Raw genomic sequence first — 56,993 nt, forward strand, 5'->3', positions numbered from 1 at the left:
GGAAGCGCCCCACACGGTCGGCGCCGAACACCGGGCGACGAGCGGCCGACACCCTCCCGCCGCCATCCGAGCGAAGCACGACATCGGGGTCGAGAACCGTGATCAGCCGACCCAGCTCACCGGTCGCCGCGGCCGCCGCGAACGCTTGTGCCACCGCATCGTGCCGCTCGCGGGTGGCCAGACCCGCGCGGCGATCACGCACGCGTCGGCGCCCCTGCGAGGCGAGCTGCCGCACGGCATCCGTGCTGCGGCCGACGATCTCGGCGATGTCGGCGAACGGGACAGCGAACACATCATGGAGCACGAACGCGACCCGCTCGGCAGGCGTGAGCGAATCCAGCACGATCATCAGCGCCATGCTCACCGACTCGTCGAGCGTGACACGGTCCAGCGGATCAGCGGAGGCGGTGACGGTGACGGGCCATTCCCCGGGGATGGGCTCGGGCAGCCATTCGCCGACGTACCGCTCGCGGCGACTCCGAGCCGAACCGAGGATGTCCAGGCACACTCGACCGACGACCCGCGTCAGCCAGGCAGCCGGATTGCGGATCGCCTGGCGCTCAGACGAGGTCAGGCGATACCAGCGCACGTACGTCTCCTGCACGGCATCCTCGGCATCGGCGACAGTGCCCAGCATCCGGTACGCCAGCAGCGTCAGCGACCGTCGCTCCCGCTCCAGCTCCTCACCCAATCGGCACCTCCTCTCGAACATCCGACGAAGCTGCGTGCCCAGATGTGAGGCTCACGTTCGCGGAGCCTGCGTCGTCGGTGATGTATGAGCATGTTCGCACGACGCATCCTGCTGGGTGTCACGGCCGCGATCGGCGTGTACGTCGGCCTGTGGGCTGCGGTATGGCCGACCGGGTTCTACGACGCCTTCCCGGGTTTCGGACGAATCTGGGTGGCGGTGGACGGGCCCTTCAACGAGCATCTGATCCGCGACGTCGGCGCCCTGTACCTCGGACTCGCCGTCGCGAGCATCGCCGCGGCGTTCGCCCGTGACGCGGCTGCGGCGCGCGTGGTCGGAGTGGCCTGGACGGTCTTCGGTCTCCCGCACCTGCTCTACCACGTCACGAAGCTCGGAGGGATGGCGACTGTCGACGCGATCGGCAACGTCGTCTCCCTCGGCGGGAACCTGGCGCTCGGCATCCTGCTGATGCTGCCCGGACCGCGTGAGACCATCGATGAGAAGGAGGACGTGTGATGAGGATCGCCGTCGCAGGAGGGACTGGGACGGTCGGCCGCCCCACCGTCGAGGCGGTTCGCGCCGCCGGCCATGAGGCCGTGGTGCTGAGCCGATCCGAGGGGGTCGACCTCGTCACCGGCGAGGGTCTTGAGGAGTCGTTGGCCGGCGTCGACGCCGTGATCGACACGACGAGCATCTCGACGCTCAAGGCGGATGCCGCAGTCTCGTTCTTCACGACCGCGACCGGGAACCTCATCTCCGCCGGCGCGAAAGCGGGCGTGATTCACCTCGTGCTGCTGTCGATCGTCGGCATCGACCGGAATCCGCACGACTACTACGCGGGGAAGGTCGCCCAGGAGCGCGTGGTCGAGGCGTCGCCCGTGCCCTGGACGATCCTTCGCACGACGCAGTTCCACGAGTTCGCGGAGCAAATGCAGGCGCGGGCGAGCATCGGTCCGCTGCGGTTCGCTCCGAACGCCAGGGTCCAGCCGGTGGCCGCCGCCGAGGTGGCTGCGCGGCTGGCGGCCCTGGCCGCCGGCCCCGCCGCAGGCCGCGTGCGGGATCTCGCCGGACCGCGCGAGGAGAGCCTCGCCGACATGGTCCGCCAGGTGGCGCGCGCCGATGGGCGCCGGGGGTGGATCCCGGCGCTCAACGTGCCGACCAGGCAGATGGCGGGCATGCGCGCAGGCACCGCGCTGCCCGGCCCGGACGCGGACCACGGGGTGCAGACCTTCCGGGAATGGCTGGCGTCGCGCTGAGCGGAGCCGGTCGCCGAGGAATCCGGCGAGCCGGATCAGTGCAGCGCGTGCGCGGCGATGAACTCCCGCAGCGCCTGCTCGTCGTCGACCATCTCGGTGACGTGCTGCGGGGCGTCCAGCATGCCGCGCAGCTCCGGTGACAGCTCAAGTTCGATGCCGGTCGCCTCACGGATGGTCTCGGCGAACTTCTGCGGCTTCGCCGTCTCCAGCACGAGCATGGGCACGTCCGGCTCGAGGTGGTCGCGGGCGACCTTCACGCCGTCGGCGGTGTGCGGATCGATGAGCTCACCGGACGCCTCATGCACCGCGCGGATCGTCGCCAGCCGGTCAGCGTGAGTCGACGTGCCGCTGACGATGCCGAACTCCGCGTCGAACCGCGGCTGCTCGGCCGAGAGGTCGACGAACCCCTGCTCGTCGATCGCCCGGAAGAAGTCGGCGACGCGCCGCGGGTCGCGCCCGACGAGTTCGTGGATGAAGCGCTCCAGGTTGGAGGCCTTGGAGATGTCCATCGACGGGCTCGAGGTGGCGTAGGTGTCGGCGGCCGAGCGCGGCCGGTAGACGCCGGTGCGGAAGAACTCGTCCAGCACGTTGTTCTCGTTGGCCGCGAGCACGAGGCGACGGATCGGCACGCCCATGCCCTTGGCGTAGAAGCCGGAGAGGATGTTGCCGAAGTTGCCGGAGGGCACCGCGAAGGAGACCTCGAAGCCTCGGCGGAACTCCGGCTCCACGGCATCCGTCACCCGAAGCCAGGCCCAGAAGTAGTAGACGGCCTGCGCGGCGATCCGCCCGAGGTTGATGGAGTTGACCGCCCCGAGCCGGTGGGCGTGCTTGAAGTCGAGATCGCCGGAGAGCCGCTTGACGAGGTTCTGACAGTCGTCGAACACGCCCGCCACGGCGATGTTGTGCACGTTCGCGTCATCGAGCGAGTACATCTGCGCACGCTGGAACGGGCTCATCCGCCCCTGCGGGGAGAGCATGAACACCGACACGCGCTCCTTGCCGCGCAGCGCGTGCTCGGCCGCGGATCCGGTGTCTCCCGAGGTGGCTCCCACGATGTTGAGCACCTGATCCTTGCGCTCCAGCACGTGCGAGAGCGCCTGGCCGAGGAACTGCATGGCCATGTCCTTGAACGCCAGCGTCGGCCCCTCGGACAGCCCGACGAGGGTGATGCCGCCGCCGATGGAGCGCAGCGGCACGACCTCGTCGGGGAAGTCCGCATACGCCGCGGCCGTCATCCGCGCCAGGTCCTCACGGGGGATGTCGGTGGCGAACAGGCCCAGCACCTCGGCGGCCAGCTGCGGGTAGGTCAGCGCCCGCCAACCCTCCAGGGTCTCGGCGTCGACCGAGGGCAGCTGCGCGGGCACGGCCAGGCCGCCGTCGGGTGCGAGCCCCTCCAGCAGCGTCTCGCTGAAGGGCTGCGGTGCCATGCCGCCGCGGGTGGACACGTACCGCACATCGGTCCTGGTCAAGGGGTCTCCTCGGGTCGAACGCTCGGGACGGGTTCCATTCTCTCAGGAGTGCGGATGGGCGGCAGACGGATGACGGGTGCGGGCCGCCTCGTCCCGCAGGGGCCGCCACCGGGCGTCGACTGTCACACTCCCGTGCCCCGATCCGACATATACAGGAGGGCGCCAGAGTGGCGACCTCGCGGAAGGATGATGATGACCCGGATCGACTTGTCGCGCACCAACAGGACCGGCTACGCCGCAGTGCTCGGAATGGAGGCGTACGCGAGCAAGTCCGTGGAGAAGCGGCTGTACGAGCTCATCAAGCTGAGGGCGTCGATCCTCAATGGCTGCGGGTTCTGCGTCGACATGCACGCCACGGACGGCGCGAAGGCCGGCATCCCGCAGCGCACGCTGCACGCCGTCGGGGCGTGGCAGCACGCGCGGAACCTGTTCGAGCCGAAGGAACTCGCGGCACTCGCCCTCACCGACGCGATCACGAAGCTCGGCCCGGACACCGTCACCGATGAGATCTGGGATGCCGCGGCCGAGCACTTCTCCGACAGTGAACTGGGCGGGATCGTCATGGCGATCTGCACCATCAACGTGTGGAACCGCATCGCCATCTCGACCCGCATGCAGCCGCCGGTGGACGACGAGCACCCGATCGTGTGACGGAGCGTAGCCTGGCTGCATGATCCCCATCACGCCCGCGGCGCGCGCCTGGGCGGCGGAGCGCGGCCGGCTGATCGGCATCGCATATCGGATGCTGGGGGATTTCGGCCACGCCGAGGACGTCGTCTCGGAGGTCGCGATCGACGCGCTGAAGGCGGAGCGGTCGAATGCCGCGCCGGTGCGCTCGTGGCCCGCGTGGCTGACGACGACCTGCGTGCGCAGGGCGATCGACCGTATGCGCGCGCTGGCCGCCGTCCGTGAGGAGTACACCGGGTGCTGGTTCCCCGAGCCCGTCGCCACCTCGCGGCTGCCGGAGGACGCCGTCGCCGACCGCGAGATGCTCTCCCTCGCCCTGCTCCATCTCGCCGAGCGGCTCACGCCCGAAGCCCGTGCGGCTGTCGTGCTGCACCGTGCGCACGGCATGTCGGCCGTGGAGATCGGTGCGATCATCGACAAGTCGCCGGCGGCCGTGCGGCAGCTGATCTCCCGCGGCGAGCGCCGACTGCGGATGTCCTGACCGTCGAATTCGACCGGCGGGATGATCCGCGGCATCCGTCAGAGCAGGTAGTGCAGCAGCAGCTCGTCCCCCGCCCGAAGAACGGATGCCAGTCGGGCATCGCGCGGCGCGGCGGGCCCCGTCGCGATGCGACGCGCGCCGCCGGCCTGCAGGCTCGGCGCGATCGTGAGATGCAGGGCGTCGACGGCTCCGGAGGCGAGCAGCGCTCCGAACACCTGCGGGCCTCCCTCGGAGTGGATCCGGTGCAGCCCGCGCGCGGCGAGGTCGGCACGGACGCGCCGCAGGTCGGCATCCGTCTCCCCCACGGTGACGACATCCGCCACCTGCGACAGCGTCTCCCGCCGCCCGGCGGGAGCGGATGCCGTGGTGTAGACGATCGGACGCACCGGGGCGTCCTGGAACAGCGCCGATGCGGGGTCCAACGTCAGACGACGGCTGATCGTGGCGAGCACGGGATGCGGCGGCAGCCCGGCATCCGTCCGCCAGGCGACCGACGCGTCGTCGACCCGCAGCCCGCCGTAGCCCTCCGTCTGCAGCGTCCCGGCCCCCACCAGCACGACGTCGGCGGGCCTGCGCAGCAGGTCGAACAGCCTCCGGTCGGCGGCGTCCCCGAGCGTCCCCGAGCGCCCCTCGCGGTCGGAGGCGCCGTCGATGCTGGCGATGAAGTTCACCCGCAGCCAGGTCCGATCCGGCGGGAACGCCGTGAGCGCGAGCAGTGCGGCGTCGTCCAGGTCGGCCGCGGCATCCGGCCAGATGCGGTCGATCGGCGCGGTGGCGGACGTCTCAGACATTGTGCGTGGGGTGCGTGTTGTGCTCGAGCCGGACCGGCTGCCGCCAGCCGAGGATGGCCTCTGTCATGCGCACAGCGTCGACGGTCTGCGGGATGTCGTGCATGCGCACGATCCTCGCCCCGCTGAGGATGCAGGACACCATCGCCGCGAGCGAGCCGGACAGCCTCTCCCCCTGGGGACGGTCGAGGGATTCCCCGATGAAGTCCTTGTTCGACACGGCCACCAGCAGCGGCGCGCCGATGGAGGCGATCTCGTCGAGCCGTCGGGTGATCTCCAGCGTGTGCAGGGTGTTCTTGTCGAGGTCATGACCGGGGTCGATGATGATCCGCTCCCACGGCACTCCCGCGGTCTGGGCACGGGCCGCGCGCTCGACGAGGAACGAGCGCACCTCACCGACGACGTCGTCGTAGTGCGCGGCGGGCTTCTCGGCCCGTGGCGGGCCCACGCTGTGCGTGATCACGACGTGCGCCCGGCTGCGCGCGATGACGTCCGCCATGCGCGCGTCGCCCAGCCCGCTGGTGTCGTTGATGACGGCGGCACCCGCGTCGATGGCGGCGGCCGCCACGTCGGCGCGGTTGGTGTCGACGGAGATCACCAGCTCCGGGCGGGCGTCGGCGATGGCGGCCACCACGGGCACGACCCGGTCGATCTCCTCGGCGGTGGTCACCGCCGGCCCCCGGCCGAACGGGACGCCGCCGATGTCCACCCAGTCGGCGCCCTGGTCCCCTGCGCGCAGCGCGCGCTCCACGGCACGGTCGAGGGCGAAGGTCGCACCCCGGTCGTAGAACGAGTCGGGCGTGCGGTTGATCACCGCCATGACCGCGACCTGCCGGGAGAAGTCGAAGTCGCGGACGCCGATCCGGCGCGTCAGCCGGCCACCGGGCTCACCGGCATCCGCTCCCCCGGCGGGCGTGTGCGCGCCTGCCGTCATCGAGCCGTGCCGATGCTGTCGCGCACGGCGCCGGATGCATCCCAGTCGTTCGCATGCATGGCCGCGCGAACGGTGCCGTCCTTGACCCAGTAGGCGCGGAACGCTCCACCGTGGGCGACGTCGGTATTCCCCTCGATGTCGACCCTGTCGTAGCCGTCGGGGCCGACGCTGCCGAAGTACTCCATGCCCAGATCGTACTGATCGGTGAAGAAGTACGGCAGACGGGTGTACTGCTCGGAACCGCCGGCGAGGTTGTGGGCCGCGACCTTGCCCTGCTCGATGGCGGTGTCCCAGTGCTCGACGCGGATGCGACGGCCCAGCACCGGGTGCTGCTGGGAGGCCACATCACCGATCGCGTAGATGTCGGGGTCGGAGGTGCGCAGGGTCTCGTCGACGAGCACACCGCGGTCGACGGCGAGGCCGGCCTGCTCGGCGAGCTCGGTGGCGGGGATCGCCCCGATGCCGACCACGACGAGGTCCGCCTCGGCGAGCGCGGCCTCATCGACCGCGGTGCTCAGCCGCAGGTCCACGCCGTGCGCGCGGTGCAGGTCGGCGAACAGGGTGGCGACCTCGGGGCCGAGCACGCCCACCAGCGGCAGGTCCGCGACCTCGTAGACGGTGACCTCGGCGTCCTTCTGCCGTGCGGCGGATGCCACCTCCAGTCCGATCCAGCCCGCTCCGACGATGACCACCTTCGCACCGGGCTTGAGCGCCTCCACCAGCCGGGCGTTGTCCTCCACCGTGCGCAGGTAGACGGGGTCGGCGACCCGGTCGGCGACATCGAAGTGCCGGGGTGAGGCGCCGGTGGCCAGCAGCAGTCTGTCGTACGAGTGCTCGGCCCCTTCACCGCCGGCGACCGACTCGGTGCGCAGCGTGTGCGCGGCGGGGTCGATCGAGACGACCCGCACGCCGCGTTCCAGCCGCACGTCGTTCTCGGTGTACCAGGACTCGTCGTGCACTCTCGCGTCGTCGGCCTTCTTGGCTCCCAGCAGCACCTCTTTCGACAGCGGCGGACGCTCGTAGGGGAGGTGGTCCTCGGCGGAGTAGATCACGACCTCCCCGTCGTAGCCCTTCTCACGCAGTTCCGTTGCGGCAGTGGCGGCCGCGAGGCCCCCGCCGACGATCGCGATGGTCATCTCTTCTGTTCCTTCCATGGGTGCTGTCTCGTCTGTGGTCCGCACGGATGCTCAGCGCGTGCGGTCCGCCGCGAGGGCGAAGAACTCCGCCCGCGAACGCGCATCGCTGCGCAGGATGCCGCGCAGGGCGGAGGTGGACGTCGAAGAGCCGGTGGCCCTGGCGCCGCGCAGGGTCATGCAGGTGTGCGTCGCCTCGATGACCACGCCGATCCCGCGCGGCTGCAGCCGCTCGGCGAGCGCCTCGGCGATCTGCACGGTCAGGCGCTCCTGGGTCTGCGGCCGCCGGGCGAAGTGGTCGACCATCCTCGGGATCTTCGACAGCCCGACCACGCGGTCCGCGGGCAGGTAGGCGACGTGCGCCACGCCGGTGAACGGCAGCAGGTGATGCTCGCACAGCGACTGCACGGGGATGTCCCTGATGAGCACCAGCTCGTCGTAGCCCTCGGCGTTGGCGAAGGTCGTGAAGTCGAAGGGCGCGGGTGAGAGCATCTCGGCATACGCCTCGGCGAAGCGGCGCGGCGTGCGCGCGAGGTCCGGCGCATCCTCGGCATCGGGGTCGATGCCGAGCGCCTTGAGGAACATCCGCCCGGCCTGCTCGGCGGCGTCGAGATCGACGGGCCTGGGCACCGTCTCGACGCGCACCCGTCGCGGTGCGTCGACGCGCGCATCCGTCTCTTCCCCCTGCATCGCCGTCATCGTCATGGCCGTCCTCCTGTGCGTGCTCATCATCCATCAGACACCACATGCCATTCTAAATGCAAGTGTTCTCTTTTTTAGAGATTGCGCGGTGCGCCCATCGTACGGCCTCGAGGACGCACAGCCCAGGGATCGGCCGCCCCGGTCGCGGAGAGAGCGCGGGAACGACACGCACGTCGCTCCCGGAGCAGTCGTGCGAAGCCGCGCGTCACTCCTCCGGGAGCGACGGGTGCGCCTCCTCGGCCGGCGCCGAGGGGATGAGCATCGCGATGGCGAACGCGACGGCCGCGGCGATGATCCCCAGCACGAACGTCAGCATGAAGCCCTCCGAGGTCGGCAGCCCGGCGGGGCTCTGCGCACTGGATGCCGCCAGCACCGCGCCCATCACCGCGGCCGCCGCGCTCGTGCCGAGCGAGCGGAACAGGGCGTTGAGACCGTTGGAGGCGCCCGTCTCGTTCTGCGGCACGGAGCGCATGATGAGCATGGGCATGGCGGCGTAGCCGAAGCCGATCCCGACGCCGATCAGCAGGTTGGCGACGAGGATCTGCCACACCGTGGTGTGCAGCGCGATCGTGAACCCGTAGGCGGCGACGAGGGCGAGCGAGCCCACGATCAGCAGCACCTTCGGCCCGACCGCGCGCGCCACGCGCCCGGCGACGGGCGAGAGCAGCATCATGAGCACACCGGAGGGCATGACGATCAAACTCGCCATCAGCAGGGACAGTCCGAAGCCCGCGCCGGATTCGACGGGCAGCTCGAGAAGCTGCGGATAGACGACGTTCGAGGCGAACAGGGCGAAGCCCATCGCGATGGACGCGAGATTGGTCAGCAGGACCGGGCGCCGCGCGGCCACGCGCAGATCCAGCAGGGGCTCTCGAGCGCGCAGCTGGTTCCACGCCCACAGGATCCCCACGAGGACGCCGCCGATCCCGCATCCGAGCGTCAGCGGACTCAGCCACCCCCACTGGTCCCCACGGGAGACCGCCAGGAGCACGCCCAGCAGCGCGATGCTCAGCCCGATCGTGCCGAGATAGTCGAAGCGCCCGGCCACCCGCAGCACGTCGACGGGGATGATCCGCAGCACGAGCACGAGGGCGATCGCGCACAGTCCCGCCGTCATCCAGAACAGCACGTGCCAGTCGGCGTGCTCGGTGATCAGCGCGCTGACGGGGAGCCCCACCGCGCCGCCCACGCCGAGCGTGGCGCTCATCATCGCGACGGCCGCGTCCACCCGTTCGGTGGGCAGCACGTCCCGCATGACGGAGATCCCCAGCGGGATGACCCCCGACATCGCGCCCTGCAGCGTCCGACCCACGATCACGACGGCGATCTGCGAGGACAGCGCGACGATGATCGATCCGAGCAGTGTCACCGCCAGCAGCCAGAGGATGATGCGGCGCTTGCCGTACATGTCGCCGAGGCGCCCGGCGATCGGGGTGACCACCGCGGATGCCAGCAGCGTGGCCGTCACGACCCACGCGGTGTCCTCGCGATCGGCGTTCAGCAGCGCTGGAAGCTCGGACTGGATGGGCACGACCAGCGTGAACAGGAACGACGCGCACAGCCCCGTCGACAGCAGCACGGCGATGATCGCGCGATAGGGCGTCGGACTGGACAGCCGACGCCGCAGCGTGTCATCCCGCATCATCGGCGGACTCGTTCGAAGGGCATCGTCACCCAGCTTATTGGCCCCCGTGCGGGGGTGGGAGCACGGTGTCGCTCCGAATGCGCACCGGCGCCCGGCCGGGTGGCTATCCTCAAGGTGCGCCCGAGTCCACGCGGGTGCCCGCTTCGACGACACCGCACCCGGCCGACTCGGCTCCTCCATCGCCGTGAAAGGCAGTCCCGCCCACCGTGTACTCGTTCCTGCTCGCGATCATCTACATCGCCTTCATCAGCCTCGGCCTGCCGGATTCCCTGCTCGGCGCGGGCTGGCCGGTCATGCAGCGCGACCTCGACGTGCCCGTCTCGTTCGCGGGCATCGTGACGATGATCATCGCCGGTGGGACGATCCTCTCCAGCCTGGCCTCCGAACGACTCACCCGCCGGTTCGGGGCCGGGGTCGTCACCGCGGTGAGCGTCGGGCTCACGGCCGGGGCGCTTCTGGGGTTCTCCGCATCCGGATCGTTCTGGATGCTGTGCGGGTGGGCGGTCCCGTACGGCCTGGGCGCCGGGGCGGTGGACGCGGCGCTGAACAACTACGTGGCGCTGCACTACGCCGCACGGCACATGAACTGGCTGCACAGCTTCTGGGGAGTGGGCGCGTCGATCAGCCCGTTCATCATGAGCCACGCGCTCACGGCCGACCTCGGATGGTCCAGCGCATACCTGGTCGTCGGGCTCGGGCAATCCGTGCTCACGCTGCTCCTGCTGATCACCCTGCCGCTGTGGGGCCGCATGGACAGACTCCGGCCCGGCGGTGGTCCGCTCGCGGCGGATGCCGGGAAGACGGATCCCGGGAAGACGGATGCCGGGAAGACGGATGCGGGCGCTCCGACCGCGGCATCCGAGGACGGCACCGGTCCCGTGGGGCTCGTCCGTGCGCTGCGCATTCCCGGCGTCGGGCTGATCCTGACGGCGTTCTTCGCGTACTGCGCGTTCGAGAGCACGTCGATCCTGTGGGCGTCCACCTATCTCGTGGCCGATCGGGGTGTCTCGCCGGCCACAGCGGCCGCCTTCGCCTCGCTCTTCCTGCTGGGCATCACGGCCGGCCGCTTCCTGGCCGGGTTCTTCGCCGACCGCATCGGGGATCGGATGCTCATCCGCGGCGGCTTCGCCGCCGTCGCGGCGGGGTCGGCGCTCATCGCGCTCCCGTTGGAGGCCGACCTGCCGGCGCTGGTCGGGCTCGTGATCGCAGGGCTGGGTGCGGCTCCCGTCTACCCGGCCATCATCCACTCCACGCCCGCAAACTTCGGCCCGCGCAGCTCGCAGGCCATCATCGGCATCCAGATGGCGGCCGCCTACACAGGGTCCACTCTCGCCCCACCCGCGTTCGGCGCGATCGCGGAGGCGACGGGCACGGGGACCCTCCCGCTGTTCCTGCTGGTGCTGGTGGCGCTGGGGCTCATCATGTCGGAGCGGTTGAACCGGGTGGTCGGCGCCGCATGAGAAGATGTGCACCAGGTGGACCATGACCAATCCCGACGACATCCTCGACCTCACCCAGCAGGCGCTGCCGGGGCTGCGCCGATCGGAACGATCCATCGCCGACATCGTGCTGGCCGAGCCCGAGGCGGTCGAGCGGATGACGATCACAGAGCTCGCCGCGCGTGCGGGGGTGTCCGTCGCGACCGTCGCCCGCTTCTGCAGTGCCGTGGGGACGACGGGCTTCGGCGACTTCAAACGACGACTGACGGCCGCCGTCACACGGGCGTCCACCGAACTGAGCCGCTTCGGCCTGTCCGACACCGCCGTCTCGGCCACGGACACCGCGACAGAGGTCATCAGCAAGGTGACCATGCACGAGCTGCACGCGATCCAGGCGACGGCGGCGGCCGTCGATGTCGGCGAGCTGGAGGCGATCGTCGCCGCGCTCATCGCCGCACCGCGCATCGACATCTACGGCTCGGCGACCAGCGCGATCGCGGGCATCGACCTGCAGCAGAAGCTGCTGAGACTGGCGCTGGCGGCCTCGCACTGGTCCGATCCGCATCTCGCCCTCACCAGCGCATCACTGCTGAACCCGGGGTCCGTCGCCCTGGGCATCTCGCACTCCGGTCTGACCGTCGAGACCGTGCACGCGATCGCGACGGCCAAGGAGGCCGGGGCGACGACGGTCGCCATCACGAACTACCCGGACTCTCCCCTGGCCCGCACAGCGGATCACGTGCTGTGCACGGTGGCCAGGGAGACCGAGTACCGTTCCGGTGCGATGTCGGGCCGGATGGCGCAGCTGGCGCTGGTCGATTTCATCTTCGTCCGCGCCGCGCAGCTGCACCGTGAGGCGGTGCCCGGCTCCGACGAGGCGCGTCGGCGGCTGCTGGACGCGCATCGGCTGCGCTACGACGGAGGCGGCTTCGAGCAGACCGGAGACGACCGCTGAGCGGACTCCGCTCAGGACACCAGCGCGAGCGCCTGATCGCTGAAGCGACGACGAGTCGGCGAGATGTCCACCGCATCACGGTGCGGATGGACCCGATTGGTCAGCAGGACGACCGCCAGCTGCTTCTCGGGGATCGCCCACCACATCGTGCCCGTGAAGCCGGTGTGGCCGATCGCCGGGGCCGCGCCCATGAAGCTCGCGTCACCGATGCGCAGTCCCAAGGAGTGCGCGAAGCCTCCGGCGTGATCGGGGATGGGCGAGGGTCTGGTCATGACCGGGTACCCGTCGGGCCCGAGCAGCCCGTCGTCCAGGAACGACTCGGCGAAGCGGAGCACATCGTCGATCGGGGCGAACAGGCCTGCGTTGCCGACCCGCCCGCCCAGGTACCAGTTCAGCTCGTCGTGCACCTCTCCGCGCACCAGCCCGCGCCCGATGTAGGACTCGTCCTCCGTCGCGACGGCCAGGTCGGCGGGGACGGGGCCGTACGACGTCGCCGCCGCGCCGAGCCGAGAGGTGATGCGGGCGGCGACCAGGTCGGACAGGCTTCGGCCGGTCACCGTCTCCGCGATCGCGCCCGCGGCGATATAGCCTGTGCAGGAGTAGCGGAACTCGGCGCCGGGGGCGGTCTGCAGGGGCGTGCTGAGCACGCGAAGCAGACGCTCGCGCTCCGGCACGTGGGGTTCCTTCCACAGGAAGACGTCCGAGGGCAGTCCGGCGGTGTGGGTCAGGAGCATGCGCAGGGTGATGCGCTCGGCATCCGGACCGCTTCCCACCGGCAGCACCTCCGCGACCGGCGCGTCCGGGTCCAACCGGCCCTCGGCGATGAGCTGAGCGATCACGGCGGCGGTGTAGGTCTTCGACACCGAGGCCAGGTCGAACAGCGCGTCGGCGTCGATCGCCCGAGCGTCGTCGCGGGAGAACGTTCCCGCCGTCGCGATCGCGCGCACACCGCCATGCGACACCCCGGCCGCGGCGGCCGTCGCCAGCCGTGCGCCGACCACCTGCGAGACGACGGCCTCGACGATCTCGTCTGCTTCCATCGCCGTCACCGCGCCGGGATCCCGGTCACCAGGCGCGCCGTGATCCGCTGCGGATTGGTGACAGCGGTCCCGACGACGACCGCCCACGCCCCGGCCTCGAACGCATCGGTGACGTCCTGCGGTGACCAGATTCGACCCTCGGCGACGACCGGCGCATCGACGCGACCGCGCAGGTCGCTGATCAGGGCGATGTCGGGCTCTGCGGGCACCGTGCCGCCGGTGTACCCGGAAAGCGTGGTGCTGATGAGGTCGGCTCCGGCCTCGGCCGCGGCCTCCGCAGCGGGGATGCCGTCGATGTCCGCCATGACTCGCACGCCCAGTTCCTCCCGGATGCGACGGATGAGCGTCGCACCCGACTCGCCGCCGTCCCGGTCGCGCAGCGACGCGTCGACGGCGACGATGTCGGCGCCCGAGGCCACGACCTCCGCCGCGACCTCCAGTGAGGGCGTGATGTAGACGGGTCTGCCGTCGAGGATCTTGCGGATGCCGATGATCGGAACGTCGACGGCCGCACGGATCGCCGCCACGTCTGCGGCTCCTTCCGCACGGATCCCCACGGCGCCTCCCCGCACGGCCGCGACGGCCGCCGCCGACATGTGCACGGGCCCGTGCAGGGCGTTGTCCTTGCGCGCCTGACATGACACGATCAGCCCTCCGGCCAGCACGCTCAGATCGATCATGGAATCTCCTTCGTCAGGTAGGGATCGCCCGCGGCGATCGCGTGGAAGTCTTCGGCGAGAGCGCGCGCGATCGCCTCGGCTCCGTCCAGGGATGTGCCCGCAGGAGTCCGGTCCTCCAGGCCCGCCTCCTGCAGCCGTCCCGCGAACGCGGCGAGCAACGGGGCGCCCGCCGCGCGGACTCCGCCGACCAGGGCCGCCCGGCGCGGCACTCCGGGCGCCTGCGCTGCGATGGCGGTCTCGGCGAGATGCGCACCGGCGGTGGCGAGAATGGTTCGGGCGACGTCATCGTGGGCGGCGGCCGCCGAGACGTCGGGGGCGAACTCCGCCAGAACGCGGGAGCGGTCCTGCCGGGTGTAGATCTGCGACGGCAGCTGCCGGAGCGGACCGAATCGGGCCCGCGCAGCGGCCATGAGTGCGGCCGATCCGCCGGGTCGCCCATCGTGCCCGCGCAGCGCTGCGCGCAGCCCCTCGATCCCGATCCATGCCGCGCTGCCCTCATCACCGAGCACATGCCCCCAGCCGTCCGTGCGGCGCCAGATCGTCTGGAGGTCGGAGCCGAGACCGATCGCGCCGGTTCCGGCGGAGACGACGACTCCGCCGCCCAGGCCGTGCGCACCGACGAGCGCGCTGACGGCATCCGAGCACACGACGGTCCGCGCCGCCGGCCACCACGACCTGATCGCAGCATGCACGTCCGCGATGCGCCCCGCCAGTCCGAGGACACCGCTCATCGCGAGCACGACGAGGTCGGGCTCCTCACCCAGACTGCGCGCGACCGGCTCCAGCAGCTCCGCGACGACGATCCCCTCCTCGCCGATCCGGAATCCGGGCGCGGTGCCCTCGGCATCCGTGGTGCGCCAGCGACTGGCGCTTCCTCCCACGTCGATGGCGAGGAGACTCACTTGCTCATCCCCGCCGTCAGTCCGGAGATGATCTGCTTGGTCGCCAGCAGGAAGAGCACGACGAGCGGGATGGTGGCGATCACCAACCCGGCGAACAGCGCCGACCAGTCGGTCTGGTACTGCCCGAAGAACGACGTCAGCCCGACCGGCAGCGTGTAGTGCTGCGGCGAGCGCATGAGCACGAGCGGGAAGAGGAAGTCGTTCCAGATGGGCACGAACCGGAAGATCGCGACGGTGGCGATCGCCGGTCGCACCAGCGGCAGCATGACCGAGACGAACCGCCGGAAGGGTCCTGCCCCGTCCAGCTCGGACGCCTCCTCGAGCTCGATCGGCAGCTGCCGGAAGAACGACGTGAGGATGAAGATCGAGAACGGGATGCCCAGCGCGGAGTAGATGAACACCAGGCTGACCGGGTTGTCGACCAGGCGGAGCGAGTCCATCAGGTAGAACAGCGGCAGGATCGCCAGATGCACCGGGAGCATGAGCCCGGAGATGAACACGGCCTCGATGGTGCCCACGATCTTCGACGTGGATCGTGCGATCGCGTACGCGGCCGGCACCGCCACGATGATCGTCAGCAGGACCGAGCAGGTGGTCACGGTGAACGAGTTGAGGAAGTACTGCGAGAAGTTCCCCTTGGTCCAGGCCAGCTGGTAGGACGCGAACGTCGGGGGGATGGGCAGGCCGACCGGATCGGTGTAGATCCCCCTGCTGGGGCGCAGCGAGTTGGACACCATCAGCAGCAGCGGGCCGATCGCGACGAACGCGTACAGCGACAGCAGGATCGTGACGGTCAGTCGACCGGCGGAGAACGGCTGTCGCCGCCGGATGGCCGATGCCGGAGCGGATGCGGTCACGTCAGCGCCTCCTCTCGACGGCGGGACAGATAGGTGGTCAGCAGAGCGACCCCGAAGATGAACACGAACAGCAGCGTCGCCAGGGCGGAGGAGAGCCCGACGCCGTTGCTCGCTCCGGACTCGAAGGCGATCCGGTAGAAGACCAGCGACAGCACGTCGGTGGCGCCGGCGGGGCTTCCGCTCACGCCGCCCATCGCATAGGGCAGGGCGAGGGATTCCATCGCGCCGATGAACGCGAGGATGCTCACGGTGATGATGGCGGGCCACAGCAGCGGCAGGGTGATGGAGAAGAACCGCTGGCGCGCCGTCGCGCCGTCCACGGAGGCGGCCTCATCCAGCTCCTCCGGGATGCCGCCCAGCGCGGCACCGTACAGGAGCATGGGGAAGCCGACCCACTGCCAGACCGAGACGACGACCACCACCCAGATGGCCGTGGTCGGCGAGCCCAGCCAGGGCAGCGCGAGGGATTCCAGTCCGATGGCCTTGAGCATCGCGTTGACCGGCCCGAAGGTCGGGGACAGCATGAGCGTCCACAGATACCCGATGACGATGGGGCTGACCAGGTACGGCATGGTGAACAGCACCTGGAAGAGGCGCTTGCCCCACCGCCGTCTGTGGAGGGCGACGGCCAGCGCCATGCCCAGCGTGTTCTGGCCGACGATGGCGCCGATGAACATCAGGACGTTGTGCAGGAACGCGTTCGGGATGTCTCTCTTGTACGGGTCCTGGGTGAACAGCGTGAAGAAGTTGTCGAGCCCGGAGAAATCCGACCTCGCCGTCCCCCTCCAGGAGAAGAACGAATAGGAGAACGCCGTCAGCATCGGGTAGAGCACGAAGATGCCGAACAGCACGAGAGCCGGCAGCAGGAACACCATGGCGGACCTCAGCGGCAGCCCGCCGCCCGCCCGCCACCGCGAGACCCTGCCGCCACGCGGGCGCGTGGCGGCAGGGGTCGTGCGTGACGGCTCGAGAGCGTCGTCGGTCAGGGCGTGGTCAGCCACTGCGAGACTCCGTCTGTCACCTGCTGCGCGAGGTCAGCGGCCGACAGGTCCCCGAGCAGCAGCGACTGCAGCCCCGGGTTGAAGATCTCCGACGCCGCCGGGGTGCCCCACCGGAAGTCGGTGTACAGCAGGTACTTCTGCGGGTTCGCGTTGTAGGTGTCCAGGATCTCCTTCAGGAGCGGATCGGATGCCGAGACTCCCAGCACCGGGGAGGGCTGGGCGGTCTGATCCGTGAACAGCTGACCGAACTCGGTCGTCGTCATCCACGACAGCAGCTTGGCCGCGGCCTCCTGCTTGGCGGAGGCCGCGTTGATCGCGAACGCGCCGTCCTGGTAGCCGGTCACGACCCCTTCGGACATGGAGGACCCGTCCACCGGGGGAACAGGGAACATGCCGAGCTCGAGGTCGGGGTTCTGCGTGGTGAAGAAGTTGATCTCGAACGACCCGCCGGGGAACATGCCCGCCTGCTCGGCGATGAACAGCGTCTGCGCGTCGGTGTAGGCGACACCGGTGACGTCCGCCGGCATGTACGGCTGCAGGTCCTTCATGACCTGGATGCTCTGGACGAAGCCCGGGTCGGTGAAGTCCTTCTCCCCGGAGCGCACCTCGTCGCCGAACACGTCGCCGCCGAAGGCCGTGGTCGCGAGCGCCGAGTGGACGATCGGGAGGGTCCAGTCGTCCTTCGCACCCACGGCGATCGGCGTGTAGCCGCCGTCGGCGAGCGCCTCGTTGACGTCGATGAACTCCGCCCACGTCGTCGGCTCGTCGAGCCCGAGCTCGTCGAAGATGCCCTTGTTGTAGAACATCTGGATGGCCTGCGTCGCGAACGGGACGCCGTAGATCTTGCCGTCCTCACGGCCGAGCGACGCCTCGAGCGCCGCCGGATCGATGTTGTCGAGTCCGTCGACGATGTCCTCGATGGGGACGAGGTTGCCGCCCTCGATGAACGGCTGGATGCGGTTGTACGCCTGCACCTGGACGACGTCGGGGCCGCTCGACGACGTGCCGGTCAGACCGGTGGTGAGGATCTGCGTGTACTCGGAGTTCTTGAACGTCTGCAGATCGATCGTGATACCGGGGTTCGCCTCCTCGAACACGTCGAAGATGGCGTTGTACACATCGGCGTCCTCGGTGCGCCAGGACCACACGGTGAGGGTGACGTCCTCGTCGCCCTCCGCATCCGTGCCTGTGCTCCCGCCTGTGCTCGGAGCACAGGCGCTGAGCGCAAGCGCGGCGAGCGTGAGCGAGGCCAGCGAGAATGCCAGCTTGTGTTTCATGTTTCCTCCAGGGGTAGTGCCATGCGGGAGTGTGCACGTCAACTCGGGAGTCGAGTCGGATCGAGTATAGGGATATAACTTACATATATAGAAGCAATATGGAAAATTTGTTACCTCATAGTGATTCGGATGCCTTCAGCGGCAGGTCGATTCCGAGGGCATGCCATATAAACAGACGCGAGGCGGCCGCGGCCCGAAGCGCGCCGAACGTCGCGCGGGCAGCGCTCATCCGACCCGCTCGAGCTCCTCGATCGACTCGATGCCGAGCCCCGGGCGGGCGGAGACGACCACGCTGCCGGCCTCGTATCCCAGTGCCGCCGAGACCCCCCGGATCCACCAGGCGGCGTCGAGATCGCTGACCGCCGTCGTCCCGTGCGCCGCGGCCACGCTCGCCGATGCGGCCACGCCGACCGGCGACTCCATCATCGATCCCACGATCGTCCCGAGCCCGCATTCCCGCGCGAGGTCCAGCAGGGTCGTCGCCACCGCGATGCCCGCGCATTTCGCCAGCTTGACGTTGATCATGTCGACGGCGCGGCGATGGATGATCTCCACCAGATCCGCGATGCCGAACACCGCTTCGTCGGCCATGACGGGCGTGTGCACGGCACGCGTCACGCGCTCGAGCGCGGAGACATCACGCGCGAGCACCGGCTGCTCGACGAACTCGACCCCGGCGCCCGCATCCTCGAGGTCGCCGATCACCCGGATCGCCTGCTTGTCGGTCCAGGCCTGGTTCGCGTCCAGGCGCACGGCGATGTCCGGCCCCACCGCGTCGCGGACCGCCATGATGCCGCGCAGCGCCTGTCGTTCGTCGGCTGCGACCTTGACCTTGAGCGTGCGGAACCCCTCGGACACTCGCGCGCTCGCACTCGCCGCCAGATGGTCGGGATCCCCCACCGAGAGAGTCACGTCGGTCTCGACAGCGGCGACCGCGCCACCGAGCATCCGGAACAGCGGCAGACCCCTGCTGCGGGCGAGAAGATCATGAAGGGCGACGTCGACGGCCGCCTTGGCGCTCGTGTTGCCGACGACCGCACCGCGCACGTCCCGCAGGACGGCCTGAAGATCCTCGGGATCCCGTCCGATCACCACGGCGGACAGCGGGCCCTCGATGCAGGCTCGCGCTCCGTCCATCGACTCACCCGTGACCTGCCACACCTGCGACGCCTCCCCGAGGCCGATCACGCCGTCGTCCGTCTCGACCTCGACGATGAGCGTCTCGACGACATCGGTCCGTCGCAGGGCCGTGACGAACGTCTCGCGCAGCGGCAGCACGACGCGGTGCGTCCTCACCCGGGTGATCCTCATCGACATGCCCTCCTGCAACTGGGTAGATGTTTTCGGCTTATGAGAATCTATTGTAAACTTTTTACCTCCATACTCTCCCGACGAAAGGCCACCGCATCGTGCCGAGTCACTCGTCCTCCCTCGACGACCTTCTGAACGTGCTCGCCGACCTCGACACCGAAGCCGTGACGACGGAGCGCGGAGACCTGGACCTGCTCGAGACCTCCGAGCTCGTGCGCCGTATGAACGCCGAGGACCAGCTCGTGGCGCTCGCCGTCGCCGAGTGCGCCGAATCGATCACCCGCGCCGTCGACGGGATCACCGAGCGGTTCCGCCGCGGAGGGCGGCTCGTCTACATCGGCGCCGGCACGGCGGGCCGGATCGGCGTGCTGGACGCCAGCGAGTGCCCGCCCACGTTCGGCACGGATCCCTCGATGGTCGTCGGCCTCATCGCCGGCGGGGAGGAGGCCATCCGCTCGGCGGTCGAGAACGCCGAGGACGACACGGAGGCCGCCCCGCGTGCTCTCCGAGACCTGGCGCTGGCCGAACAGGACACCGTCGTCGGGATCTCCGCATCCGGACGCACCCCCTACGTGATCGCGGGCCTGGAGTATGCCCGCAGCCTCGGGGCGCTGACGATCGCGGTCGCCTCCAACCGGGCATCCCACACCGGGGCGGTCGCCGAGATCGCGATCGAGACGGCCACCGGTCCGGAGTTCCTGTCCGGATCGACGAGGCTCAAGGCGGGCACCGCGCAGAAGCTCGTGGTCAACATGCTCACGACGCTGTCGATGATCAAGCTCGGCAAGACCTACCACGGCGTGATGGTCGACCTGATGGCCACGAACGAGAAGCTGCGCGCCCGGTCGATCCGCACCGTCATGCAGCTGAGCGGAGTCGATGCCGACCGGGCCTCGGCCACACTGCACGCAGCGAACGGCTCGGTCAAGCTCGCGCTCGTGATGCTCGCCGCCGACACGGACGCCGAGCGGGCGGGCACCGCACTCGCCGACGCCGGCGGCATCCTGCGCGATGCGATCGCCGCGCTGGCCGCGGCGTGAGGAAGGGTCCGGGAACCGACCCCACGGGGTCCGTCCCCGTGCCGGCCAAGGCTCCCGATGGGGACAGAGGTCAGGCCGATGCGCCGGAGTTCCGGTCCGTATCGTGTGAAGGCCGCCGGCAGGGATTCCGCATTGCTCGCCGTGGTCAAGGCGACAGAGCGCTCGAGGCCAGTCGCGATCCGTCAGACACGCGGTGCGAGCTTGTCGCTGATCTCGGCGCAGGCCTCGATCACAGCCTTGCTGATCTCGTCGAGGATGGGACGGACCCTCGTCGTGGGCCCCGCGATGGCGAGCGACCCCACCAACTGGGTGCCGACGAAGATCGGCGCTGCCGCAGCATGCACTTCCGGGATGGTCTCCCCCCTGTTCAGTGCCACGCCCGCGGCCCTGATGCTTCGCAGCTCAGCGGCGATCTGCTCCCGCCGATCCTCGTCGGCCTCCGCTGCGAGGAAGGCATTGACCCTCTGTGCGGAGGAATGGGCGAGGATGACCTTGCCCGTGCTGATCGGGTAGACCGGCCGACGGATGTGGAGAGGCGTCGAGTACTTGATCGGCTGCGTCGACTCCGCGCTGTCGACATACACGATCGAACCCCCCACCGGTTCGGCGAGCATGACCGTCTCGTTGAATCTGTCCCGCAAGCTGTCCAGGTAAGGACGCGCTGTCTCCGGCAGAGTGCGAGCAGGCGTCCCCAGGAGGGCGCTCACAGCGGGTCCGATCGTGTACCTCCCATCCGTCTCCGTGAGGTAACCGGCGGCGACAAGCCCCTTGACCAGACTGTGAATGGATGACTTCGGTGCTCCCAGGAGCCGGGTCAGGAGGGGAACGCGCACCCCTTCGTCCTCAGCGGCGGCGATCTCGAGGATCGCCGCGATCCGATTCACCGTCCGGTGCTCCTGCGGATGACTCCCACCGCCCGGAGCGAACGACTGGACGATGTCGAACGATGCGCCCCCCCGCTGCGGCACCCGATCACCATAGGAGAGCTTCGACAGTTCAGAGACCTGAGCGTGCTCCGTCATCAGGTCCTCCTTCCCTCCGCCCACGCGGCCGCATGGCCGGGAGCGTTCGTCGCGCACCGCCGTCTCCGGAGGATATCAGCGGTGCAGGATCTTTCCGTCGACGCGGCGCGGGATGCGCCACGGGTTCGACTCGCGGGCACCCTCCGGGAGCCACGCGTCGGGGATCGACTGGTAGGCGACGGGCCTCACCCACCGTGCGAGCGCGGACGCTCCCACCGAAGTCGCCGCCGGAGCGGTCGTCGACGGCCAGGGTCCCCCGTGATGCTGCGCCCAGGTCCACGCCACGGAGGTCGGCCAGTCGTCGACCGTGACTCTCCCGACCATGTCGGAGAGCGACTCCACCAGACGACCGGCATCCGGATCGGCATCCGTGCCGTCGGTGATCACCGACCCCACGAGCGCCCCCTGCAAGGCGTTCAACGCATGACGCAATTCGTCGGCGTCGTGATACTCCACTATCACAGCGACCGGCCCGAAGCACTCCTCCCGAAGTCGGCTCGTCGGATGGAGGGCGGTGATCGGAGCGGTGAGGACGGTCGTATCGGCCGACCATCCGCGGCCGGGGCCGGGGACCTGCGACACGATCTCCGCCCCCTCGGCGATCAGAGCCTGCACGCCCGATCGCGCCGCCTGCGCGATCCCCTCGGTCAGAAGCACCGCGGACGTCGCCGTGCGGCTCGCGGCGGCGGCGAGCCTCTGAACGGCCTCATGGCCGGTCGGCACGAACACGAGACCCGGCTTGGTGCAGAACTGGCCGAACCCGAGGCTGAACGACTGTGCGAAACCGTCCGCGACATCGGCGAGTCGGCTGACCGCGGCGCTCGGGGTCACGACGACCGGATTCACGGTCCCCATCTCCGCGTAGACGGGGATCACGCGCGGTCGAGCATTCGCGAGCTCCCACAGTGCCAGACCACCTCCCTGTGAGCCGGTGAACCCCACAGCGCCGATCTGCTCCGATTCCACCAGCGCCCGCCCTGCGCGCAGTCCGTGCACCGCTTCAAGGGTCCCTCGCGGAGCGCCGGCCTCCGCGAGTGCCGTCTTCGCGAGCGCCACCAGCCGGTCGCTCAGCACGGGATGGGCCGGATGCGCCTTGACCACCACAGGACAGCCGGCGGCGAGAGCGGAGGCCGTGTCATTCCCCAGAACACCGAACGCGAACGGGAAGTTGCTGGCCCCGAAGATCGCGACGGGGCCGAGCGGGCGCGCCATGCGCACGATGCGGGTCGGTGCGGTGTCGATCGTGAGGCCGAGATAGGACCCCTCTTCTGCCACGTCACCGTAGAAGCGGAGCTGAGACGCGGCGCGCACCACTTCCGTGCGCAGACGCTCCATGCCGAGTCCCGTCTCACGGTCCGCCAGACTCGCGAGCTGCTCGACCTCGGCCTCGAGCGCATCGGCGATCGCGGCCAGCCATGCACGCCGCGTCGCCGGTGAGACCTCGGCAACGGCATCCGCGGCCGCTGCGGCGCGTGAAAGCGCCGCCGAGACGTCCTCGGGGCGAGTATCGGGGACCTGCGTCGTCGGCCGTCCCTCCCGCGGCAGGTAGCTCGTCGTGGATGACATCGTTCTCCCATCCCCTTTCATGTGTCCGGGCTCGGTCTCTGCGCTCATGCGCTCGGGAGGCGCATGACGCGCTCAAGCGCCTCGTGCGCCGGCTCCCCCGCTCGACGATAGCCCACGACCGCGGGCCGCACGGGGGCCGAGGATCCGGACCCCGTGTCGACGGCCGCGTTGATGACGATCGCGTCGGCCGGCACATGATCGAGCACCCGTGGAGCGCCCTCGGTGACGTCGACGATCGGCTGTCCCGCTCCGATGACCGTGCCATGCCCGACGACGGCACGGGTGCGGACGAGCACTCCGGCGCCGATCACAGCACCGGAGCCCACCCAGCAGTCGTCCTCGACGATCGCCGGCAGCGCATCGATCGGGTGCAGAGCACCCACGATGCTCGTATTCGGCAACAGCGTGACACGATCGCCGATCTGGGCGCACGTGCCGAGGGACACCCACGTGTCGACGAGTGTGCCCTCGCCCACCCGGCATCCCAGGTTCACGAAGCTCGGCATGAGGGTCGCGCCGGGTGCCACGTAGGAGCCGTGACGCGCTGCCCCGGACGGCGCCACACGATAGCCGCCCTCCTCCGCATCCTGTTTGAGGGCGAACCTGTCTCGCACCGTCCAGGGCCCGAACCGCGCTGTGACGACCGGCTGCGTGCGGAAGTGCATGGCCAATGCCTTCTTGACCCAGGTGTTCACTCTCCACGCGCCGTCCACCTGCTCGGCGCACCGGTACACACCGGCATCGAGACCGCTCACGACCTCGGAGACGGCATCCTCGGCTTCACTCCCCGGGTTCTCCCAGAGCACCTCGATGCGCTCCTCGAGCCGGGACTTCTCCGCTTCTGACATGTGCACTCCCTCTCCATACAGACATCGCTCATCAAAATATCCATATATAGGAACTGATGATCATATATCGGGCTGCTTCGTCGTCCGGGTGCGATGATGACACCGGATGCGCCTACTCCGCGCGCGCCACCAACCCGCTCACCGTCTCGGCGCTGAGGAGCGGGACGACGTCCTCGACCAGCCGGTGCAGCTGCTCCATGCCGAGCTTCAAGTCCTCCCAGCCGTGGAAGTGCATATCGAGGGCTATGTAGTCGACCCCCGAGGAGTAGAGCTCCTCGATCTGCTCCGCGCACTGCTCGGCCGTCCCGTAGACGTGGGTCTCCCCGTGCGCCCCTCCCGGGCGCTCATGCTCGAGCAGCGGCTCGATGTGCGTCCGAAGCCACTCTGGGTCGTCCGACGGGCGGGTCACATGCACGAGCGTCGACATCGCGATGCGCACCTGGCGTCCATGCGCCGCCGCAGCATCGTCGAGCATGGGCTTCAACTGCGTTCGCACGTCGTGCGGCGACACCCCGGTCGGTTTGAGGTAGTGCGCCCACCGCGCCGCAGCCTCGATCTCCACTGCGCTCTTCCCGTTCACCCAGATCTCGACGTCGGACGGCGGTGCCGGATCGATTCGCAGTCCCGCGACATCCCACATCGAGCTCAGCTCGTCCGGCACCCTTTCCCCGCGCATGAGCAGGTCGAAGACCTCGAAGCCCGCCAGCATGCGCTGCTCCGCCTCGGACTGCGGGCTCATGCCGACCTGGAACTCCGGAGTGCGCCGACCGAGCGCCACCGTCGTCATCACCCGCCCCGGCGCCGCGTGCGCGAGCGTACTGATGTACTGGGCCCAGAAATAAGGGTGGAACTCCGAGAAGCTCCAGTGCGTGATCGAGGCCCGCACGCGCTCCGTCTCGCTGAGCACGTACGGCATGAGCGGCATGGCATCCACCACCGACTCATTGCCCCACGGCCAGGTCTCGGTGTCGAGGGCGAGGAAGTACGGGAGATGCACCGAGTCGAGGCCGAGCGCTTCCACCTCCTTCGCAGCCGAGATCAGCTGCGCACTGCTGGGGGGCGTCTTCCCCCAGGGGAACAGGAACATGCCCATTCGATCGAGCACCGATGTGCTAGTCATGACTCTCTTCTCCCATCGTTGTTCGTAAACGCACTGCTGCCACCCGGCGCGATCATCCGATGTCCCGAAGCCGGGGGATCACATGCTCGGCGTACAGTCGCAGGAAGCGTTCCTGATCCCGGCCCGGCGCATGGAAGATCAGGTGATCGAATCCGAGCCGGGCGTACTCCAGGATCCGTTCGACATGCTCGGCCGGGTCGTCCGAGACGATCCAGCGGCTCGCCGTCCGGTCGACGGGCAGCGCACCTGCACGGCGCTCCATCTCGATGGGGTCCTCGACTCCCATCTTCTCCTCGGGGGACAGGGCGAGCGCCGCCCACTCCATGGTGTCCGCCTTGGCGCGCTCCAGCGAAGGGTCGAACGACACCTTGAGCTCGATGATCCGCTCCACGGCGGAGGAGGGACGACCCGCCTTCTCCAGTCCTTCATCGACAGCCGGAAGCAGAACATCGGTGTAGAGCGGCATGCCCTTACCGCTGGTGCAGATGAACCCGTCGGCTATCCGGCCGGCAAGGCGCGCCGCCGCGGGGCCCGACGCGGCGATGTGGAGCGGAATCGGTTCGACGGGGCGATCATAGATCGTCGCGCGCTCCGTCCGGTAGTAGTCGCCGGTGAAGGTGACTCGTTCCCCACTCCACAGTTCCCGGATGAGCAGGCAGGCCTCCTTCAGGCGTGCGAAACGCTCCTTCTGACCGGGCCATTCCACGCCCAGGGGCGTCTCGTTGAGCGACTCACCCGTTCCGACCCCGAGCCACACACGCCCTGGGTACAGGCAGCCGAGGGTCGCGAACGCCTGCGCCACCACCCCTGGGTTGTAGCGGAAATGCGGAGTGAGCACGCTCGTCCCGAGCTCGATCCGCTTGGTTCGCTCGCCGACCGCCGCCAGCCAGGACAGAGAGAACGGGGAATGGCCGTCGTTGTGCCGCCAAGGCTGGAAGTGGTCGCTGATGGCGACACTGTCGAACCCGGCCTCCTCGGCGAGAACCGCGTATTCCACCAGCGGCCGCGGGGCGAACTGCTCGGCGGATGCCTTGTAGCCGATCTTCACCGCGAGGCCTCCCCTCGCCGATCGTCGATGAGGGGCAGGACATGCTCCACGAACCGGTCCATCTGACGAAGGACGGGCTCTCCGCTCGGCGTGGCGCCATGGAAGTCGAACTCGAGGAGGATCTCGTCGACCCCGGCCTCGAATTGCGCGCTGATGCGATCCGCGCACTCCTGTGGGGAGCCGATGACCGCGCCGGTCGAGTCGCGGTCCTTCGGCCGCGACTCGAGGGGACCCCACACGTTCTCCTGCTGCCACTCGGCCGAGTCGCCGGGCAGCACGATCGCGCAGGTCTGCGTCACCACCAGGTCCACCGACCTGCCGTGCGCCTGTGCGGCCTCGGTGAGTCGGGGGCGGATCTCGTCACGGATCGCCGCCACGTCCAGTCGCGTGGGGTTGTACGCCTGCGCCCAGCGTGCGGCCCGCTCCAGAGAAGGCGCCCCGCCGCCGACCCACAGCGGAAGGTCGGGGCGCGGAGCGGGGTGCAGAGCGAGCGCGCGAGCGTCCCAGAAAGCACCCGGTTCAGCGATCTCCTCACCGTGGCACAGTGCCGTGTACAGGGCCAGCGCCTCGTCGAACCGCTTCCCGCGCTCCTTCACCTTGGACAGGCCGACGCGGAAGTCGTCCGGCGCCCAGCCCAGCGCAGCGCAGGCGATCGCCCGTCCGCCGGACAGAATATCCAGGTTGGCGAAATACCGTGCCCAGAAGTACGGGTGCATCGTCGGGAAGATCACGGAATTGATCGCCACCCTGACGTTGCTCGTCGCCTGGGCGATGAGCGGCACCACCACCAGGGGATCGAGATTGTGGGTGTTGTCGATGTTCTTGTCGGGTTGCGTGAAGTGCCACGCCACGTGCACGGATCCGAAGCCGAGCTCGTCTGCGTGCACCGCCGACGTGACGATCTCGGAAGTCGTCGGCCTGCTCACCCCCCACGGGAACAGATACACCCCGAGCCGGGAGAGCGTTTCCTTCTGCGTCACCGGATTCGACCTTTCATACGATTCGATTTGATTTGGATGGGACGGCACGGCACGGCGCCGCCCTGCTTCAGCGTCCACGTTCACCTCCGGTGATCGTCTCCAAGGATGCTGTGCGTGATCGGCTCACGAACACGAGCGCAGCCACGAGCACGATCGCCGCGACGATGATGGACAGCGTCCCCACGACCGCCACGGTGGGATCGGACAGGACCACGATCGCCTCATAGACGCGCTTGGGCAGGACCGTCACGTCGATGCCGGATGCGAACACCGGAATGACGACTTCGTCGAACAGGGTGAGGAACCCGAAGAGCAGGGCGACGATGATCGATGGGGCGATGATCGGCAGGATGACCTTGCGCATGACACGGGACATACTCGCGCCCATACTGCGTGCCGCCCTCTCATACAGCGGATCGAGCGATTGCATCGCCGCCTGCGAGATGACGAAGGCGTAAGGTATGGCCGCGGTGGTCTCCACGAGGATCAGTCCGATCACCGTGTCGTACAGACCCACGTTGATCAGTGTGATGTAGAAGCCGACCGACACCACGACGACGGGGACGATCAGCGGGCTGAGCAGCAGAGGCACGCCGAGCATCCGCCACCCGCGCGTTCTCGATCGTTCCACACCGATGGCGGCGAGGGCCCCCAGGACCGTGGCCAGCACGGCGGCGACCGGTGCGACGATCATGGTCGTCCCGGCCGCGCCGAGCCAGTCCGGAGTGAAGAACTGCTCGTACCACTGCAGAGAGAACCCTTCGGGTGGGAAGACCATCGTCCGCGTCCCCGAGAACGATATCGGGATCGTGACGAGCTGCGGCACGAAGAGGAACAACTGGACCAGCGCGACGAAGCCCCACAGGATCCAGCGCTGGCTGGACAGCCGGGTCCAGTCGAGGATCCTCATGAGCCCGATGATCGGGCCCCAGCGGAGGCGTCCGAACCGGGGCGGCGAGGGTGTGTAGTTCCCGTCCCGCGCACGAATCCATCGGCTGCCCGGCGCCGTCACGAGGCGAAGGAGCCCGATGAGCAGGAAGATCGTCACGGTGAGCAGGAGCGCGAGTGCTGCGGCCGGTCCGCGTTCTCCCTGCCTGTTGAGCAGGTCGTTCACGACGGATGCCGTCATGGTCGCATCCTGACCGCCGAGGATGTCGGGGATGACGAAGGACCCCAACGCGACGACGAAGGCAAGCGTCGCGCCGACCTGCAGGCCGTTCCGCGTCTGTGGAAGATAGACCCGCCAGAACGCCTCCGCAGGCCCCGCACCCTGGGTGAGTGCCGCACGGGTGTTGCTGGTGTCGATCTGTCTCATCACCGCGACAAGCGGAAGGATGAAGAGCGGTGCGATGATCTGCACGAGTCCGAAGAGGAGCCCCGCCCACGTCTGCAGCAGGGACTGAACGTCGAAGCCCAGCCACCGCAGCGCCGTCGGTATCGGGCCGATCCGCCCCAGCAGCACCTGCCATCCGAACGTGCGGATGAGGACGCTGGTCATCCACGGCGCGATCACCCCGACCAGCATGACCGCCTGCAACCTGGGCGGTGCCCCCGCGATCACGTAGGCGACGGGGTAGCCGATCGCGATGGCGACGAGAGTCGCCGCGCCGGCGATCTCGATCGTTCGCAGCAGGGTCTGCAGATTCGTCGGGGAGAGCGCCGCCTCGATGTTCTGCAGACCGGGTGTCGGGTCCGTGAACGCCGTCACGAGCACCATGATGAGGGGCACGACGTACACGACGAGGAGGAAGACGATGGCCGGCAGCGCGAGGGCGCCGATCGCTCCCCCGTTCCCGGGTGCGCGCGCCACGCGCGCGTCGATTCGGTCCGTCATCACGGGCGCTCCGCGTCTTCGTTGAGGAACACCGAGGCGGAGTGCGCGGGGAAGGCCAACTCGACCTGTGCGCCGATCTCGTGGAACGAGTGGTCGAAACCGCTCTCCACGAGGATCATGGGCGTGCCGTCGGCGAGTCTGACGTGGTACCGCATGGTCGGTCCGGTGAAGACGTGGTCCTCGACGACGGCTTTCAGCCTGTTCCCGCCGCTGGTCCCATCCGTCCCGAGGCGGATCGCCTCGGGACGGACGGTGATGTTCACATCGTCGCCGACCTTCAGCTCAGCGGCCCGGCACCGCACGACGCTGCCGGCGCAGAGCACCTCCACCGCGTCCCGGTCGACGCCCGTCACCGTGCCCTGCAGCACGTTGTTGTCACCGACGAAGTTGGCAGCGAAGAGCGTCTTCGGGTTGCGGTAGATGTCCGCGGGCGTCCCGAGCTGCTCGATTCCTCCGTTGTTCATCACCGCGATCCGATCCGACATCGTGAACGCTTCGTCCTGGTCGTGGGTGACGTAGATCGTCGTGATGCCGAACTCGCGCTGCACGCGCCGGATCTCGTGCTGCAGATGGCCCCGGAGATTCCTGTCCAGCGCTCCGAGCGGTTCGTCCATCAGCAGAACCGACGGCCTCGAGATGAGCGCACGTGCCAGGGCGACCCGCTGCTGCTGCCCACCGGACAGCTGGGTCGGATAGTGATTCTCCCGGCCCTCGAGCTGCACCACGCCGAGCATCTGCTCCACTTCATCGCGGATCTGCGCGTTCGGAACGCGCCGCGTCTCCAACGGGAACGCCAGGTTCTCCCAGACCGTGAGATGCGGGAACAGCGCATAGTTCTGGAACACCACACCGACGCCGCGACGTTCGACGGGCACGCGGTCCAGCCGCACCCCGTCCAGTTCGATCGTCCCTTCATCGGGCGTGACGAACCCCGCGATCGCCATCATCGTCGTCGTCTTCCCCGATCCTGAGGGGCCGAGCAACGAGAAGAACTCTCCTGCTTCGATCTCGATGCTGACATCACGAGCAGCGAGGAGGCTTCCGTATCTCTTCGAAAAGCCACTGATCTTGAGATGCCCCTTCCGTCCGCGCGGCGCGGAGTCCGAGGCCACGACGGTCGGGAGAGCACCGGAGTCGGTGTGAGCGTTCTGCACGGATCAACCCTTCTGCAACCAGTCGGAAAAGCGCTTCTCCGCCTCGACGCCGTTCTCCGCCCACCAGTCGGCCGAGATGTGCAGAGCCTGCGAGTCGGTGACCTCTGACGCCGGCAGGTTCGCGGCCGTCTCCTCGTCGATGGCAGCCTGCGCCGCCTTTGTCGCCGGGGTGTACGACAGCGCCTCGGCGACGCGTGCCTGCACCTCGGGACTGGTCATGTAGTCGATCAAGGCGGAAGCGGCATCCAGGTCCTTCGCATGGCGGGGGATGCCGTAGTAGTTCACGTCGACGAGGTGCTCATTCCAGGTGTAGCCCACCGGAATGCCGTCCAACACGGCCTGCCGAACGCGGATGATGTTGAGGGGGCCGGCCACGATGTCCTGCTGGGACAGCTGATTGTTGATCGTGTTGATGTCGAGGAATACGGCATGAGGACGGATCTCGTCGAGCCGCTCGAAGATGAGATCCATGTCCATCGGATAGAGGTCGGCCGGCTCGATCCCCATGCCCAGCGCGGTGGCTTCGAAGGTCTTGTGGGCTTGGTTCAGAAAACCGCGCTTACCGGGGAACGCCTTGACATCCCAGAGGTCCTCCCACTTCTCCAGCGGATCGCCGAACACCGCGGTATTGCTCCAGAGCACGTCGCCGAACGCCCACATTCCGGCGCCTTTGGGGTGCTTGTAGGAAGGGTCGGCGTAGTCGGCAGCGCCCGGGATCTTGGAGTAGTCCAGGTCCTGGAGAAGGTCGTTCGCCAGGCAGAGCGCAAGCCCTGAGCTGTTCAGGATCAAGATGTTCCAGTCCGGGGACTCCGCCTCCACACCCGCCTGAATCGGGCCCACGGGCGGCGGCGAGTCACCGGTCATGACGACGGGAAACCCGGTTTCCTCAGTGAACGGGTCGAAGAAGTTCTTCTTGACCAGATCGTCGAATGTGCCCCCGAATCCGGCGTAGACGACTCGGCCTTTCGAGGTACCGCCTCCCGAGGCGGGACTGCATCCGACCAGCGACAGCCCCGCGGCGCCCCCGAGGACGGCCAGACCGGCCGCTGTGAGCAGACTACGGCGAGTGAGAACGGTGCTTTGCGCGAATGCGCGGTTCTGCATCTCCATGGGGATGCTCCTCTTCTCTTTCATCATTGAAACGGGTCGAGTTCCAGGTATTGCTCGAGACAGCCTCACGACTGCGCTCTGGTATGGGGACTGTGATTATGGATGGACCGTCTGCCGTACCCGGTCGCCGGCGAGCGGCCACCGGGCACTGGTGGTGACCGGGGGCTTCGTGACATTGGGCACCTCTATCAGGGCAGGTCCGGGCAGGAGGAGCTCCGCCTCGATCGCCGTGCCGAGTGTCTCCAGAGTCGCTCGCTGCGAGCGCATCCCGAACGCCTGTGCGAGCGTGACGAAGTCGGGGGTGCACAGCCCGGTGAGACCCTCCCGACTCCGATCGGCCGGGACGCCCTGCTCCAGCATCTTGTACGCCTCGTCATTGAAGACGATCACCTTCACCGGCAGGTTCCGCTCCACGAGACTCGCGAGATCTCCCACGGCGAAGAGGAAGCCGGCGTCGCCGACGACCACCACTGTCGGCTGACCACTGCCGTGCGCCACTCCGACGGATGCGGGCAAGGCGAAGCCCAGAGTCCCCCATCCCATCGGGAACATGAAGGTCCGGGGCTGCGAGCGCTCGAGATAGCCCGACGCCCAATACCCCATGAGCGTCATATCCGCCACGACCGGCACATGCGATGGCAGCGTCCTGTTGAGGGCGGCGACGACGTTCGCGGCGGCGGCTTCCTCACCGTCCTCGCGCAGCCGATTCGCGATGGCGGCGGACGTCGCCTTCGCAGCAGCCTCTGCGCTCGCCCGTCTCTCATCGGACGCCGGAGGGATCACCTCCAGGACGGACTCGATGAAGGAGCTCACCGTGGCCCGTACGGGGAAGTCGGGGATGGCGTTGAGGGTCAGCTGGGTCTCGTCGACATCGACTCGAAGGAGGGGCGGGGAGATGCTCAGACGCCAGTTCTGGGTGGTCTGGCCATCGAAGTCGGTTCCCAGTGCGATCACGAGATCCGCCGAGTTGAGCAGGTCGGCCACAGCCTGCTCCTGCGGCGGTGCCACGACCGCGAGAGGATTTCGGGCGTCCATCGTCGATCGAGCCATCATCGTCGAGACCACGGGTGCCGCCAGATGCTCGGCGAGGTCGGCCACGCGTGCGCCGATGCTGCCGGCACCAGCCCAGATGATGGGCTTTCGAGAGGACGACAGTGCCTCGACCGCCGCCTCGGGCAGGCGGAGGCGCGGCTTCACCGGGACGTACTCGCTCGCGGCGATCGAGTCCTCCGGCACGACTGCACCGAGCAGATCCGTCGGCAACTCGACGTAGACGGGGCCCGCCTGCGGGCGCAGGGCGTCCTTGATCGCGATACGGACCTGCGTGCCCGCATGGCCCGCGCGCTCAACGACGCTGACCGACTTGACCAGGGCGGTGAAGATCGAGGCCTGATCCGGGATCTCGTGAAGCGATCCTCTGCGCACGCCCGGTTGCGAGCTCTTCAGGGAGAGATGAGGGGTGGTGCTGATGTGGAGCACCGCCGACCCGGAGGTGAGGGCCTCACCGGTCGCCCCCGCCGTGTTCGCCGCACCGGGACCGCTCGTGGTGATGCAGACGCCGAGCTTCCCGGTTGCCCGGAAGTAGCCGTCCGCAGCGTACATGGCCGTCTGCTCGTGCCGCACCAGCACCCGATCGATGCCGGCCTCACCGAGCGCCCACCAGAGCGGCATGTTATGCACGCCCGGAATGATGAACACACGCGTCACTCCTGCGCGACTCAACTCATCAACGATCGCCTCGGCGACGGTGGGTGGGGTGGATGCGGACGGTCTCAAAGTGTGCTCGCCTTCAACTCTCCGACGTGTCCATATATAAAGACGCTGGGTCTGCTATATGAACTTTTGAGGAGACAATATCGAGAACGCGAGCAAGCGTCAAGCATCGTCTCCGAATTGAATTCGGTCTGGTGCAGGCATGGGTCGACTCCTCATCCCGACCCCCTGCCCCGAACCGCAGAAACCCCGCCAAAACGACGACTGCGCCGTCACGACCACAGGATCGACAGCACCGACCACAGGTGCGGGGTCGACGGACAGGCAGAACTCCGTGACCAAACCGTTGCATTCGTTACCTCGCCGTTATATACTCATCACACGGTGAATGTTTGCTGTGGCATACACCGCATGTGATTGCAGGACACTCTTGGTGCAAGGGACAAGGGCCGGTCGGAAGCCTCTCCGACCGGCCCGACTGCATGCGACCACGATGTCGGCGCCGACACTACGCTGAAGACCATGACCGATCGCCAGCTCGCCCTGCAGGCCTGGGAGAGCCTGTTCCGCGCGCAGCACGAACTCCTCGCGGCCATGTCCGCCGACTTCGCGGGCGCTCCGATCACGCAGGCCGAGTACGACGTGCTGCTGACGGTGGTGCGCGCACCGGGCATGACCACTCGCCTGCGCGACATCACGGCGAACTCGCTCATCAGCCAGCCCAGCGTCTCTCGGCTGGTCGATCGGATGGTCTCCCGTGGCCTCGTCGACAAGGCCACCGATCCCGACGACGGCCGCGGGGCCATCGTGACGGCGACGGATGCCGGTGCGCGTGCCTTCCGGGTCGTCGCGGCGACCCACGGCAGGTCGATCGCCGAACGGATGTCGGTGCTGGACGACGACGAGATGCGCACGCTTCTCGCACTGACCGAGAGGCTGCGCGGAAGCTGACCACGAACACCTCATCCGCCGCGTGATCTCTGGCAGGGTGGATGTGAACAACCTTCTGAGGGGAAAGGCAAGGTCACCATGGAGATCGCCGGAGTCATCGGCATCCTGATCGTCGTCGGCATCGCCGTCGTCGCCGTCGTCATCATCGGGCTCATCCTGCTGCTGTTCGCGCGCAGCTGGATCAAGGTCGCCCGGGCGGACGAGGCGCTGGTCATCTCGGGACGCAAGCAGAGAGTGCAGCGAGCAGTCCTCAATGCCGACGGCACCACCAGCTCCGAGCAGGCGGAATCGCCGGTGACGGTCATCGTCAACGGCAAGTCCCTCGTCAACCCGATCACGCAGCGGCACGAGGTGATCTCGCTGCGCTCGCGCCAGGTGTCGCTGAACGCCGAGGCCCAGTCGCTCGACAACGTGACCCTGAACGTCGACGGCGTGGCGATCGTGAAGATCGGCTCCGACCCCCTCTACGTGCGCCGTGCGGCCGAGCGCTTCGCCTCGCAGGACAAGGCCATCGAGCAGTTCACCACCGAACAGCTGGAGGGTGCGCTGCGAGGCATCGTCGCCACCCTGTCCGTCGTGGAGCTCATGCGCGAGCGCAAGAAGTTCTCCGAGCAGATCGCCGCGGACATCTCCCAGGAGCTCGCCGAGCAGGGCCTCATCCTCGACTCGTTCCAGATCAAGGGCATCACCGACAAGGTCGGCTACATCCAGTCGCTGGGTGCGCCGGAGATCCAGGCCAAGCGCCAGGCCGCCGAGATCGCCCAGACCAACGCCGACCGCGCGATCAACCAGAAGGACATCGCCAACCAGGAGGCGAACCTCATCGAGCAGACCGCGCTCGACACCAACACGGCCAACGCCGACGCGCGGATCGGCCGCGCTCGCGCCGAGGCCGAGCAGGCCGAGCAGCTGGCCCGTGCCCAGGCCGAGCAGGCCGTGCTGCAGCAGCAGGCGGAGAACAAGCAGGCTCAGCTGGATGCCGACGTCAAGCGCGTCGCCGACGCGCAGCGTTATGAGGCCGAGACCCGTGCTCAGGCCGACCTGTTCACGCGTGAGAAGTCGGCCGAGGCCGCCGCGATCGAGCAGGTCAAGCAGGCCGAGGCCCGCACCCGCATCGCCGAGCAGCAGGCCGAGGCCGACAAGGCCAGGGCAGCCGGTGAGGCTGCAGCGGCCGAGGCCAAGGCCACCGGTGAGGCCAACGCCCTGCGTGCCCGGGCCGAGGCCGAGGCCGAGGCCCGCCGTATGCGCGCCAACGCCGAGGCCGAGGCCATCCGTGCCGAGGGTGAGGCGCGAGCGGCGGCCGTCGAGGCCGAGGCCAAGGCCATCGCCTCGAATCAGGAGGCGTTCCTCTCGCAGCGCGTGCTCGAAGTGCTGCCGTCGATCATGTCGGAGTTCGCGAAGGGGTACGCCGCCATCGGCAGCGTCTCCATCGTCGGCGGCTCCGGCGAGGACGGCGCGTCCAGCGTGGTCGGGGGCGACAACGCCAAGGCCATGCGCGCCGTCTTCGACAGCGTCAACGCCGCCACCGGCTTGGATCTCGCCGCGATCATCCAGGGCCAGGCCGTCGGCCGCGGCTTCGGCGCGGGTGTCGCGCAGGGCGCCGACGCCGCCCCTGCCGCAACACCGCGCACATCTGCGCGGACCGCTGCACCGGAGACGCCGGCCGAGTGATCCCCATCGGAGGGGAGGCGTCATACGGCGCCTGCCCTCCGGCACCCGCTGCCGGATCCGTAGACTCGGAGCATGACCATGCCGAGCGCGCTCCCCGCTCCCGTGCGACGCCCCACCCTCTGAACGATGCCGGGCAGAGGATTCGATCTGGCGCGGATCGGCGACGGGCTGTCGTTCGCCGATGCCGTCGACGATGTCACCACGGCCCTCGACGCGAGCCGCGCCGTCGTCATCACCGCCCCGCCCGGCACCGGGAAGACCACGCTGGTGCCGCCCCTGCTGGCCTCCCGCACGGACGGACGGGTGATCGTGACCCAGCCGCGCCGCGTCGCCGCACGGGCCGCGGCGAGGCGCCTCGCCGCGCTGGACGGCACCCCCCTCGGGACACGGGCCGGCTTCACCGTCCGCGGCGAGCGACGGATGAGCGACGGGGCACGCGTCGAGTTCGTCACGGCGGGTGTGCTGCTGCGGCGGATGCTGCAGGACCCGGGCCTCGAGGGCGTCGATGCCGTCGTCATCGATGAGGTGCATGAACGCGCGCTGGAGACCGATCTGCTGATCGGGCTGCTCGGCGAGGTGCGCGAGCTGCGCGACGATCTGATGCTCGTCGCCATGTCCGCGACCCTCGACGCCGACAGGATCGCGCGGGTGCTCGGCGCCGACGACGCCCCCGCCCCCGTGGTCGAGCACGTCGTCCCGGCGTTCCCGCTCACCGAGCGCTGGGCGCCCGCGTCCTCACCCCGCCTCGACGAGCGCGGCGTCACCCGCGCCTTCCTGGACCACGTCGCCCGCGTCACCGCATCCGCCGCCGCAGACCTGCATCGGAGCGACCCGGCCGCCGATGTGCTCGTGTTCGCGCCGGGCGCACGCGAGGTCACCGGCATCGCTCATCGCATCCGGGACGCCGCGAGAGGATTCGACGTGCGGGAGCTGCACGGGCGGCTCCCCGCGCGCGAGCAGGACGCCGTGATCCGCGGTCGCCGGCCCGAGGATCCGCCCCGCATCATCGTCACCACCTCGCTGGCCGAGTCGTCCCTGACGGTCCCGGGCGTGCGCCTGGTCGTCGACAGCTGCCTCTCCCGGCATCCGCGGCGCGATGCCGCACGGGGCATGAGCGGGCTGGTCACCACGAGCACACCGCGGTCGTCGAGCATCCAGCGCGCCGGCCGCGCCACGAGGCAGGGTTCGGGAACCGTGATCCGCTGCGTCGACGAACGCGCGTACGCGGCGGCACCCTCCCGTCCGGATCCGGAGATCGCGGTGGCCGACCTGACCGACGCCGCACTGCTGCTGGCGTGCTGGGGCTCGCCCGGCGGCGCGGGTCTGCGCCTCATCGACCCGCTCCCGGCCGACGGCCTCGCCGAGGCGCTCGAGACCCTCACCGGTCTCGGCGCCATCGACGATGAGGGGAGGGCGACCGCCCATGGGCGCGCACTCGCCCAGATCCCCACGGACCCGCGTCTGGCTCGGGCGCTGCTCGACGGCGCCCCTCTGGTGGGGCCACGCCTCGCCGCGGAGGTGGTCGCCCTCATCGGTGGCGACCTCCGCGTCGGCGACGCCGATATCGCCGACGCGCTCATCGCCCTGCGCGGTCGTCGCGGACCGGATGCGCAGCGCTGGTCCCGAGACGTGGACCGGATGCTGCGCTTCACCCCGGACGCCGGAGCCGTGCGCGCCGGTGTCGACGACGTCGGCGCGGTGGTGGCCCTCGCCTTCCCCGAGCGCATCGCGCGTCGCGTGGACCGCTCGGCGGACGGGGCGACGTTCCTGCTCGCCTCCGGGACCCGTGCCGCCGTGCGGGGAGCACTGGCCGGCACCGAGTGGCTGGCCATCGCCGACGTCGCGCGCGCCACCGGCCGCGTCACTGCCGACTCCGGGGCGATCATCCGGTCCGCCGCCGCACTGACGGAGGAGCAGGCGATCCGCGCCGCCGCGCACCTGCTGACGGATCGGGTGGAGGCCGAGTTCGCCGGCGGCCGGGTCACCGCCCGCCGCGAGCGACGGATCGGGGCGATCGTGCTGTCCTCCGTCCCGCTGCGCGCCGACCGCGACACCGGCCGCGATGCCGTGCGGCGGGCGCTGCAGGATCAGGGGTTGAACATGCTGGTCTGGCCGGAGGCGGCTATCGACCTGCGCCGACGCCTCGCCCTGCTGCACCGGGAGTTGGGTGCGCCATGGCCGGATGTGTCGGATGCCGCGCTGCTGGCCGCCGCGGACGGCTGGCTGGCCCCGGAGATCGACGCCCTGGCATCCGGCACCCCCGCCGGGCGGCTGCAGCTGGCCCGGGCACTGCGCCGCCTGCTGCCCTGGCCGGAGGCCGCGCACCTCGACGATCTGGCGCCCGAGCGGCTCGAGGTGCCCAGCGGCAGCCGCATCCGCATCGCCTATCCCCCGTGGGACGACCCCGGTGCGAGGCCGGTCGTCGCCGTGAAGCTGCAGGAGTGCTTCGGCTGGGCCGAGACGCCGAGGCTGGCAGACGGACGCGTGCCGGTGTTGTTCCACCTGCTCTCCCCCGCCGGGCGCCCACTGGCGGTCACCGACGACCTGGCGTCGTTCTGGTCGGGCCCGTACGCGCAGGTGCGTGCCGAGATGCGCGGGAGGTATCCGAAGCATCCGTGGCCAGAGGATCCCTGGCAGGCCGCTCCGACCCGGCACACGAAGCGTCGCTCCTGAAGCCGGCTCCTCGGCGCCGGATGGTGCGATCGATCGCATCCGTGCTCGAGACACCGCCGTCGGCACCAGGTGAGAGGCGGCTCCCGGTGGACGGGCGGGCGATCAGCGCGACGCCGGAGAGAACGCTCACGAGGAGGCCGTAGCCGATGACCGTCGGGACGAGCCCGACGGTGGAGACGAACACCCCCGCGACCACCGCGGGGACGGAGAACGAAAGGTAGGCGATCACGTAGATCACCGAGAACAGGCCCGCGCGTTCGCCGTCGGACACAGCGGGGAGCACGAGGCGGAGCGCGCCCGCGTAGGAGACGCCGAAGCCCACACCGGTCACCGCCGTCACCGAGAAGTACAGCGGTGCGGAGCCGACGAGCACGGCGAGAAGGCTCGCCAGCGTCCCGATGGCCAGCGCGACGGCTCCGGCCGTCAGCAGAGTGCGCGCGCGCAGACGCCACAGCCCGACGATGCCGACCGTCGCGCACACGGCGAGCACGCCCACCGTGGCACCCTGCAGCGTGTGGCTGTGCACCCCGAAGACACCACGCGCGATGTGCGCGCCGAGCGAGATGAACAGCCCTCCGGTGCCCCAGGAGGCGATGATCGCCGGCGCGACGCGCAGCAGTACGCTCCGGGCTCCGACGGGGACGCGCAGCCGGGGAATCAGCGAGCGCACGACGCCGGGACGCCCGGCCGCGGTCTCCGGCAGCAGCCAGATCAGTACGGCGATGGCGAGGATCACGGCGATCAGGATGCCGAAGGTCAGCGCGAGAGCCTGCCGAGCCGCGTCCAGCAGGACCCCGCCGAACATCGTGCCGAGCGCGAGGCCCGCCGTCGGCCCCGCCGAGTTGGCCAGTGCGACATGTCCGACCAGGGCGGGTGGTGCGAGTTCAGCCATGTAGGTGCTCACCGTCGACATCACCAGCGCCGTCGCGACGCCCTGCAGGATGCGTGCGGCCAGGAGCGCGGTGAACGAGCCGCCCCAGCCGAACAGGCCGAGGCTGACGGCCAGCAGAGCGAGCCCCGCGAACGCCACAGGGCGACGGCCCAGGTGGTCGGACAGTGTGCCGGCCACGAGGAGTGTGACGAGCAGCCCTGCCGGGTACACGGCGAAGATGAGGGTGACGTGGACGACGCTCAGCCCCAGGGCGTCCTGGATCTGCGGGTAGAAGGGGGAGGATGCCGTGGAGCCGGCCATGACTGCCGCGATGGCGGCGACCGCGAGGAGGAATCCCGCAACGCTCCGTGCTGGTCGGTCGGCTCCGAACGCTGTTGCGGGCACGTCATCCCCTTATAGTTCTATGTTTATCGAACCATAAGAGAATGGCACAGTTCATCCATCAGTTCAACTATTATCGAACCGTGTCCGGTCCCATCATGCTGTCCCATCCGGAGCCCGAGGACTTCACGCTCTCCGCGGTGCTGAAGGCGCTCGGCGACCCGGAGCGCCTCGCGATCGTGGCGCAGCTCGTGGCGGGCCCGCAGGACATCGGCGAGTGCTTCCGGGAGAACCCCGCCGTGCCGAAGTCGACCCGTTCGCACCTCATGAAGGTGCTGCGGGAGGCGGGGATCATCCGCAACGAGCCCTCACCGTCCGGCCCCGGGCGGCGCGTCCGGCTGCGGCGCGATGACCTGCAGGCGCGCTTTCCCGGCCTGCTCGACTCCATCCTCGCGAACGTCGAGGACGGAGCGGTCTTCAGCACTCGATGACGTTGACCGCGAGGCCGCCCTCACTGGTCTCCTTGTACTTCGTGGACATGTCCGCGCCGGTCTGCCGCATCGTCTCGACGACGGCATCCAGCGACACGTAGTGCTCGCCGTCACCGCGCAGCGCGAGCCGTGCGGCCGTCACCGCGGTGGACGCCGCGACGGCGTTCCGTTCGATGCACGGGATCTGCACGAGCCCGCCGATGGGGTCGCAGGTCAGCCCCAGATGGTGCTCCATGGCGATCTCCGCGGCGTTCTCGATCTGCCGGGTCGTGCCGCCCATCACCGCCGTCAGGCCACCGGCGGCCATGGCGCACGCCGAGCCGACCTCCGCCTGGCACCCGCCCTCCGCGCCGGAGATCGACGCGTTGGCCTTGAACAGGGACCCCAGCGCGGTCGCCGTCAGTAGGAACCGACGGATGCCGCGGCGCCGGTTCGCCTCGATGGTCTGCTCGTCGTCGAGCTCCTCGGGTACCGGTCCGCCGGGCGACCCCTGCCCCCGATACTCACCGCCGAAGCCCAGCAGGGCGCTGCCGACGAGCTCACCGTGCGGGGTGACGGCGTTGCCCGCACCCAGCCCGGAGTCGGCGAGGAAGCGCCACCAGTACATGGCGACGGCCGGCAGGATCCCCGCGGCGCCATTGGTCGGCGCCGTGACCACTCGCCCCCCGGCGGCGTTCTCCTCGTTGACGGCGAGCGCGAACGCGCCCAACCACTCGCCGGGCAGCGACGGATGGCCGTCCGACTCCACCGCCTCGAGCTGCGCACGGATGTCGGAGGCCCGCCGTCTGACCTTGAGGACGCCCGGGAGCGTGCCCACGGCATGCAGACCCGCCTCCACGCAGGCCGCCATGGCGTCCCAGATCGCGTCCAGCCCGGCGGCCACCTCCTCCTCGCTGCGGATCGCGGTCTCGTTCATCCGCGCGACCTCCGCGATCGACAGGCCGTGCTCGTCGCACAGCGCGATCAGCGATGCCGCGTCGTCGTAGGGGAAGGGCTGCTCGGCCGAGGTGATGTGCGCCTCCTCGCAGTCACGGCGGATGAAGCCGCCGCCGATCGAGTAGTACGTCTGCTCCAGGAGCGGCGCCCCGTCCACGCCGAACGCCCGCAGCGTCATGGCGTTGGGGTGTCCGGGCAGCCGGGTGCGCGGTGCGAAGGAGATGTCGTCCTTGGCGAAGTCGATGGGATGCCGCCCGGCGAGGTTCAGCCGTTGTCCCTCCGGCCACTTCTGCCAGGCCGCGCGGACGTCATCCGGATCGCAGGTGTCCGGCAGCAGTCCCTGAAGCCCTGCGACCACCGCATCCGGCGTGCCATGGCCGAGCCCCGTCGCGCCGAGGGAGCCGAAGAGCTCGCACGTGGTGCGATGCACCCGCTCCAGCACGCCCTCCGCCTGCAGCCGCGCGGCGAAGTCCACTCCCGCCCGCATCGGCCCGACGGTGTGCGAGCTCGAGGGGCCCACTCCGATGGAGAACAGATCGAAGGCCGAGACGTACGCTGTCACGCCTCAACCCTAACCCGGCGATGGGTCCGATGCATTGCTCATCTGCTCTCGATAGCCTGGGGGCATGAACCTGGAACAGCTGCGCGGTTTCGTGGAGGTCGCCCGTCTGGGCCACTTCACCCGGGCCGCCGAGTCGCTGCGCCTGGCCCAGCCCTCGCTCAGCAGGCAGATCTCCACCCTCGAGCGCGAGCTGGGCTCTCAGCTCCTGCACCGCGCACGCGGACACATCTCCCTCACTGCGGCAGGGGACGCGATGCTGCCCCGCGCGCTGCGCATCCTCGCCGAGGTGGACGCCATCGGCACCGAGATGGACGAGCTCGCCGGGTTGAGCCGTGGACGCGTGCGACTGGGTGCCCCGCCGACGCTGTGCACGAGTCTGGTGACCGAGGCCATCAGCCACTTCCACGGCCGGCATCCCGGCGTGGACCTGCATCTCGCGGAGGCCGGTTCCCGCACGCTCATCGAGCAGCTGGCGGTCGGTGAGATCGACATCGCCCTGCTCACGACATCGGATGCCGGCGGCCTGCCCGAAGTCGCCCTTCACCATCTGCCGCTCCTGGCGGAGGAGCTCGTGGTGGTGACATCGGCGGACGACCCCCTCGTCCCGGAGGACGCGGTGATCGGCATCGACCTGCTCGCCGAGCTTCCCCTGATCGCGCTCGACCGCAGCTACGACCTTCGCGCCGCCACGGATGCCGAGTTCCGCGCGGCGGGACTGTCTCCGTCTCTCGTGCTGGAAGGGCCCGAGATGGACGCCGTCCTGCGCTTCGTCGAACGCGGCCTCGGCGTCGCGGTCGTACCCGCGATGGTGCTGACCGACCGCCCCGGATTGCGCTCCGCGCGCCTGTCGACGCCGTTGACGCGCACCGTGAGCCTGGCCCACCGCTCGGATGTCTCCCCCGGCGTGGCCGTGGCCGCGATGCGCGACGAGATCATCGCGACAGCCGCGAACTTCGCCGAGCGCGATCCGGCGCTGCGCTCGCTCTCCGGCGCCGTGTGAGCGCACCGGAGCTCACACGGCGAAGGCACGCGCCGATCGACAGTGGCGGTCATGTGTGCAAGGATCGGATGCCGTGCGGACCGCATCCGAACAGGAGAAGCCCCCTCAGACGAGGGGGCTTCCAGACTGTCTCAACACAGTGCGCGCCACGAGGGACTCGAACCCCCAACCTTCTGATCCGTAGTCAGATGCTCTATCCATTGAGCTAGTGGCGCATGCCCGTTCAGCGGGCCAGGGAACAGACTACAGCACGCTCCGCCGCGAAATGAAATTCTGACGGCTCTCGACGAGTCAACCGCGTGTCGATTCCCCCTGTGCGCGTCGCCCGGCCCGACCGACCTCCTTCTCCGCACTCTTGGCCGCCGCCCTCTCGCGCTTGCGACGCGCACGCTGCTGCGAGGAGAGCGCCTGCAGATCGACGAGCTTGAGCGCCTGCATCCGCGCATCGCGCATCTGCGCGTAGTCCGGATCCTGATCGGGGCGCATGCCCTCCACCCGCAGCCGACGATCAAGGTTCCCGCGCACGTCCCCCCATGCCGCCGCCCGCGCCTCCTCCACGAGGGCGTGCAGGGCGGCGGAGTCCTCTGCCATGCTGCGGAGCCGCTCCGCGACGCCGGTGGACTGCTTGGCACGGCGACGCAGATTGCGGACATCCCGATCCCGATAGTCGTGGGTGCCGTGCGGGTCGGAATGCCTGCCCTTCGCGCGCTTGCGGAGTTTGATGAGCAGCTCGGCGGCCTCCTCCGACTCCTTGGCCATGGTCAGCAGAGCCGCACGGGCGACGTCGGTGTAGTGATCGATCTCGAAGACGCCGCCGCGTGCGATCGTGCCGACCAGGATCTGGTTCTTCACCGCCAGCCGGGCCGCCGCCGTGGCGATCGCGACCCCCTCGCCGATGGCATCCGTCGTGCGTCCCACGATCACCTCCCGCATCGAGCGTACCGGCCGCCGCCGACGCGGTGGCCCCCGACCGGGTGGATCCGTATCCGCCATCCGCGCCCGCGGCGCCCGCGCCCCTGCGACGCGAGGGACGGATCACCCTCGCGGACGGGTGGATGCGCTCCGGCGCACCCGACCGAGCAGGATCGGCCGCACGTCGGTGATGGCCGTCTCCACCCGTCCGTGGATGCGCGGGGTGAGGGGCACGGTGCCGTCGAAGTCGGCCGAGGAGGCGAAGACGGCGACCGGGACGGTCATCGCCTGGAAGAACCCGAACAGAGGGCGCATGGCGTGTTCGAGGACCAGGGCGTGGTGCTCTCCCCCGCCTGTCGCCGCGAGCAGGACGGGCGTGTTCGCCAGCGCGTACTGATCGATCAGGTCGAAGAAGTGCTTGAACATCCCCGTGTACGACCCGCGGAACACCGGCGTCGCCGCGATCACCAGATCGGCGGTCTCCACCCGGCGCAACGCTGCTTCGGCGGCCTCGCTGACGTCCTCCCGCTCACGGGCGCCGTTCAGTCCCGGCCCCAGTCCGTAGACATCGATCCGGGACATCTCGACCTCGATGCCGTCCTCGGCGAGGACATCAGCGAGCACCTCGCTGATCAGCTCGGTCAGCCCGACGGTCTTGGATCTCCTGCTCGGACTGCCGTTGACGACAGCCACGGCCAGACGCCCGCCCTCCGGACGCGACACCGTCGGCGGCCCGGCCTCGGCGGACGACGCTCCCGGCTCCATGGCGGTCATGCCGCTGCCCTGCGTCCGGCGACCTCGCGTCGGACGACCGGCGCGACCTCGGTGCCGAGCAGTTCGATCGCCGACAGGACGTCCCGCTGCGGCATGCCGCCGAAGCCGATCTGGATCAGCGCGCGGTCGAGGCCGTACACCTCGTGGTACCGCATCAGCTTGTCGATGACCTCCTGCGGGCTGCCGACGATCATGCCGGCGTTGGGGGACGTCTGCGCGTCGAACGCCGGGCGCGGCATCATGAAGCCCCTGCCGCGCTGATGGTTGTTGTCCATCATGCCCCGGGCGAAGTACGGGTGCATCGTGTCGCGCGCCGCACGACTGGTCCTGGCGACGTATCCGTGCACGTTGATGCTGGTGCGCAGCCTCCGCAGGTCGTGCCCGGCCTGCTCGGCGGACTGCCGGTACAGGTCGACGGTCTGCTCGTGCATGAGCAGCGGACCCGCCAGGAGCGCGAGGGCCATCGGCAGACCGAGTCGCCCGGTGCTCACCGCCGACGCCAGGCTCCCACCCACGCCGACCCAGATCGGCAGCTCATCCTGCAGCGCCCTCGGACCGATGTCCGCCGCCTCCAGGCTCGGCCGGAACGCGCCCTGCCAGGTGATCGGGTTCTGCGCGCGGATGCGCAGGAGCAGATCGAGCTTCTCGCGGAACAGATCGCCGTAGTCCTGCAGGTCGTACCCGAACAGGGGGAACGACTCGGTGTACGAACCGCGACCGGCGATGATCTCCGCCCGGCCGCCCGAGAGCTGGTCCAGTGTGGCGAACTGCTCCCACACGCGCACCGGATCGTCGGAGCTCAGCACCGTGACGGAGCTGGTCAGACGGATGCGCTCCGTGGCCTCGGCCGCTGCGGCGAGCACCACCTGCGGGGCGGAGCCGACGAAGTCGGTGCGGTGGTGCTCTCCGACCGCGAACAGATCCAAGCCTGCTTGATCTGCGACCCGCGCCTGCTCGATGGTCTCCCTCGCTCGCTGATGCGCGGATGGCATCGCGCCCGTGGCGGGGTCCGCCGTCAGCTCCACGAACGTCATGTGCCCGATCTCGAACGACGGACGATCATCCGCGCGGAATGCGCTCTCCTGAACATTCTCCTTCATGTCCGCTCTCCTCTCTGTGACCCGCCCGGCGGCGGGCATCCGGTGATGATCTGAATAAACTGTCTGCGCAGACAATTATTCCCGTGCGGCAGCTTTCGACCTCTGCGCGAGCAGGTAGGCTCATCGCATGGTCGCGGCGCACCTGACCGAGCTGGAGGACGACGCGTGGCGGGGATTCCTCCTCACGCATGACCGCGTCTGGCGGGAGGTGGAAGCGGGACTGTCTGCGCTGAACGTCTCGATGGCGGAATACAGCGTGCTGGCCCTGCTCGGCGGGGCCGGGCGCGACGGCATGCGCATGACCGACCTCGCCCGCCGCCGCGTGATGTCCACGGGTGGCTTCACACGGTTGGCGGACCGACTCGAAAGGCGCGGGCTGATCACCCGCCGACCGGCCCCCGACGATGGCCGTGGACTGGTCGCGGTGCTCACCGCAGACGGTCGCTCACTGCTGCGCAAAGCGTGGGAGGTGCAGCATGCCGACCTTCGCCGCCTGTTCTTCGACAGACTCGACGAACAGGATCTGAAGGATCTGTCGCGGATCTGGGCGCGACTGCGCCCGGATCCCTCCTCGCACGGCCCAGACGACGGACCGACCCGCCGTCAGCCCGGTCCCCGTCCCTGAGCGCGCAGACGCCGTTCGGCTGCCTCCCGGCCCTCAGCCAGATGCGCCGGGACCAGGCGATGGACGGCCTCGACGTCCCCCGCCTGCATCGCCGCGAGGATCTCCCGATGCGAGGAGGCCATCGCGGACAGATCGTCATGCTGCCCGAACAGCCAGCGCAGCCGCGTCGTCAGCGACGAGGCCAGTTCGGTGAGCATGGCGTTGCCCGCCAGCTCCACGGCTGCGACGTGGAACCGCGCGGATGCCAGACGTCCGGCATCCGTATCACCGGCCGCCGCATGCTTCTCCTCCTCGTCGATGATCGACCGCAGAAGGGCCAGTCCCGCCGGGCCGGCCCGCCGCGTCGCGAGCGCGAACGCGAGCGTCTCGACCGACTCGCGCACCTCCGCGAAATCCTGCACGTCCTGGATGGAGAACTGCCGCACGACGGCCCCGCTCCGCGGCCGGGCCACGACGATGCCCTCCGCCACCAGCGCCTTGATGGCCTCCCTGACCGGAAGCCGGGACACCTCGAGCTCGGCGGCGATGTCGCGCTCCACCAGCCGCGATCCCGGAGAGCGCCGCCCGAGCACGATGTCGTCGCGCAGCGCATCGGCGACACGCGACGACTCGAGCCCGAAGTCCCTCTCCAGCGTCATGGCTGGATTCAACCACCCGCCTCGGACTTGTGCCAGTGTCATGGGAACCGACCTCGAGACGGACACGATGCCGAGCCGCGCGGAACGACCGCCCCGGAACTCGGGCGTCCGCCGACCGCGGCCTTCCGCCTGACGTGCTCTGAAGAGGTGTCAGACCGCGAGGATCACCTTGCCGAAGTGACCGCCGGCCTGCAGCAGCGAGTGCGCACGCGAGGCCTCGCTGAGCGGAACCACCTCGTGCACGGGCACGGTCACCGACCCGGATGCCAGCATGGGCCACACGAGCTCGTGGGTGCGCCGCAGGATCACGGCCTTGTCGGCCCGCCCCCGCGAGCGCAGTGTCGTGCCGATCACCCGGGCGCGCCGGGACATGAGGACGCCGACGTTCAGCGTGCCGGTGCCGCCCCCGATCGTCCCGATGATGACGAGCCTCCCGAACTCCCGCAGCATCCGCACGTTGCCCTCGAGCGCGGGCCCGCCCACCACATCGAGGATGACATCGGCCCCGCCCTCGGCGGTGACGACCGCGGGGATGTCGGTCGTGCGGCGGTTCCACGCCCGATCGGCTCCCAGCTCGGTGACGGCGCCGACCGCGTCATCCGAGCCCACGACGGCCAGCACGCGCGCGCCCAGCGCACGAGCGAACTGCACGGCGAAAGTGCCGATGCCGCCAGTCGCGCCGTGCACGAGCACGGTCTCCCCCTTCTGAAGCCCCGCCTCGATCACGAGGTTCGACACCACGGTCGCGGCGACCTCGATCAGGCCCGCCGCAGTGGTCGTCGCCATCCCGTCGGGCAGCGGAAGCAGGTGCTCCTCGGGCACGGCCACGGCCTCGGCGTATCCGCCGCCCGCCAGCAGCGCGACGACCTCCTCCCCCGTGTCACGGCGCCGTCCCGCCACTTCCAGCCCCAGCACCGGTGAGGCTCCGGGCGGGGGCGGGTAGTGTCCGGCGGCCTGAGCGAGGTCGGCGCGGTTCACACCCGCCGCGACGACGTCGACGAGCACTTCGCCCTCACCGGGAACCGGTTCGGGGACCTCGCCGATCTCGAGCGTGCGGGGCGAGGGGACGATGACGGCGCGCATGGCTTCACGCTACCCCGCGCGTCGCCGCGGAGCGCCTTCCGCCACGATCACCAGCGGGGGTGGACGGCGGCCCGCAGACGGCGATCATAGATGTCGCGCACGGATGCCGTGAACTCGGCGCCGAGGTCCGGGACGGACCCCGCCGCGGCGTTCGCCTCCGCCTGCGCGACGCTGCGCGCACCGGGGATCACCGCGGAGACGCCCGGGATCTGCGAGACCCACGCCAATGCCGCCGCAGCCGGCGCGAGTCCGGCCTTCTCGGCGAGCGCCGAGAACTCCCGAGCGGCCTCGACCCCCTCGTCGAAGTCGACGCCGGAGAACGTCTCACCCTGGTCGAAGGCCTCGCCGTGGCGGTTGAAGCTGCGGTGGTCGTTCGCGGCGAACACGGTGTCGTGCGTGTAGCGTCCCGAGAGCAGCCCGCTCGCGAGCGGCACGCGGGCGATGATCCCCACACCGGCCTCACGGGCGGCGGGGAGCACCTCATCGAGAGGCTTGAGCCGGAACGCGTTGAGGATGATCTGCACGGTCGCCACTCCCGGCCGGGCGATGGCTGTGAGAGCCTCGTCGACCGTCTCGACACTCACCCCGTAGTTCGCGATCGCCTGCTCCTCGACGAGCGTGTCGAGGGCGTCGAACACGGCGTCATCGGAGAAGACCGGGGTCGGCGGGCAGTGCAGCTGCACGAGGTCGAGCGTGTCCATGCCGAGGTTGCGGCGGCTGCGATCGGTCCACGCGCGGAAGTTCGCCAGGACGTAGTTCTCCGGAAGCTGATCCATGCGGCGCCCCATCTTCGTGGCGACCGTCAGCTCGGCATCCGGATTCTCACGCCGCCAGGCGCCGATCAGCGACTCGCTGCGCCCGTCGCCGTAGACGTCCGCCGTGTCGAAGAAGGTGACGCCGGCGGCCGCACTCGCGTCCAGGACGGCTCGTGCATCGGCTTCGCTGACCTCCCCCCAGTCGGCGCCGAGCTGCCAGGTTCCGAGGCCGATGAGGGACACGTCGCGGCCGGTGCGGCCCAGGGTGCGATGCTGCATGCCCCCAGCCTACGGCGGTGGGGACGCAGGACGCTCCGGCCGCGACGGCCCTGATGGGCGCCGCCGAGCCTTGCATCCTCATTCCGCCGTGTGAGAGGGCGGTTGCGAGCCGGTTTCCGTCGCCGGTGCGATGGTTGCGATCCACCGCGTGCGGTCCGGTCAGCGCGTCGTGGCGAAAGGATCGAAGCCGTCGACCATCAGCGGCACGGGGGCGACGGTGCTGGAGATGTCCACATCATGGCCCGCGGCCGCCGACTCCTGGGCAGAGAGCATGACGTCGAGCACGTGGTACCCGAGTTCACCACTGGCGACATGCGGACGGCCCTCCGCGATCGCGCGAGCCATGTCGAGCACGCCCAGACCTCGGCCGACCACCGTGCCCTGCGACGGGATCTCGATCCACTCCTGCTCCACCGTCATGCCGTCGCGCAGCACGCCCAGGGGCTTGACGTACGCGATCCGTCCGTCGAACTGGTTGGGGTCCGGGAGCACGATGGACCCCTCGGTGCCGTGGATCTCGACGACGCCGGAGCGCTCGAGTGCCGAGTCGAAGCTCAGCAGGTGGGTACCGTGCTGCCCGCCCGCGAAGCTCGTGAGAACCTGCACTGTGGAGGGCACCTCGACCGGGAATGTCTCCCCCGCCCGGGGGCCTGTGCGGATGTCCCGCACGGTGCGCGACCGCGATCCCCTGGCGGCGACCGAGACGATCGGACCGAGCAGACTCACAAGTGCCGAGAAGTAGTACGGACCCATGTCGAGCAGGGGGCCCGCGCCCTCGGCGAACAGGAACGCGGGCTCGGGATGCCACATGTCGGGCCCCTGGGTCTGGAAGATCGTGTTGACGAACAGCGGTCGGCCGATGACGCCGTCGAGGATCGCGCGCTTGGCGGTCTGGAAACCCGGGCCGAGGATGGTGTCCGGCGCCGAGCCGACGCGCACCCCGGCGTCCTTGGCGGCGCGCAGCAGCCCGGCAGCACCATCCCGCTCCAGCCCCAGCGGCTTCTCGGACCAGACGTGCTTGCCCGCCGCGATCGCCCTGGACGAGATCTCCACGTGCGCGCGGGGGATCGTCAGGTTCACGACGAGCTCCACGGCGGGATCGGCCAGGACGTCCTCCGCGGTGCCCCAGGAGGCGATGCCGTGCGCAGTCGCCTGCACCTGCGCGCGCTCGGGAAGCATGTCGCCGACGGCGACCACCTTCACATCGGGGAACGAGGTCAGATTCTGCAGATAGGTCTCACTGATGACACCCATCCCGATGATGCCGATGCCCAGCGGGGAGCTCATGCGACGAACCCTCCGTCACGCAGGAAGGCGAGGCTCGCAGCGACGTCCTCGAAGACGTCTCCGGGGGCGTGGTCGTACTCGACCACGGCGTAGCGGATGCCGGTGCCGGCGCGCAGCGCCTCCGTCAACGGCACATCACCGGTGCCCGCGTGGCTCTGATCCAGACTGTCGGACCCGAAGCCGTCCGACCCCTCGGCCCAGGGATTCGTCGCCGGCGCATGCCCGTCCTTGACGTGCACGGCGGTGAGACGGCCCCCCAGTCGGGAGACCAGCGCCGGGACGTCCTGACCACCGGCCAACGCCCAGAACAGGTCGAGCTCGAGCTGCACGCCGTCATCGGTCAGCTCGACGAAGCGCTCGTAGGCGGACTGACCGTCGAAGGATGCGATGAACTCCTGCGCGTGGTTGTGGTACCCGACAGTCAGCCCGAACGTCGCGGCACGCTCGGATGCGCGGTTCAGCCGCTCAGCGATGTCTGCGACACCGTCGGCGGTGCGCCAGCGCTCCGGCGCGACGAACGGATCGATGACGGTGGACATCCCGATCTCCGCTGCTGCGGCGAAGACGACGTCCGGCTCCGGGGTGGGGATGGCGCCGTCCGGGGTCCACAGCTCATCGGTCAGCAGCGGCGCGTGTCCGGTCGGGGCGGCGAGCCCGCTGGCCTCCAGCGCGGCCCGGATCTCACGCGGCCGGGAGACGAAATCGAACGCCTCGACGTTCGCGAAGCCGATCTCGGCGAGGCGATCGAGCGCACCGTGCATATCGGCCGAGAACTCCTTCGCGAGCGAGTAGAGCTGCACAGAGGCGATGGGCTGGGACATGTCGGTTCCTTGTGTGTCTTCGTCGGCTGCGGGGCGATCGTACCGATCGAGGGTAACACAAAACCTCCATATGGAGGTTTTAGCGCACGAGCATCGGTATCATCGAGATGTGACCGCCAGCCGCAGAACGACCATCGGGCACGCTGGCTCACTCCCCAAAGGGGTCGCACGTCGCCTGGAGATCCTCGACCGTGCGATCGAGGTGTTCCGTGAGCGCGGTGCCGACGGGACGTCGTTGCGCCGAATCGCCGAGGCGATCGGCGTCTCGCACGCCGCACTGCTGCACTACTTCGACTCGCGTGAGCAGCTGCTCGTGGCGGTGTACGCGCACGCGGAGTCCCAGCGGCATCTCGCGGAGGGACCCGCTGCACCATCGGGAATGGACAGGATGATCGCGGCGGCCATGGCGAACGTCGACGTGCCCGGGCTCGTGCAGCTGTACACGACGCTCGTGGCCGCCTCCCTGGAGAGCCGGAGCGAGGTCGGCAAGGAGTTCTTCACCGCACGCTTCGCACGGATCCGGGAGAGCCTGACCGCCGAACTGCGCGAAGGACAGCAGGCCGGCACCGTGCGCGACGACGTCCCCGCCGAGCACCTGGCGGCACTGATCATCGCCGCATCCGACGGGCTCCAGATCCAGTGGCTCCTCGACCCCGCCGTCGGATTGGAGGCGCCCCTGCGTTCCCTGGCGGCGATGCTCGAGCCCCGCTGACGGCGCACGCGCCGGTCCTGCCGTACGGACCCGGGGTGCGTGGTGAGCGCCTGTCGAAGCGACCCGCGCGTGCCGGGGCTCACGCCGACGCGGCGTCCCGCGCCTGCTGCGACTGCCACATCAGCGCCACCCGGCTCGCGGTCGCCACGATCTCGCCGCGCTGGTTCCGCCCGGTGTGCTGCATCGTCACGATCCCCTGACCGGGGCGGGATCTCGACAGTCGCTTCTGCGTGACGAGGGTCTCCGAGTACAGGGTGTCGCCGTGGAAGACGGGATGCGGGAACGAGATGTCCGTCAACCCGAGCTGAGCGACGAGCGTCCCCTGCGTGATCTGCGCGACGGATGCTCCCACCAGCGTCGACAGCGTCCACATCGAGTTCATCAGCCGCTGGCCGAACGGCTGCCCGGCGGCGAACGCCGCATCCAGATGGAGCGCTTGAGCGTTCATGGTGAGCGTCGTGAAGAGGGTGTTGTCGGCCTCGGTCGCCGTACGGCCCGGGCTGTGCACGTAGCGCACGCCCTCTTCCAGCTCGTCGTAGAACAGTCCGCGCTGGTGGACTTCTCGGATCCCATCGGTCATCGCGCTCGGTCTCCTGTTCCTCGTGCCGCTGTCGGTGCCGGCCCGATTGAGCCCAGAACTTCCTGACCACCGCCGCTGGATAGTTTCCCACGGTCACCGCCTCCTTCGAAACTGGAGGCAACGGCTACGAAGCGCCAGACGCAGACCCGGTGGGCGGCGACTCTTGCCGCCCACCGGGCTGACTGACTCCTACTTGAATCGCACGGTAGACCAGTCCACGACTTGATCGGTCCGATAGGCGACTCCCTCGAGTTCGTCTGCCACCGCCCAGCTCGCCTTCGTCTTGGCGATGAAGACGTTCGGCACCTGGTCAAGAAGGATCCGCTCGGCGTCGTTCCACGCAGTGGCGCCTTCGGGTGTTGCTGGATCACCGACGGCAACCGCAGCATCGATAGCGGCCGAGAACGAAGCGTCTTTCCACAGTGCCCAGTTCGCAGATGCATCGGGCCCGAAGAACACATTCATCTCGTATGTCGGCGCCAGCACGAAGGACTGGTCGCGGATAAGTAGCGCTTGGAAGTCTCCGCTGCTTCGCCCCTGGTTGAACGCCGCGACGGGCACCTCGTTCAATGTGACGGTGAATCCGGCCTCTTCGGCATAGTTCTGAATCTGGACTGCTGCGTCGGCCACATCAGGAGACTCCGAGGCGTACGTCAACGTGAATTCCACGTTGTCGAACCCAGCGCTCCGCAACAGCTCATGCGCCTTCTCGGGGTCATAGTCGTATGCGGGCAGCAGCGCAGCGTCCTCTGGAGATGGCGTCGTCGAGTTCAGGTATCGTTCCGGCTTTGTCGCGCGCCCGTAGTATACGGAGTCGATGATCTGCTGGTACGGCACCGCGTAGGCGAACGCGCGACGCACGTCGGCGTTGTCGAAAGGAGCCTTGTTGTTCACCAACGGCATCATCAGGAACTGATTGGAGAAGGTGTTCTCAGGCACCCACACGTCAGAGCTCTCCCCGAGTTCCGAAGAATCCACTGGACGCAGACCCAGAGCCGCGTCAACCTCTCCAGAACTGAGCGCGGTCGCGCGGGTTCCCGGATCCGACACGGTGCGGTAGACCACCTTCTTGATCGCAGGCTCCCCCGACCAGAAGCCGGGGTTGGCTGTCAGCACCATCTGAGTGTCCTCTTGCACCTCGCTGACGACATAAGGGCCGAACCCCCAAGGCGTCTCCCATTGGCTGTCTGTCCATTCGACGGCGAAGGGGTCCTCCGGCGTCGCGTGTTCCTTCAGCAGATCCGAATCATAGATCCACCCGGTCGTGTTGGAGAGAAGTGCAAGGAGCGTGAGCCCGTACCCGGCTTCGGGAATCCTGAACTCGACCGTGTAGTCGTCGATCTTCGTCACCTGGTCCGGATCCGTGATCACTGGACGTTGAATCGCCGGCGCCGAACTGAGATCATGACCGAACTTGCGCTCCCAGGACCACACGACGTCGTCGGCCGTGAGCTCGTTCCCCTCCGCGCTCATCACGCCCTGTCGAAGGTGGAAGGTGTATACGGTGCCGTCTTCGCTGACGTCATAACTTTCCGCGAGTTCACCCTCGAACGAGGTCAGATCCTGCACCAGGGTACGGCCGTCATCACTGGTGACGTAGGCGTTCTGGATGAGGTTCGCCTGAGTGTTGATGAGGTAGTCGTACTTGCCCGCAACCAGCACGGCGCTCTCGGACCATGCGGTGGGGATGCCCTCGGCCGCGATGGTGATGGAATCGACATTCCCTTCTGTCTCACTTTCGCCGGAACAACCGACCAGTGCGAGACAAGCCGCCGTCGCAAACGCGAGAGCGGCGGTGAGTCTCGCAGTTCCTCTCTGTCCCATCTCTACATTCCTTTCGTAATTTCGGTAGGTTTCGTCTTTGCTGCACATGGTGTCCGTCTCCTGTTCCCTTCCTGCTGTCCGGAACACCACGCCTATCGCCGTAGGCGCTCCACGAGAAGCCCCCCGGTATAAGCCACGCTCGCAACGGCCATCGCGAGGAACACCGCGGGGAACAGCGCCGGCCACCAGCGGCCCGAGATCATGTCCGATGTTCCGCGTGCGATCATCGATCCCCATTCCGGCGTCGGTGGCGCGAGGCCCACCCCCAAGAATCCGAGCGCGGCAGTGATGACGATCGACGTCCCGAAGACGACCGACATGTTCTCGACAGCGGGTAGCGCCGCATTCGGCAGCACGTGTCGGATGCTGAGCCGAAACTCGCTCATGCCGCCGATGCGCGCAGCATCGAGGTATGCCTCGTGCCGGACCCGCAACACCTCGACTCGTGTCATCCGTGCCGGATTGGGCGCGAGGATGATCGACAGGGCGATGATCAGAGTGGCAGGACTGGCGCCCACGAACGCGACGACGACCATCGCGACGATGACCATCGGCACGGCATCGGCGAGATCCAGCATGCGAGACAACCCTCTACCTGTGATCCCAATGATCCCTGGCCGTGGTTCGCACATGCCTGCCACAAGTCCGATCAGAACCCCGGCCAGCGTCGCGAGCACCGTGACGACGAGTGCGATGGCGAAGTCGACTCGCAACGCTGCCACGCACCGCGAGAACACGTCCATGCCGCTCGAGTCGGTCCCGAACCAGTGGATGGGGGACGGCGACGTGGTCGGAGGTCCGACCACCCGAACCGGATCGAAGGGAACCAGCAGCGGTCCGATGAGCGCCGCGATGACCAAGACCACAACGGGAAGGACCGGGAGCCAGTCGGCGATGGTGCGGCTCGTCACGCGCGATGGACGCGTCCGAGCGGCTTGACGGCTGACATTCGACATCATGCGGTCCCCTCCTGCGACGCCCCGGGACGACGGCGGGGATCGAGAATCATATTGGTAAGGTCCACGACGAGATACACGACCAGTGCGATGCCCGCCGTCAACACGAGGAAACCCTGCATGACCGGGAAGTCGTTCGTATCGATGGCTCCGATCGCGAACTGCCCCACGCCGTTGAGACTGAAAAGCTCGTCGAGGATCATCGAGCCGCCGAGCAGGCTCGCGAAGAGCATGCCGCACACGACCACTGCAGGCGGCGCTGACCGTCTGAAGATGGACACCATGACCATCAGGCGGCTGGACCCCGTCGATACACGAAAGCGTGTCGCCGGTGCATCGACGGCGGACTCGATGGAGATGATGAGAATCTTCATGATCAAGGGCGCGTAGCCCAGCGTGAGAACCAGGACGGGCAGCGCAAGATGCGCGAGTATCGACCCGATGATCACGAGATCTCCCGCGAGAATGGCGTCGAGCAGGGCGAAGCCGGTGAAGCTTGGCGGTAGGTTCTGCGTTGCGGAGACCAAGCCGATCGGCGCTGGTGCCCACCCGAGCACAAGGAAGAAGAGGAAGATGGAGATCACTCCGAGCACGAAGTCCGGGACCGCACCCGCTGTGCGTGCGTACGCCCGCAGAACCTTCCCTGCGATCGAGGAGCGCTTCACCGCCACGATGTAGCTGGCTATCGTCGCGAACAGCACCGTGCATAGCATCGCGATGAGTGTCAGTTGAAGGGTCGTCGGCATCCGCAGCAAGAGCTCCTGGCCCACAGAACGTCCGGAGATGAGCGACGTACCGAATTCGAAGCTGGCCAGCTGGCCCAAGAATTGCGAGAACTGTTCGAAGAGTGAACCGTCGAGCCCCAGCGCCGTGCGCACGCGCGCATACTCCTCGGGAGTCGGGGTACCCTCCCGCAGCACTAACAGCACAGGATCACCAGGAACCAGGCGAACCAGGAAGAATGCGAGCAGCGCAAAGAGCAGTAGATGGACTGGTAGAGCGGCGATACGGGTGATCCACCATCGGTGACGGGTGAAAGTTCTCATGCTGGATCTCATCTCCTTCCCGAGGGCTCACACGCGCGGCAGACCCAGCACACGCCAAGCCAGAACGTTCTTCTGGATCTGCTCAGTGCCACCGAAGACGCTCAGTACTCGCGACCAGATGTAGTCGCCCATCGGGTTGTACTGCGGGTCGGCGAGGGGCCTGGACCCAAGAAGGTCCAGCACGAAGTGCTGCATCTCCTGGCCCGCATAAGTCCAGAGGAGCTTGCCCACCGAACTCTCCTCGCCGGGGTACACCCTGCCCTCCGCCACCCGAGCGGACAGCTGTTCGAGCCCCACATAGACGAGCCCGTCGATGCGCGTTCTGATATCCGCGAGCCGACGACGCACGTGTATGTCGTCGAGCTTTCCCAGGTCCGAAGCAAGCTGCTCAGCGCTTCGCATCCACTGTCGCAGCTCCGAGATGTACTCGGTCTCCACAGGGTTGCGCTCGTAGGAAAAGGTCGACAGCGCGATTCGCCATCCGTCTCCCTCACCTCCGAGCATCTGATCGTCGGGGACGAAGACGTCGTCCAGGAACAACTGGCCCGTCTCGGGATTCCCGTTCGCCAACTCGACTGCGCCTGCGGTGATCCCGGGCGAATCGAGCGATACCAGAAAGGCCGAGATCCCGCGGTGCTTGGATACCGAATCGTCCGTGCGAGCGAGCAGGAAGCACCAGTCCGCATAGATCACGGAGGTCGTCCACAGCTTCTGACCGCTGATGATCCAGCCGCCCTCGCTCCGCACGGCTCGAGTCGACATCGATGCGATGTCGGAGCCGGCACCGGGCTCCGAGAACCCCTGGCACCAGATGATCTCGCCATCCAACGTCGCCGGCACGAACCTCTCGCGCTGAGCGTCGGTCCCGTGAATGGATATCGCCCTGGGGAAGATGTTGATCCACCCCGGATAGGGAGGGCAATCGGCTTTGCCGATCTCATCGTTGAGAATGAGGTTGAAGATCGGCGATAGTCCCTGTCCGCCCTCCTCAGTCGGCCAGCCGATGGCGAGATAACCTGCGTCATGCAGTGCCTTGTTCCATATCCGCATGCGCCGCTGCGCCTCAGATATCGAATCGGCGTCCTTCCAATTCGGGACCTTCGTCTCCGCAAGCCATCCACGAAGCTGATGGCGGAACGCCGCCTCGTCCGGAGTGTCTCTGTAGTCCATCGCTAGTTGCCTCCCGTAGGTGCCTCTGTCAAGTGGCCGAAGTGTTCGTCCTCGGAACCGAGGATCATCCGATCGGCCATCACCCGCCGCGTGAACAGGTGCGCGACGTGTTCGCGCGTCACGCCGATCCCGCCGAAGACCTGCATCGAGCGCTCGGCGACAGCGAGACCGATGCGACTGACATACGCCTTCGCGCTCCGAGCCGCTCGCAGAGCCTCATCCGCGGACAACTCATCGAGCGCCCACGCCGCGAA

General features: G+C 68.8%; 53 protein-coding genes, 1 tRNA gene and 1 pseudogene (2 of these 55 cut by a window edge). 14 read left to right on the plus strand and 41 right to left on the minus strand.

Annotated features, from left to right (window positions below):
• Nucleotides 1-691, minus strand: the 5' portion of a protein-coding gene (gene sigJ / locus ABD770_RS03960; RefSeq protein ID WP_344818208.1) for an RNA polymerase sigma factor SigJ. It extends 182 nt beyond the left edge of the window; 691 of the gene's 873 nt are visible here — the first part of the coding sequence; the start codon lies at nt 689-691; the stop codon falls past the left edge of the window.
• 90 nt (nt 692-781) lie between these two features.
• Here sigJ and ABD770_RS03965 point away from each other — a divergent pair, with 90 nt between their 5' ends.
• Together ABD770_RS03965 and ABD770_RS03970 are read left to right on the plus strand one after the other, a co-directional pair.
• Nucleotides 782-1,204, plus strand: coding sequence for a hypothetical protein (locus ABD770_RS03965; protein WP_344818209.1), 423 nt, complete (start codon nt 782-784; stop codon nt 1,202-1,204).
• A complete protein-coding gene (locus tag ABD770_RS03970; protein ID WP_344818210.1) occupies nt 1,204-1,944 on the plus strand; it encodes an SDR family oxidoreductase in 741 nt (246 codons plus the stop codon). Before ABD770_RS03965 ends, ABD770_RS03970 begins: the two co-directional genes overlap by 1 nt.
• Nucleotides 1,945-1,979: 35 nt before the next feature.
• On the opposite strand, the gene thrC is transcribed toward ABD770_RS03970, so the two are convergent.
• A complete protein-coding gene (gene thrC / locus ABD770_RS03975; protein WP_344819862.1) occupies nt 1,980-3,398 on the minus strand; it encodes a threonine synthase in 1,419 nt (472 codons plus the stop codon).
• 207 nt (nt 3,399-3,605) lie between these two features.
• Here thrC and ABD770_RS03980 point away from each other — a divergent pair, with 207 nt between their 5' ends.
• On the plus strand, nt 3,606-4,064 hold the full coding sequence (locus tag ABD770_RS03980; RefSeq protein ID WP_344818211.1) for a carboxymuconolactone decarboxylase family protein: 459 nt from the start codon (nt 3,606-3,608) through the stop codon (nt 4,062-4,064).
• A 19-nt stretch (nt 4,065-4,083) separates the two neighbouring features.
• Nucleotides 4,084-4,581: a sigma-70 family RNA polymerase sigma factor gene (locus tag ABD770_RS03985; RefSeq protein ID WP_344818212.1), complete on the plus strand. Its 498-nt coding sequence runs from the start codon at nt 4,084-4,086 to the stop codon at nt 4,579-4,581.
• A gap of 38 nt (nt 4,582-4,619) precedes the next feature.
• On the opposite strand, the gene ABD770_RS03990 is transcribed toward ABD770_RS03985, so the two are convergent.
• The 5 genes from ABD770_RS03990 to ABD770_RS04010 all read right to left on the minus strand — a co-directional run bounded on the left by ABD770_RS03990 (nt 4,620) and on the right by ABD770_RS04010 (nt 9,783).
• Nucleotides 4,620-5,372 carry a dihydrofolate reductase family protein gene (locus tag ABD770_RS03990; protein ID WP_344818213.1) on the minus strand — a complete coding sequence of 251 codons (753 nt, stop codon included), beginning with the start codon at nt 5,370-5,372 and terminating at the stop codon, nt 4,620-4,622.
• Nucleotides 5,365-6,303 (minus strand): dihydropteroate synthase, encoded by a 939-nt coding sequence (gene folP / locus ABD770_RS03995; protein ID WP_425562729.1) that lies wholly within the window; start codon nt 6,301-6,303, stop codon nt 5,365-5,367. Before folP ends, ABD770_RS03990 begins: the two co-directional genes overlap by 8 nt.
• Complete coding sequence (locus tag ABD770_RS04000; RefSeq protein WP_344818214.1) at nt 6,300-7,457, minus strand: NAD(P)/FAD-dependent oxidoreductase; 1,158 nt, start codon at nt 7,455-7,457, stop codon at nt 6,300-6,302. Before ABD770_RS04000 ends, folP begins: the two co-directional genes overlap by 4 nt.
• Nucleotides 7,458-7,490: 33 nt before the next feature.
• Nucleotides 7,491-8,141, minus strand: a complete 651-nt coding sequence (gene folE / locus ABD770_RS04005; protein ID WP_344818216.1) for a GTP cyclohydrolase I FolE — start codon at nt 8,139-8,141, stop codon at nt 7,491-7,493.
• Nucleotides 8,142-8,343: 202 nt separating this feature from the next.
• Nucleotides 8,344-9,783: an MFS transporter gene (locus tag ABD770_RS04010; protein ID WP_344818217.1), complete on the minus strand. Its 1,440-nt coding sequence runs from the start codon at nt 9,781-9,783 to the stop codon at nt 8,344-8,346.
• Between the two features lie 206 nt (nt 9,784-9,989).
• Between ABD770_RS04010 and ABD770_RS04015 the strand changes: the two genes are divergently transcribed.
• Nucleotides 9,990-11,243 carry an MFS transporter gene (locus tag ABD770_RS04015; protein ID WP_344818219.1) on the plus strand — a complete coding sequence of 418 codons (1,254 nt, stop codon included), beginning with the start codon at nt 9,990-9,992 and terminating at the stop codon, nt 11,241-11,243.
• 22 nt (nt 11,244-11,265) lie between these two features.
• Nucleotides 11,266-12,177, plus strand: coding sequence for a MurR/RpiR family transcriptional regulator (locus tag ABD770_RS04020; RefSeq protein WP_344818220.1), 912 nt, complete (start codon nt 11,266-11,268; stop codon nt 12,175-12,177).
• A gap of 11 nt (nt 12,178-12,188) precedes the next feature.
• Here ABD770_RS04020 and ABD770_RS04025 read toward each other — a convergent pair whose 3' ends face one another.
• The 7 genes from ABD770_RS04025 to ABD770_RS04055 all read right to left on the minus strand — a co-directional run bounded on the left by ABD770_RS04025 (nt 12,189) and on the right by ABD770_RS04055 (nt 19,230).
• The gene (locus ABD770_RS04025) at nt 12,189-13,217 is read right to left on the minus strand and encodes a serine hydrolase domain-containing protein (RefSeq protein WP_344818221.1); all 1,029 of its coding nucleotides are present in this window, start codon (nt 13,215-13,217) and stop codon (nt 12,189-12,191) included.
• Nucleotides 13,218-13,222: 5 nt separating this feature from the next.
• A complete protein-coding gene (locus tag ABD770_RS04030; RefSeq protein WP_344818222.1) occupies nt 13,223-13,897 on the minus strand; it encodes an N-acetylmannosamine-6-phosphate 2-epimerase in 675 nt (224 codons plus the stop codon).
• Nucleotides 13,894-14,799 (minus strand): N-acetylglucosamine kinase, encoded by a 906-nt coding sequence (locus ABD770_RS04035; protein WP_344818223.1) that lies wholly within the window; start codon nt 14,797-14,799, stop codon nt 13,894-13,896. The genes ABD770_RS04030 and ABD770_RS04035 overlap by 4 nt, the downstream gene beginning before the upstream one ends.
• A complete protein-coding gene (locus ABD770_RS04040) occupies nt 14,796-15,656 on the minus strand; it encodes a carbohydrate ABC transporter permease (protein WP_344818224.1) in 861 nt (286 codons plus the stop codon). The genes ABD770_RS04035 and ABD770_RS04040 overlap by 4 nt, the downstream gene beginning before the upstream one ends.
• Nucleotides 15,653-16,657: a carbohydrate ABC transporter permease gene (locus tag ABD770_RS04045; protein ID WP_344818225.1), complete on the minus strand. Its 1,005-nt coding sequence runs from the start codon at nt 16,655-16,657 to the stop codon at nt 15,653-15,655. The genes ABD770_RS04040 and ABD770_RS04045 overlap by 4 nt, the downstream gene beginning before the upstream one ends.
• The gene (locus ABD770_RS04050; RefSeq protein ID WP_344818226.1) at nt 16,639-17,934 is read right to left on the minus strand and encodes an ABC transporter substrate-binding protein; all 1,296 of its coding nucleotides are present in this window, start codon (nt 17,932-17,934) and stop codon (nt 16,639-16,641) included. Before ABD770_RS04050 ends, ABD770_RS04045 begins: the two co-directional genes overlap by 19 nt.
• A 225-nt stretch (nt 17,935-18,159) precedes the next feature.
• Nucleotides 18,160-19,230, minus strand: coding sequence for a dipeptide epimerase (locus ABD770_RS04055; RefSeq protein WP_344818227.1), 1,071 nt, complete (start codon nt 19,228-19,230; stop codon nt 18,160-18,162).
• Between the two features lie 113 nt (nt 19,231-19,343).
• Between ABD770_RS04055 and murQ the strand changes: the two genes are divergently transcribed.
• Nucleotides 19,344-20,285, plus strand: a complete 942-nt coding sequence (gene murQ, locus ABD770_RS04060) for an N-acetylmuramic acid 6-phosphate etherase (protein WP_344818228.1) — start codon at nt 19,344-19,346, stop codon at nt 20,283-20,285.
• Between the two features lie 182 nt (nt 20,286-20,467).
• Here murQ and ABD770_RS04065 read toward each other — a convergent pair whose 3' ends face one another.
• The 10 genes from ABD770_RS04065 to ABD770_RS04110 form a co-directional block, all read right to left on the minus strand.
• Nucleotides 20,468-21,307 carry an IclR family transcriptional regulator gene (locus ABD770_RS04065; RefSeq protein ID WP_344818229.1) on the minus strand — a complete coding sequence of 280 codons (840 nt, stop codon included), beginning with the start codon at nt 21,305-21,307 and terminating at the stop codon, nt 20,468-20,470.
• A 75-nt stretch (nt 21,308-21,382) separates the two neighbouring features.
• Complete coding sequence (locus ABD770_RS04070; RefSeq protein ID WP_344818230.1) at nt 21,383-22,873, minus strand: aldehyde dehydrogenase family protein; 1,491 nt, start codon at nt 22,871-22,873, stop codon at nt 21,383-21,385.
• Between the two features lie 44 nt (nt 22,874-22,917).
• Entirely contained in the window at nt 22,918-23,721 is an 804-nt protein-coding gene (locus tag ABD770_RS04075; protein ID WP_344818231.1) for a 2,3,4,5-tetrahydropyridine-2,6-dicarboxylate N-succinyltransferase, read from the minus strand.
• Between the two features lie 112 nt (nt 23,722-23,833).
• Complete coding sequence (locus tag ABD770_RS04080) at nt 23,834-24,841, minus strand: LLM class flavin-dependent oxidoreductase (RefSeq protein ID WP_344818232.1); 1,008 nt, start codon at nt 24,839-24,841, stop codon at nt 23,834-23,836.
• A gap of 52 nt (nt 24,842-24,893) precedes the next feature.
• Entirely contained in the window at nt 24,894-25,889 is a 996-nt protein-coding gene (fgd, locus tag ABD770_RS04085; RefSeq protein WP_344818233.1) for a glucose-6-phosphate dehydrogenase (coenzyme-F420), read from the minus strand.
• Nucleotides 25,886-26,869, minus strand: a complete 984-nt coding sequence (locus tag ABD770_RS04090; protein ID WP_344818234.1) for an LLM class flavin-dependent oxidoreductase — start codon at nt 26,867-26,869, stop codon at nt 25,886-25,888. Before ABD770_RS04090 ends, fgd begins: the two co-directional genes overlap by 4 nt.
• Nucleotides 26,870-26,936: 67 nt before the next feature.
• Nucleotides 26,937-28,703 (minus strand): ABC transporter permease subunit, encoded by a 1,767-nt coding sequence (locus tag ABD770_RS04095; protein WP_344818235.1) that lies wholly within the window; start codon nt 28,701-28,703, stop codon nt 26,937-26,939.
• Complete coding sequence (locus ABD770_RS04100; RefSeq protein ID WP_344818236.1) at nt 28,703-29,857, minus strand: ABC transporter ATP-binding protein; 1,155 nt, start codon at nt 29,855-29,857, stop codon at nt 28,703-28,705. Before ABD770_RS04100 ends, ABD770_RS04095 begins: the two co-directional genes overlap by 1 nt.
• A gap of 3 nt (nt 29,858-29,860) precedes the next feature.
• Nucleotides 29,861-30,967, minus strand: a complete 1,107-nt coding sequence (locus ABD770_RS04105) for an extracellular solute-binding protein (protein WP_344818237.1) — start codon at nt 30,965-30,967, stop codon at nt 29,861-29,863.
• A 96-nt stretch (nt 30,968-31,063) separates the two neighbouring features.
• Nucleotides 31,064-32,743, minus strand: coding sequence for a thiamine pyrophosphate-binding protein (locus ABD770_RS04110; protein WP_344818238.1), 1,680 nt, complete (start codon nt 32,741-32,743; stop codon nt 31,064-31,066).
• Nucleotides 32,744-33,202: 459 nt separating this feature from the next.
• Here ABD770_RS04110 and ABD770_RS04115 point away from each other — a divergent pair, with 459 nt between their 5' ends.
• The 3 genes from ABD770_RS04115 (at nt 33,203) to hrpB (ending at nt 37,975) form a co-directional block, all read left to right on the plus strand.
• Nucleotides 33,203-33,631, plus strand: coding sequence for a MarR family winged helix-turn-helix transcriptional regulator (locus tag ABD770_RS04115; RefSeq protein ID WP_344818239.1), 429 nt, complete (start codon nt 33,203-33,205; stop codon nt 33,629-33,631).
• A 78-nt stretch (nt 33,632-33,709) separates the two neighbouring features.
• Complete coding sequence (locus tag ABD770_RS04120) at nt 33,710-35,302, plus strand: SPFH domain-containing protein (protein WP_344818240.1); 1,593 nt, start codon at nt 33,710-33,712, stop codon at nt 35,300-35,302.
• A gap of 126 nt (nt 35,303-35,428) precedes the next feature.
• Nucleotides 35,429-37,975: an ATP-dependent helicase HrpB gene (gene hrpB, locus ABD770_RS04125; protein ID WP_344818241.1), complete on the plus strand. Its 2,547-nt coding sequence runs from the start codon at nt 35,429-35,431 to the stop codon at nt 37,973-37,975.
• Nucleotides 37,976-38,441: 466 nt separating this feature from the next.
• Here the strand turns inward: hrpB and ABD770_RS04130 are convergent.
• Nucleotides 38,442-39,251: pseudogene (locus ABD770_RS04130) on the minus strand (MFS transporter); the annotation flags it as partial.
• An 80-nt stretch (nt 39,252-39,331) separates the two neighbouring features.
• Here ABD770_RS04130 and ABD770_RS04135 point away from each other — a divergent pair.
• Nucleotides 39,332-39,679: an ArsR/SmtB family transcription factor gene (locus ABD770_RS04135; RefSeq protein ID WP_344818242.1), complete on the plus strand. Its 348-nt coding sequence runs from the start codon at nt 39,332-39,334 to the stop codon at nt 39,677-39,679.
• On the opposite strand, the gene ABD770_RS04140 is transcribed toward ABD770_RS04135, so the two are convergent.
• Complete coding sequence (locus ABD770_RS04140; protein ID WP_344818243.1) at nt 39,666-41,177, minus strand: L-serine ammonia-lyase, iron-sulfur-dependent, subunit alpha; 1,512 nt, start codon at nt 41,175-41,177, stop codon at nt 39,666-39,668. The two genes, ABD770_RS04135 and ABD770_RS04140, sit on opposite strands and share 14 nt — an antisense overlap.
• Nucleotides 41,178-41,241: 64 nt before the next feature.
• Between ABD770_RS04140 and ABD770_RS04145 the strand changes: the two genes are divergently transcribed.
• Entirely contained in the window at nt 41,242-42,177 is a 936-nt protein-coding gene (locus ABD770_RS04145) for a LysR family transcriptional regulator (RefSeq protein ID WP_344818244.1), read from the plus strand.
• 142 nt (nt 42,178-42,319) lie between these two features.
• Here ABD770_RS04145 and ABD770_RS04150 read toward each other — a convergent pair.
• From ABD770_RS04150 to ABD770_RS04165, 4 genes are all read right to left on the minus strand, one after another.
• Nucleotides 42,320-42,392: transfer RNA gene (locus tag ABD770_RS04150), tRNA-Arg, on the minus strand.
• 76 nt (nt 42,393-42,468) lie between these two features.
• On the minus strand, nt 42,469-43,095 hold the full coding sequence (locus ABD770_RS04155; RefSeq protein WP_344818245.1) for an asparagine synthase: 627 nt from the start codon (nt 43,093-43,095) through the stop codon (nt 42,469-42,471).
• 117 nt (nt 43,096-43,212) lie between these two features.
• A complete protein-coding gene (locus ABD770_RS04160; protein ID WP_344818246.1) occupies nt 43,213-43,863 on the minus strand; it encodes an NAD(P)H-dependent oxidoreductase in 651 nt (216 codons plus the stop codon).
• Complete coding sequence (locus ABD770_RS04165) at nt 43,860-44,963, minus strand: LLM class flavin-dependent oxidoreductase (protein WP_344818247.1); 1,104 nt, start codon at nt 44,961-44,963, stop codon at nt 43,860-43,862. The genes ABD770_RS04160 and ABD770_RS04165 overlap by 4 nt, the downstream gene beginning before the upstream one ends.
• Before the next feature lie 127 nt (nt 44,964-45,090).
• On the opposite strand from ABD770_RS04165, the gene ABD770_RS04170 reads away from it, so the two are divergent.
• Entirely contained in the window at nt 45,091-45,588 is a 498-nt protein-coding gene (locus ABD770_RS04170) for a MarR family winged helix-turn-helix transcriptional regulator (RefSeq protein WP_344818248.1), read from the plus strand.
• On the opposite strand, the gene ABD770_RS04175 is transcribed toward ABD770_RS04170, so the two are convergent.
• The 5 genes from ABD770_RS04175 to ABD770_RS04195 all read right to left on the minus strand — a co-directional run bounded on the left by ABD770_RS04175 (nt 45,567) and on the right by ABD770_RS04195 (nt 50,451).
• Nucleotides 45,567-46,226 carry a GntR family transcriptional regulator gene (locus ABD770_RS04175; RefSeq protein WP_344818249.1) on the minus strand — a complete coding sequence of 220 codons (660 nt, stop codon included), beginning with the start codon at nt 46,224-46,226 and terminating at the stop codon, nt 45,567-45,569. The genes ABD770_RS04170 and ABD770_RS04175 overlap by 22 nt on opposite strands.
• 150 nt (nt 46,227-46,376) lie before the next feature.
• Nucleotides 46,377-47,309, minus strand: coding sequence for an NAD(P)H-quinone oxidoreductase (locus tag ABD770_RS04180; RefSeq protein ID WP_344818250.1), 933 nt, complete (start codon nt 47,307-47,309; stop codon nt 46,377-46,379).
• A 47-nt stretch (nt 47,310-47,356) separates the two neighbouring features.
• Nucleotides 47,357-48,343: an aldo/keto reductase gene (locus ABD770_RS04185; RefSeq protein WP_344818251.1), complete on the minus strand. Its 987-nt coding sequence runs from the start codon at nt 48,341-48,343 to the stop codon at nt 47,357-47,359.
• Nucleotides 48,344-48,502: 159 nt separating this feature from the next.
• A complete protein-coding gene (locus ABD770_RS04190; RefSeq protein ID WP_344818252.1) occupies nt 48,503-49,630 on the minus strand; it encodes a Gfo/Idh/MocA family protein in 1,128 nt (375 codons plus the stop codon).
• A complete protein-coding gene (locus ABD770_RS04195) occupies nt 49,627-50,451 on the minus strand; it encodes a sugar phosphate isomerase/epimerase family protein (RefSeq protein ID WP_344818253.1) in 825 nt (274 codons plus the stop codon). Before ABD770_RS04195 ends, ABD770_RS04190 begins: the two co-directional genes overlap by 4 nt.
• 109 nt (nt 50,452-50,560) lie before the next feature.
• Between ABD770_RS04195 and ABD770_RS04200 the strand changes: the two genes are divergently transcribed.
• Entirely contained in the window at nt 50,561-51,163 is a 603-nt protein-coding gene (locus tag ABD770_RS04200) for a TetR/AcrR family transcriptional regulator (RefSeq protein WP_344818254.1), read from the plus strand.
• A gap of 79 nt (nt 51,164-51,242) precedes the next feature.
• On the opposite strand, the gene ABD770_RS04205 is transcribed toward ABD770_RS04200, so the two are convergent.
• From ABD770_RS04205 to ABD770_RS04230, 6 genes are all read right to left on the minus strand, one after another.
• Nucleotides 51,243-51,743, minus strand: a complete 501-nt coding sequence (locus tag ABD770_RS04205) for a MaoC family dehydratase (RefSeq protein WP_344818255.1) — start codon at nt 51,741-51,743, stop codon at nt 51,243-51,245.
• A 189-nt stretch (nt 51,744-51,932) separates the two neighbouring features.
• Nucleotides 51,933-53,567, minus strand: coding sequence for an ABC transporter substrate-binding protein (locus ABD770_RS04210; protein ID WP_344818256.1), 1,635 nt, complete (start codon nt 53,565-53,567; stop codon nt 51,933-51,935).
• 92 nt (nt 53,568-53,659) lie between these two features.
• Nucleotides 53,660-54,244, minus strand: a complete 585-nt coding sequence (locus ABD770_RS04215) for an ABC transporter permease (RefSeq protein ID WP_344818257.1) — start codon at nt 54,242-54,244, stop codon at nt 53,660-53,662.
• A 278-nt stretch (nt 54,245-54,522) separates the two neighbouring features.
• Nucleotides 54,523-55,569 (minus strand): ABC transporter permease, encoded by a 1,047-nt coding sequence (locus ABD770_RS04220; RefSeq protein ID WP_344818258.1) that lies wholly within the window; start codon nt 55,567-55,569, stop codon nt 54,523-54,525.
• Nucleotides 55,570-55,596: 27 nt separating this feature from the next.
• Nucleotides 55,597-56,739, minus strand: coding sequence for an acyl-CoA dehydrogenase family protein (locus ABD770_RS04225; RefSeq protein ID WP_344818259.1), 1,143 nt, complete (start codon nt 56,737-56,739; stop codon nt 55,597-55,599).
• A 2-nt stretch (nt 56,740-56,741) separates the two neighbouring features.
• Nucleotides 56,742-56,993, minus strand: partial view of an acyl-CoA dehydrogenase family protein gene (locus ABD770_RS04230; protein WP_344818260.1) — the 3' end only. Its footprint extends 699 nt past the window's final position; the window shows 252 of its 951 coding nt (coding positions 700-951); its start codon lies beyond the right edge, outside the window; the stop codon is at nt 56,742-56,744.

It is taken from the genome of Microbacterium soli, assembly GCF_039539005.1.
Classification (GTDB): domain Bacteria; phylum Actinomycetota; class Actinomycetes; order Actinomycetales; family Microbacteriaceae; genus Microbacterium; species Microbacterium soli.

What these genes read in the sequence shown, in the direction of transcription:
- ABD770_RS03965 (WP_344818209.1), top strand. Translation starts at nt 782, where the DNA reads ATGTTCGCACGACGCATCCTGCTGGGTGTCACGGCCGCGATCGGCGTG.
- ABD770_RS03970 (WP_344818210.1), top strand. Translation starts at nt 1,204, where the DNA reads ATGAGGATCGCCGTCGCAGGAGGGACTGGGACGGTCGGCCGCCCCACC.
- ABD770_RS03980 (WP_344818211.1), top strand. Translation starts at nt 3,606, where the DNA reads ATGACCCGGATCGACTTGTCGCGCACCAACAGGACCGGCTACGCCGCA.
- ABD770_RS03985 (WP_344818212.1), top strand. Translation starts at nt 4,084, where the DNA reads ATGATCCCCATCACGCCCGCGGCGCGCGCCTGGGCGGCGGAGCGCGGC.
- ABD770_RS03990 (WP_344818213.1), bottom strand. Translation starts at nt 5,372, where the DNA reads ATGTCTGAGACGTCCGCCACCGCGCCGATCGACCGCATCTGGCCGGAT.
- folP (WP_425562729.1), bottom strand. Translation starts at nt 6,303, where the DNA reads ATGACGGCAGGCGCGCACACGCCCGCCGGGGGAGCGGATGCCGGTGAG.
- ABD770_RS04000 (WP_344818214.1), bottom strand. Translation starts at nt 7,457, where the DNA reads ATGGAAGGAACAGAAGAGATGACCATCGCGATCGTCGGCGGGGGCCTC.
- folE (WP_344818216.1), bottom strand. Translation starts at nt 8,141, where the DNA reads ATGACGATGACGGCGATGCAGGGGGAAGAGACGGATGCGCGCGTCGAC.
- ABD770_RS04010 (WP_344818217.1), bottom strand. Translation starts at nt 9,783, where the DNA reads ATGATGCGGGATGACACGCTGCGGCGTCGGCTGTCCAGTCCGACGCCC.
- ABD770_RS04020 (WP_344818220.1), top strand. Translation starts at nt 11,266, where the DNA reads ATGACCAATCCCGACGACATCCTCGACCTCACCCAGCAGGCGCTGCCG.
- ABD770_RS04025 (WP_344818221.1), bottom strand. Translation starts at nt 13,217, where the DNA reads ATGGAAGCAGACGAGATCGTCGAGGCCGTCGTCTCGCAGGTGGTCGGC.
- ABD770_RS04030 (WP_344818222.1), bottom strand. Translation starts at nt 13,897, where the DNA reads ATGATCGATCTGAGCGTGCTGGCCGGAGGGCTGATCGTGTCATGTCAG.
- ABD770_RS04050 (WP_344818226.1), bottom strand. Translation starts at nt 17,934, where the DNA reads ATGAAACACAAGCTGGCATTCTCGCTGGCCTCGCTCACGCTCGCCGCG.
- ABD770_RS04065 (WP_344818229.1), bottom strand. Translation starts at nt 21,307, where the DNA reads ATGACGGAGCACGCTCAGGTCTCTGAACTGTCGAAGCTCTCCTATGGT.
- ABD770_RS04070 (WP_344818230.1), bottom strand. Translation starts at nt 22,873, where the DNA reads ATGTCATCCACGACGAGCTACCTGCCGCGGGAGGGACGGCCGACGACG.
- ABD770_RS04075 (WP_344818231.1), bottom strand. Translation starts at nt 23,721, where the DNA reads ATGTCAGAAGCGGAGAAGTCCCGGCTCGAGGAGCGCATCGAGGTGCTC.
- ABD770_RS04080 (WP_344818232.1), bottom strand. Translation starts at nt 24,841, where the DNA reads ATGACTAGCACATCGGTGCTCGATCGAATGGGCATGTTCCTGTTCCCC.
- ABD770_RS04095 (WP_344818235.1), bottom strand. Translation starts at nt 28,703, where the DNA reads ATGACGGACCGAATCGACGCGCGCGTGGCGCGCGCACCCGGGAACGGG.
- ABD770_RS04105 (WP_344818237.1), bottom strand. Translation starts at nt 30,967, where the DNA reads ATGGAGATGCAGAACCGCGCATTCGCGCAAAGCACCGTTCTCACTCGC.
- ABD770_RS04115 (WP_344818239.1), top strand. Translation starts at nt 33,203, where the DNA reads ATGACCGATCGCCAGCTCGCCCTGCAGGCCTGGGAGAGCCTGTTCCGC.
- ABD770_RS04120 (WP_344818240.1), top strand. Translation starts at nt 33,710, where the DNA reads ATGGAGATCGCCGGAGTCATCGGCATCCTGATCGTCGTCGGCATCGCC.
- hrpB (WP_344818241.1), top strand. Translation starts at nt 35,429, where the DNA reads ATGCCGGGCAGAGGATTCGATCTGGCGCGGATCGGCGACGGGCTGTCG.
- ABD770_RS04145 (WP_344818244.1), top strand. Translation starts at nt 41,242, where the DNA reads ATGAACCTGGAACAGCTGCGCGGTTTCGTGGAGGTCGCCCGTCTGGGC.
- ABD770_RS04160 (WP_344818246.1), bottom strand. Translation starts at nt 43,863, where the DNA reads ATGACCGCCATGGAGCCGGGAGCGTCGTCCGCCGAGGCCGGGCCGCCG.
- ABD770_RS04165 (WP_344818247.1), bottom strand. Translation starts at nt 44,963, where the DNA reads ATGAAGGAGAATGTTCAGGAGAGCGCATTCCGCGCGGATGATCGTCCG.
- ABD770_RS04170 (WP_344818248.1), top strand. Translation starts at nt 45,091, where the DNA reads ATGGTCGCGGCGCACCTGACCGAGCTGGAGGACGACGCGTGGCGGGGA.
- ABD770_RS04175 (WP_344818249.1), bottom strand. Translation starts at nt 46,226, where the DNA reads ATGACGCTGGAGAGGGACTTCGGGCTCGAGTCGTCGCGTGTCGCCGAT.
- ABD770_RS04180 (WP_344818250.1), bottom strand. Translation starts at nt 47,309, where the DNA reads ATGCGCGCCGTCATCGTCCCCTCGCCCCGCACGCTCGAGATCGGCGAG.
- ABD770_RS04185 (WP_344818251.1), bottom strand. Translation starts at nt 48,343, where the DNA reads ATGCAGCATCGCACCCTGGGCCGCACCGGCCGCGACGTGTCCCTCATC.
- ABD770_RS04190 (WP_344818252.1), bottom strand. Translation starts at nt 49,630, where the DNA reads ATGAGCTCCCCGCTGGGCATCGGCATCATCGGGATGGGTGTCATCAGT.
- ABD770_RS04195 (WP_344818253.1), bottom strand. Translation starts at nt 50,451, where the DNA reads ATGTCCCAGCCCATCGCCTCTGTGCAGCTCTACTCGCTCGCGAAGGAG.
- ABD770_RS04205 (WP_344818255.1), bottom strand. Translation starts at nt 51,743, where the DNA reads ATGACCGATGGGATCCGAGAAGTCCACCAGCGCGGACTGTTCTACGAC.
- ABD770_RS04210 (WP_344818256.1), bottom strand. Translation starts at nt 53,567, where the DNA reads ATGGGACAGAGAGGAACTGCGAGACTCACCGCCGCTCTCGCGTTTGCG.
- ABD770_RS04220 (WP_344818258.1), bottom strand. Translation starts at nt 55,569, where the DNA reads ATGAGAACTTTCACCCGTCACCGATGGTGGATCACCCGTATCGCCGCT.
- ABD770_RS04225 (WP_344818259.1), bottom strand. Translation starts at nt 56,739, where the DNA reads ATGGACTACAGAGACACTCCGGACGAGGCGGCGTTCCGCCATCAGCTT.